Origin of the sequence: uncultured Arthrobacter sp. (assembly GCF_947495145.1) — a bacterium.
Classification (GTDB): Bacteria; Actinomycetota; Actinomycetes; order Actinomycetales; family Micrococcaceae; genus Arthrobacter_D.
This window is the reverse complement of record NZ_CANLXP010000003.1, coordinates 170,309-227,979: the sequence shown is the minus strand read 5'-3', so window position 1 is coordinate 227,979 and position 57,671 is coordinate 170,309. Positions and strand designations below refer to the sequence as shown.

The 57,671-nt window shown below is 64.1% G+C and carries 48 protein-coding genes (2 of these 48 running past the window's edge); 11 read left to right on the top strand and 37 right to left on the bottom strand.

Going from position 1 to position 57,671, the window contains the following annotated elements:
• Positions 1-1,584, top strand: partial view of a M13 family metallopeptidase gene (locus Q0877_RS03830; protein WP_299165846.1) — the 3' portion only. 366 nt of this gene lie to the left of the window's left edge; only the last 1,584 of its 1,950 coding nucleotides appear in the window; its start codon lies off the left edge, out of view; it ends in the stop codon at positions 1,582-1,584.
• A 7-nt stretch (positions 1,585-1,591) separates the two neighbouring features.
• Here the strand turns inward: Q0877_RS03830 and Q0877_RS03825 are convergent, their stop codons facing one another.
• The 5 genes from Q0877_RS03825 to Q0877_RS03805 form a co-directional block, all read right to left on the bottom strand.
• Positions 1,592-3,118: an LCP family protein gene (locus Q0877_RS03825; RefSeq protein ID WP_299165844.1), complete on the bottom strand. Its 1,527-nt coding sequence runs from the start codon at positions 3,116-3,118 to the stop codon at positions 1,592-1,594.
• 108 nt (positions 3,119-3,226) lie between these two features.
• Positions 3,227-4,156, bottom strand: a complete 930-nt coding sequence (gene era, locus Q0877_RS03820; RefSeq protein ID WP_299165841.1) for a GTPase Era — start codon at positions 4,154-4,156, stop codon at positions 3,227-3,229.
• Positions 4,153-5,472 carry a hemolysin family protein gene (locus Q0877_RS03815; RefSeq protein WP_299165839.1) on the bottom strand — a complete coding sequence of 440 codons (1,320 nt, stop codon included), beginning with the start codon at positions 5,470-5,472 and terminating at the stop codon, positions 4,153-4,155. Before Q0877_RS03815 ends, era begins: the two co-directional genes overlap by 4 nt.
• Before the next feature lie 31 nt (positions 5,473-5,503).
• Complete coding sequence (gene ybeY / locus Q0877_RS03810) at positions 5,504-5,977, bottom strand: rRNA maturation RNase YbeY (RefSeq protein WP_299165837.1); 474 nt, start codon at positions 5,975-5,977, stop codon at positions 5,504-5,506.
• On the bottom strand, positions 5,967-7,013 hold the full coding sequence (locus tag Q0877_RS03805; RefSeq protein ID WP_299165835.1) for a PhoH family protein: 1,047 nt from the start codon (positions 7,011-7,013) through the stop codon (positions 5,967-5,969). Before Q0877_RS03805 ends, ybeY begins: the two co-directional genes overlap by 11 nt.
• 384 nt (positions 7,014-7,397) lie before the next feature.
• Here Q0877_RS03805 and Q0877_RS03800 point away from each other — a divergent pair, with 384 nt between their 5' ends.
• A complete protein-coding gene (locus Q0877_RS03800) occupies positions 7,398-8,360 on the top strand; it encodes a GerMN domain-containing protein (protein WP_299165833.1) in 963 nt (320 codons plus the stop codon).
• A 7-nt stretch (positions 8,361-8,367) separates the two neighbouring features.
• Here the strand turns inward: Q0877_RS03800 and Q0877_RS03795 are convergent, their stop codons facing one another.
• From Q0877_RS03795 to hrcA, 3 genes are all read right to left on the bottom strand, one after another.
• The gene (locus Q0877_RS03795) at positions 8,368-9,123 is read right to left on the bottom strand and encodes a 16S rRNA (uracil(1498)-N(3))-methyltransferase (RefSeq protein WP_299165831.1); all 756 of its coding nucleotides are present in this window, start codon (positions 9,121-9,123) and stop codon (positions 8,368-8,370) included.
• Positions 9,124-9,138: 15 nt separating this feature from the next.
• Entirely contained in the window at positions 9,139-10,266 is a 1,128-nt protein-coding gene (gene dnaJ, locus Q0877_RS03790; protein ID WP_299165829.1) for a molecular chaperone DnaJ, read from the bottom strand.
• Between the two features lie 66 nt (positions 10,267-10,332).
• Positions 10,333-11,349: a heat-inducible transcriptional repressor HrcA gene (gene hrcA / locus Q0877_RS03785; RefSeq protein ID WP_299165827.1), complete on the bottom strand. Its 1,017-nt coding sequence runs from the start codon at positions 11,347-11,349 to the stop codon at positions 10,333-10,335.
• A gap of 154 nt (positions 11,350-11,503) precedes the next feature.
• Between hrcA and Q0877_RS03780 the strand changes: the two genes are divergently transcribed.
• Together Q0877_RS03780 and Q0877_RS03775 are read left to right on the top strand one after the other, a co-directional pair.
• A complete protein-coding gene (locus tag Q0877_RS03780; protein WP_299165825.1) occupies positions 11,504-12,355 on the top strand; it encodes a DUF3097 domain-containing protein in 852 nt (283 codons plus the stop codon).
• 116 nt (positions 12,356-12,471) lie between these two features.
• The gene (locus Q0877_RS03775; protein ID WP_299165823.1) at positions 12,472-12,903 is read left to right on the top strand and encodes a DUF4870 domain-containing protein; all 432 of its coding nucleotides are present in this window, start codon (positions 12,472-12,474) and stop codon (positions 12,901-12,903) included.
• Between the two features lie 33 nt (positions 12,904-12,936).
• On the opposite strand, the gene hemW is transcribed toward Q0877_RS03775, so the two are convergent.
• The gene (hemW, locus tag Q0877_RS03770; protein WP_299165821.1) at positions 12,937-14,166 is read right to left on the bottom strand and encodes a radical SAM family heme chaperone HemW; all 1,230 of its coding nucleotides are present in this window, start codon (positions 14,164-14,166) and stop codon (positions 12,937-12,939) included.
• 24 nt (positions 14,167-14,190) lie between these two features.
• Positions 14,191-16,044, bottom strand: coding sequence for a translation elongation factor 4 (lepA, locus tag Q0877_RS03765; RefSeq protein WP_299165818.1), 1,854 nt, complete (start codon positions 16,042-16,044; stop codon positions 14,191-14,193).
• A gap of 413 nt (positions 16,045-16,457) precedes the next feature.
• Here lepA and rpsT point away from each other — a divergent pair, with 413 nt between their 5' ends.
• Positions 16,458-16,721 (top strand): 30S ribosomal protein S20, encoded by a 264-nt coding sequence (gene rpsT / locus Q0877_RS03760; protein WP_299165816.1) that lies wholly within the window; start codon positions 16,458-16,460, stop codon positions 16,719-16,721.
• A gap of 92 nt (positions 16,722-16,813) precedes the next feature.
• Here rpsT and holA read toward each other — a convergent pair whose 3' ends face one another.
• The 5 genes from holA to leuS form a co-directional block, all read right to left on the bottom strand.
• Complete coding sequence (gene holA, locus Q0877_RS03755; RefSeq protein WP_299165814.1) at positions 16,814-17,815, bottom strand: DNA polymerase III subunit delta; 1,002 nt, start codon at positions 17,813-17,815, stop codon at positions 16,814-16,816.
• 66 nt (positions 17,816-17,881) lie between these two features.
• Positions 17,882-20,470, bottom strand: a complete 2,589-nt coding sequence (locus Q0877_RS03750; RefSeq protein WP_299165812.1) for a ComEC/Rec2 family competence protein — start codon at positions 20,468-20,470, stop codon at positions 17,882-17,884.
• Positions 20,471-21,427 (bottom strand): ComEA family DNA-binding protein, encoded by a 957-nt coding sequence (locus Q0877_RS03745; protein WP_299165810.1) that lies wholly within the window; start codon positions 21,425-21,427, stop codon positions 20,471-20,473.
• 105 nt (positions 21,428-21,532) lie between these two features.
• Positions 21,533-22,459, bottom strand: coding sequence for a DegV family protein (locus tag Q0877_RS03740; protein ID WP_299165808.1), 927 nt, complete (start codon positions 22,457-22,459; stop codon positions 21,533-21,535).
• 23 nt (positions 22,460-22,482) lie between these two features.
• Positions 22,483-24,975 (bottom strand): leucine--tRNA ligase, encoded by a 2,493-nt coding sequence (gene leuS, locus Q0877_RS03735; protein ID WP_299165806.1) that lies wholly within the window; start codon positions 24,973-24,975, stop codon positions 22,483-22,485.
• Between the two features lie 383 nt (positions 24,976-25,358).
• Here leuS and Q0877_RS03730 point away from each other — a divergent pair, with 383 nt between their 5' ends.
• Positions 25,359-28,838, top strand: coding sequence for a bifunctional proline dehydrogenase/L-glutamate gamma-semialdehyde dehydrogenase (locus tag Q0877_RS03730; protein WP_299165804.1), 3,480 nt, complete (start codon positions 25,359-25,361; stop codon positions 28,836-28,838).
• Between the two features lie 74 nt (positions 28,839-28,912).
• Here Q0877_RS03730 and glpK read toward each other — a convergent pair whose 3' ends face one another.
• The 3 genes from glpK to Q0877_RS03715 all read right to left on the bottom strand — a co-directional run bounded on the left by glpK (position 28,913) and on the right by Q0877_RS03715 (position 33,076).
• Positions 28,913-30,427: a glycerol kinase GlpK gene (gene glpK / locus Q0877_RS03725; RefSeq protein ID WP_299165802.1), complete on the bottom strand. Its 1,515-nt coding sequence runs from the start codon at positions 30,425-30,427 to the stop codon at positions 28,913-28,915.
• Positions 30,428-30,506: 79 nt separating this feature from the next.
• Complete coding sequence (locus Q0877_RS03720; protein ID WP_299165800.1) at positions 30,507-31,253, bottom strand: MIP/aquaporin family protein; 747 nt, start codon at positions 31,251-31,253, stop codon at positions 30,507-30,509.
• A 137-nt stretch (positions 31,254-31,390) separates the two neighbouring features.
• A complete protein-coding gene (locus Q0877_RS03715) occupies positions 31,391-33,076 on the bottom strand; it encodes a glycerol-3-phosphate dehydrogenase/oxidase (protein WP_299165894.1) in 1,686 nt (561 codons plus the stop codon).
• A 288-nt stretch (positions 33,077-33,364) separates the two neighbouring features.
• Here Q0877_RS03715 and Q0877_RS03710 point away from each other — a divergent pair, with 288 nt between their 5' ends.
• Genes Q0877_RS03710 through Q0877_RS03695 form a run of 4 tightly spaced genes read left to right on the top strand, consistent with a single transcriptional unit; the run spans position 33,365 to position 37,129 of the window.
• Positions 33,365-34,252, top strand: coding sequence for a sugar-binding transcriptional regulator (locus Q0877_RS03710; protein WP_299165798.1), 888 nt, complete (start codon positions 33,365-33,367; stop codon positions 34,250-34,252).
• A 57-nt stretch (positions 34,253-34,309) separates the two neighbouring features.
• On the top strand, positions 34,310-35,146 hold the full coding sequence (locus Q0877_RS03705; RefSeq protein ID WP_299165796.1) for an aldo/keto reductase: 837 nt from the start codon (positions 34,310-34,312) through the stop codon (positions 35,144-35,146).
• Positions 35,115-36,029 carry an alpha/beta fold hydrolase gene (locus Q0877_RS03700; RefSeq protein ID WP_299165794.1) on the top strand — a complete coding sequence of 305 codons (915 nt, stop codon included), beginning with the start codon at positions 35,115-35,117 and terminating at the stop codon, positions 36,027-36,029. The genes Q0877_RS03705 and Q0877_RS03700 overlap by 32 nt, the downstream gene beginning before the upstream one ends.
• Positions 36,026-37,129 carry a glycosyltransferase family 1 protein gene (locus tag Q0877_RS03695; protein ID WP_299165791.1) on the top strand — a complete coding sequence of 368 codons (1,104 nt, stop codon included), beginning with the start codon at positions 36,026-36,028 and terminating at the stop codon, positions 37,127-37,129. Before Q0877_RS03700 ends, Q0877_RS03695 begins: the two co-directional genes overlap by 4 nt.
• Here Q0877_RS03695 and Q0877_RS03690 read toward each other — a convergent pair.
• From Q0877_RS03690 to pyrR, 13 genes are all read right to left on the bottom strand, one after another.
• Entirely contained in the window at positions 37,126-39,252 is a 2,127-nt protein-coding gene (locus Q0877_RS03690; RefSeq protein WP_299165789.1) for a primosomal protein N', read from the bottom strand. The two genes, Q0877_RS03695 and Q0877_RS03690, sit on opposite strands and share 4 nt — an antisense overlap.
• 16 nt (positions 39,253-39,268) lie before the next feature.
• On the bottom strand, positions 39,269-40,483 hold the full coding sequence (gene metK, locus Q0877_RS03685; RefSeq protein WP_299165787.1) for a methionine adenosyltransferase: 1,215 nt from the start codon (positions 40,481-40,483) through the stop codon (positions 39,269-39,271).
• Positions 40,484-40,590: 107 nt separating this feature from the next.
• Entirely contained in the window at positions 40,591-41,817 is a 1,227-nt protein-coding gene (gene coaBC, locus Q0877_RS03680) for a bifunctional phosphopantothenoylcysteine decarboxylase/phosphopantothenate--cysteine ligase CoaBC (RefSeq protein WP_299165785.1), read from the bottom strand.
• 31 nt (positions 41,818-41,848) lie between these two features.
• Positions 41,849-42,109: a DNA-directed RNA polymerase subunit omega gene (gene rpoZ / locus Q0877_RS03675; RefSeq protein ID WP_026544007.1), complete on the bottom strand. Its 261-nt coding sequence runs from the start codon at positions 42,107-42,109 to the stop codon at positions 41,849-41,851.
• A 46-nt stretch (positions 42,110-42,155) separates the two neighbouring features.
• Positions 42,156-42,725, bottom strand: a complete 570-nt coding sequence (gene gmk, locus Q0877_RS03670; protein WP_299165780.1) for a guanylate kinase — start codon at positions 42,723-42,725, stop codon at positions 42,156-42,158.
• Positions 42,726-42,749: 24 nt separating this feature from the next.
• Positions 42,750-43,076, bottom strand: a complete 327-nt coding sequence (mihF, locus tag Q0877_RS03665) for an integration host factor, actinobacterial type (RefSeq protein WP_299165778.1) — start codon at positions 43,074-43,076, stop codon at positions 42,750-42,752.
• A gap of 99 nt (positions 43,077-43,175) precedes the next feature.
• Complete coding sequence (pyrF, locus tag Q0877_RS03660) at positions 43,176-44,027, bottom strand: orotidine-5'-phosphate decarboxylase (protein ID WP_299165776.1); 852 nt, start codon at positions 44,025-44,027, stop codon at positions 43,176-43,178.
• Positions 44,027-47,338, bottom strand: coding sequence for a carbamoyl-phosphate synthase large subunit (carB, locus tag Q0877_RS03655; RefSeq protein WP_299165774.1), 3,312 nt, complete (start codon positions 47,336-47,338; stop codon positions 44,027-44,029). The genes pyrF and carB overlap by 1 nt, the downstream gene beginning before the upstream one ends.
• Complete coding sequence (carA, locus tag Q0877_RS03650; protein WP_299165772.1) at positions 47,339-48,571, bottom strand: glutamine-hydrolyzing carbamoyl-phosphate synthase small subunit; 1,233 nt, start codon at positions 48,569-48,571, stop codon at positions 47,339-47,341. It abuts the gene before it with no gap.
• Complete coding sequence (locus Q0877_RS03645) at positions 48,568-49,098, bottom strand: hypothetical protein (protein WP_299165770.1); 531 nt, start codon at positions 49,096-49,098, stop codon at positions 48,568-48,570. The genes carA and Q0877_RS03645 overlap by 4 nt, the downstream gene beginning before the upstream one ends.
• A gap of 4 nt (positions 49,099-49,102) precedes the next feature.
• Positions 49,103-50,425, bottom strand: a complete 1,323-nt coding sequence (locus Q0877_RS03640; RefSeq protein ID WP_299165768.1) for a dihydroorotase — start codon at positions 50,423-50,425, stop codon at positions 49,103-49,105.
• Positions 50,422-51,420 (bottom strand): aspartate carbamoyltransferase catalytic subunit, encoded by a 999-nt coding sequence (locus tag Q0877_RS03635; RefSeq protein ID WP_299165766.1) that lies wholly within the window; start codon positions 51,418-51,420, stop codon positions 50,422-50,424. The genes Q0877_RS03640 and Q0877_RS03635 overlap by 4 nt, the downstream gene beginning before the upstream one ends.
• Positions 51,417-51,992: a bifunctional pyr operon transcriptional regulator/uracil phosphoribosyltransferase PyrR gene (pyrR, locus tag Q0877_RS03630; protein WP_299165765.1), complete on the bottom strand. Its 576-nt coding sequence runs from the start codon at positions 51,990-51,992 to the stop codon at positions 51,417-51,419. Before pyrR ends, Q0877_RS03635 begins: the two co-directional genes overlap by 4 nt.
• Before the next feature lie 99 nt (positions 51,993-52,091).
• Between pyrR and Q0877_RS03625 the strand changes: the two genes are divergently transcribed.
• Positions 52,092-53,360: a PrsW family intramembrane metalloprotease gene (locus Q0877_RS03625; RefSeq protein WP_299165764.1), complete on the top strand. Its 1,269-nt coding sequence runs from the start codon at positions 52,092-52,094 to the stop codon at positions 53,358-53,360.
• Positions 53,361-53,459: 99 nt separating this feature from the next.
• On the opposite strand, the gene nusB is transcribed toward Q0877_RS03625, so the two are convergent.
• From nusB to Q0877_RS03595, 6 genes are all read right to left on the bottom strand, one after another.
• Positions 53,460-53,870: a transcription antitermination factor NusB gene (gene nusB, locus Q0877_RS03620; protein WP_299165763.1), complete on the bottom strand. Its 411-nt coding sequence runs from the start codon at positions 53,868-53,870 to the stop codon at positions 53,460-53,462.
• Complete coding sequence (efp, locus tag Q0877_RS03615; protein WP_299165762.1) at positions 53,870-54,430, bottom strand: elongation factor P; 561 nt, start codon at positions 54,428-54,430, stop codon at positions 53,870-53,872. The genes nusB and efp overlap by 1 nt, the downstream gene beginning before the upstream one ends.
• 120 nt (positions 54,431-54,550) lie before the next feature.
• Positions 54,551-55,642, bottom strand: coding sequence for a 3-dehydroquinate synthase (gene aroB / locus Q0877_RS03610; protein WP_299165760.1), 1,092 nt, complete (start codon positions 55,640-55,642; stop codon positions 54,551-54,553).
• Positions 55,639-56,187 (bottom strand): shikimate kinase, encoded by a 549-nt coding sequence (locus Q0877_RS03605; RefSeq protein ID WP_299165759.1) that lies wholly within the window; start codon positions 56,185-56,187, stop codon positions 55,639-55,641. The genes aroB and Q0877_RS03605 overlap by 4 nt, the downstream gene beginning before the upstream one ends.
• On the bottom strand, positions 56,187-57,386 hold the full coding sequence (gene aroC / locus Q0877_RS03600) for a chorismate synthase (RefSeq protein ID WP_299165757.1): 1,200 nt from the start codon (positions 57,384-57,386) through the stop codon (positions 56,187-56,189). Before aroC ends, Q0877_RS03605 begins: the two co-directional genes overlap by 1 nt.
• 31 nt (positions 57,387-57,417) lie before the next feature.
• Positions 57,418-57,671 carry the 3' end of a shikimate dehydrogenase gene (locus tag Q0877_RS03595; RefSeq protein ID WP_299165756.1) on the bottom strand. 643 nt of this gene lie beyond the right edge of the window, so 254 of the gene's 897 nt are visible here — the last part of the coding sequence; the start codon falls outside the window, past its right edge — the gene reads right to left on this strand; the stop codon is at positions 57,418-57,420.

Sequence of the window (57,671 nt, the reverse complement as noted above, 5' to 3'; positions counted from 1 at the left end):
GCCGGGGCCGCCGGTATCGTTCTTCCATACGTCAGCAATGATGCAGGGAATCCCGACCGCTACCTCCTTCACCTGTACCAGTCCGGCCTCGGGCTGCCTGACGAGTCCTACTACCGTGAGGCCAAGTTCGAAGAGGCGCGGCTCGCGTACGTCGAGCTGCTGCACCGGCTGTTCGAACTCGCCGGACTTCCCGAGAGCCGCGCGGCCGCAGCCGGCGTTTTCGACCTCGAAGCCCGCCTCGCGGCTTCACACATGGATACCGTGACGAGGCGAAATCCACAGGCTACCTACAATCTGCGCCGAACCGCTGAGCTGAATGATGATGCTCCGCAGCTGGCAACCTGGCTCGCGGAGCTCACTGTCGACGTCGGGGTTCCCGCTGAGCTGGTGGTGAACCAGCCCGCTTACCTGGAGGGTCTGATGAGTGCTCTGGAGGTGGTTCCGCTTCCTGTCTGGAAGAGTTGGCTAGCCGCCAGGGTGTTGCTGCACGCGGCTCCGTTCCTCAGTGACGATTTTGTGAGTGCGCACTTTGCGTTCTATGGCACCACGCTCAGCGGGACACCGCAGCTGAAAGAGCGTTGGAAGCGGGGCGTCGCGGTTGTCGAAGGAACTTTGGGGGAGGCAGTGGGGCGTGAGTACGTGGCACGGCATTTCCCCGAGAGCCACAAAGCCGTCATGCGGGACCTGGTCGCCAACCTTCTGGCCGCCTATCGGCAGCGGATCGATCGCCTTGAGTGGATGAGCGGAGAAACCCGTGAACGCGCATTGGAAAAGCTGCGCCTCTTCACCACCAAGATCGGGTATCCGGATAGGTGGATCGACTATTCGAAGCTTGAGATCATTCCCGGTGACCTGTATGGCAACGTGCGGAGAGCAACCGAGTTCGAGACCGACCGGCAGCTCGCCAAACTCGGTGGTCCCATCGATCGCGGTGAATGGCATCTCACGCCGCAGACCGTTAACGCTTACTACATGCCCACCATGAATGAAATCGTTTTTCCCGCGGCGATCCTGCAGCCGCCGTTTTTCGACGCGGAGGCTGATCCTGCAGCGAACTACGGGGCCATCGGCGCGGTGATCGGCCATGAGATCGGGCATGGCTTTGATGATCAGGGATCGCAGTTTGACGGGACGGGTGCCCTGCACAACTGGTGGACCGAGGCAGACAGGACGGCCTTCGAAGCGCTCACCGGACGTTTGGTCACGCAATACGCCGAGCTGGCACCCACTGAGGCTCCCGACCACCCCGTGAACGGGAACCTGACGTTGGGAGAGAACATCGGCGACCTCGGCGGCCTCGGGATCAGTCTGGCGGCCTATGTCCTCAGCCTGGACGGAGCCGAGCCGCCCCTGATCGACGGACTGACCGGCATTCAGCGGTTCTTCTATTCCTGGGCGGAGTGCTGGCGTCAGAACATCCGGCCTGAAGAGGCGGCGCGCCGCATCGCCATTGATCCGCATTCCCCGAACGAATTCCGGTGCAATCAGGTGGTGCGCAACCTCGACGAATTCCACGTTGCCTTCGCCGTGAAGGAGACGGACGTACTCTGGCTCGCTCCTGAGGACCGCGTCCGGATCTGGTAGCGACCGGTCAGGACTGGCAGGTGACCTGGGCGGCTGTCTGGCCGCTCAGGTCACCCGTGACGCCCTCGGTCTCGATCGTCTCGCCCTCGGTGAAGTCACTGCCGATAGACAGCTCAAGCCCGACCGCAGTTGCGCTGGGAATGACCTGGACATCAGCCAAGCCGAACAGTTTGGCGACTGCCGGCGCGATCCCCTCGTAGCCCGGGCCGACGAACAACTGGGTTGCCGGACGATCATCGGTGTCCGCGATGGCCGCCTGCGTGTATCCCTCGGCAATCAGCACGTCCTGCAGTTCCTGCCCGCGATCCGCTTCGCCTGACGCATTGAGTACGGTGATCGGCACCAGGGCAGGGTCGAAGCCGAGTTCCTCGGCGGTGGGCATGGGTTCGGGTTCCTGCGTGGGCTCGGGTGCGCCTGACGGATCCGTGCTGGGACTTTCGCTTGGTGAGCGGGTTGGCTCAGGCACCGGCTCGGTGATGTCACGGTCGGCCCGAAGAGCCGCGAACAGATCGTCAGCCTTCTGCTCGTCCAGTACGAGCCGGTTCGGATCGAGCTCATAGGGGACCACAGGGACAGTTACGAAGGCAACGTTGCCGAGATCGACTTCCTGCAGCCGACCAGCGAGTTTGAGGAGCTCCGGTATCTCAGCCAGACCGTCGTCGACCGTCAGATTCTGGGTGACCGCTTCAGCAATGGAGTAAAGGCGCGGAATGTTGCTGAGCGTTCCTTCCTCCTTGATCTTCCGAGCCAGGGAAGCGAGAAAAGCCTGCTGTGCGCGGATCCGGCCTTCGTCTCCCCCGGAACCGAAGCTATGCCGGGTCCGAAGGAAAGCCAGGGCCTGCTCCCCCTCGATTTCACTGGTGCCAGCCGGCAGCTCGAGCCCGGAGAATTCATCATCGACCGCCTCATTGACGCATACCTCGACGCCGCCCACTGCCTTCGACAGCTCTGTCACCGCCTTGAAATCCGCCATCATGAAATGGTCGATCTGGAGTCCGGTGATTTCATTGATGGCCGCAACCGTGCAGCCGGGGCCGCCGTTCGCCAGCGAGCTATTCAGCTGCCCCAGCGCCATCGGTTCGCTGGTTACTCCCCTTGCCGGGTTCTCGCACGCCGGCAGCGGAACCAGCAGGTCACGGGGGAAGCTCACCATCGTAACGTTGCTTCGGTCTGCGGACATGGTCATGAGCATCATGACGTCCGCCTGGCCCTCTTTATCCTCCGGCTCGCTGTCCCCACCCTGTCCCGCGCGGGTGTCGCTGCCGATGATCAGGATCTGCACCGGATCCCTGCTGAGATCGACCGGCAGTTGGGTCTGCCCGTCGGTCGAGAGATTCAACGGTTCGGTGGTGACGTTCCCCTGCAGTCGAACCACTGAAAGTGCCACGAAAGCGACGGCTGCCACAAGAACCGCAACGAGCGAGAGCGCGATGACCTTCAGGGCACGCGGGCGCCCGCTGCCCAGATGACGGCCACTCGCCCCGAGACGAACGCCCTGCGGGTAGCCTGTCTGTTCACCGCCTGAACCACTCATGACGCTCGGCCCTTTCGAAATGTGTGCAGAACTCGCGGCTCCGGCGAGCGGAGCATCTGTAGCTCAACGAGCAAGTGCTGCCCGAAGTGCCTTGACAACCGGCAACAGTCAGAAGCCGAGCTTGACGAGCTGCCGGGGATCTCGCTGCCAGTCTTTTGCTATCTTCACGTGCAGGTCGAGATAAACCTTTGTTCCCAGAAGCGCTTCGATCCCCTTCCGGGCAACCGTTCCAACTTCACGGAGCCGGGCTCCGCCCTTTCCGATGATGATGGCCTTCTGCGACGGACGCTCAACATAGAGGTTCACCCGCACATCAAGGAGCGGGTTATTCTCCGGTCGGCCCTCGCGCGGAACGATTTCCTCAACTACGACGGCCAGCGAGTGCGGCAGTTCATCCCGCACGCCCTCAAGCGCCGCTTCCCGCACGAGCTCAGCGACCATCACAGCCTCCGGCTCGTCGGTGAGTTCTCCATCCGGGTACAGCGGTGGAGAAGGCGGCATATGGGACGCGAAGACGTCGGCCACCGTCGTAACCTGGTATCCGTCCACCGCAGACACCGGTATGACGTCTGCCCAGCCTTCATCCCCCAGAACCTCGCCACCCAGCTCAGCGACCGCGAGCAGCTGACGCGCCAGCGCTTCCTTCGAAACGAGGTCTGCCTTCGTCACCACAGCAATGACCGGTTTCCGCAACAGCTGCGCGAGTTGGGATGCGATGTAGCGGTCGCCCGGTCCCACCTGCTCGTTGGCGGGCAGACAGAACCCCACGGCGTCGACCTCCGCCAGTGTGTCGGCCACGAGGTCATTCAGACGTTGTCCCAGCAGAGTGCGCGGCCGGTGCAGGCCCGGTGTGTCGACGAGGATGAGTTGTGCGTCTTCGCGGTGCACGATGCCCCGGATGGTGTGTCGCGTGGTCTGTGGTTTGGCCGAGGTAATGGCGACCTTCTGTCCGACCAGCGCATTTGTAAGGGTGGATTTTCCTGCGTTAGGCCGGCCGACCAGCGAGATGAACCCCGCCCGATACTGCTGCGTGCTCATTTGTTTTCCACCGTTTCCCTTGAAACTTCATTGTCCGTGCTTGTCTCTGCGTCCTCGTCGAAGGGCCGCTCGATTTTCCACGCCAGGATGTGGGAGACGCGGTTGCGGCGTCCTTCAACCCGCTCAGCCCGCAGCGCGATGTCACCCATGCGGACCTCGCTTCCGACGATGGGCACGCGGCCGAGGGTTTTGGCCAGAAGCCCACCGACTGTGTCAACCTCATCGTCGTCGAGGTTCAGGTCGAAGAGCTCCCCCAAGTCATCAATGCTCATCCGGGAACTGACGCGGAATCCGCCCTCGGGCAACTGCTCCATCTCGGGTACCTCGGAGTCGTACTCGTCAACGATCTCGCCGACAATCTCCTCGATCAGGTCCTCGAGCGTTACCAGCCCCGCTGTACCGCCGTACTCATCGATCACAATCGCCACGTGCGTGGATTCCCGCTGGAGTTCCTGCAGGAAGTCTCCCACCGGTTTGGACTCGGGCACGTAGCGAACGTCCCTGCAGACGCCGTCGACGGGATCCCGGTCGCTATGGTTGTGCCCGTTCAGTACCGCGACGACGTCCTTCAGATAAAGAATGCCGCGCACATCGTCAGCGTTGTCTCCGATGACCGGCACGCGTGAATAACCGGATCGGAGAAAGAGGGACATTGCCTGCCGAAGGGTGGAACCAGCTTCGATGGATACCATGTCAGTGCGCGGCACCATCACTGACCGGACCTTGGTATCTCCAAGCTCGAAAACCGAGTGAATCAACTCGGCTTCGCTGTCCTCGATCATTTCTGCTTCATTCGCCCGGGAGAGCAGCTCCCTGAATTCCTCCTCAGTGAAGAAGGCTGCCTCGGCACGGGCGGATCCGGGAGAAAGGGCGCTTCCGATGCCGACCAGCCAGCGCGGGATGGGACCCAGAATGGAGCGCAGCACGCCCACCATCCGAGCTGTCAACGGCACCAGGGTTGCCGCATGGGTGCGCCCCAGTTGACGAGGCGACACACCCACCAGCACGAAGCCGAGCCCCGCCATCGTCACCGTTGCAAGCAGCCCTGCGATCCAGATGTTGTCCAGGACGTCGGCAAACAGGAGCGCAACAGCAACTGCGGCGGCCATTTCGAACCACACGCGCCAGAAGCGTAGCGCGTGCATATGCGCAACGGGAGATTCCAGAATGCGGCGGACAGGCTTCCCCATCGGTCCGTGCAGGTGGGCCTCCGCGTCCTGGCGGGGCAGATAGCTGAAGGCCGCTTCGGCGGCCGTCACCAACGCGGCGATCAACACGAAGATGATACCCATCAGGGCCAAAAGGAAAACGATCATGGGCAGGACTGCTTCATTGAGGCGGGCATGCTCACTGCGTGGTTTCCCGGGGCGCGGCGCCGCCCAGGAAATCCGCGAGGAGCTGGCGCTGAAGGCCGAACATCTCTTTCTCCTCCTCCGGCTCCGCGTGATCGAAGCCCAGCAGATGGAGCATGCCGTGCGTCGTGAGCAGGAGAAGTTCCTCCTGCATGCTGTGTCCGGCGCTCATCGCCTGGGTGCGCGCTACATCAGGGCAGAGGACAACGTCACCCAGGATGCCCGAAGCAGTGGGCCTTGTGGCGGTCCCCGGACGCAGTTCATCCATGGGGAAGGACAGGACGTCGGTCGGGCCCGGTTCGTCCATCCACTCGATGTGGAGCTTCTCCATGGCGTCAGTGTCAACGAGGATGATGGACAGCTCCGACTCCGGATGCACGTAGAGGCGCTCAAGCACGTGGCGACCGAGGCGGACAAGCGACTCGTCATCGACTTCGACGCCTGACTCGTTGTTGACCTCAATGCTCATTGCGGCCTGCCTTCCCGGAGCTGCGGCGCCCGTTCATTGCTATCCGCTGGGATTCGTCCCACTCGCTGTAGGCGGACACAATGTCACCCACAAGGCGATGGCGCACGACGTCGGTGGCGTCCAACCGCATGAATGCGACGTCGTCAACACCCTGCAATATTTCACTTACTACCCGCAACCCGGAGCTGGTTCCGCCGGGCAAATCGACCTGGGTGACGTCGCCGGTCACGACCATCCTTGATCCGAACCCGAGACGCGTGAGGAACATCTTCATCTGTTCCGGTGTGGTGTTCTGAGCTTCATCGAGAATGATGAAGGCGTCATTCAGGGTGCGGCCGCGCATATAGGCGAGCGGCGCGACCTCGATCGTTCCGGCGGCCATCAGGCGCGGGATCGAGTCGGGATCCATCATGTCGTGAAGCGCGTCATACAGGGGGCGCAGGTACGGATCGATCTTGTCGTTAAGGGTGCCCGGAAGGAAGCCCAACCGCTCACCTGCCTCGACTGCCGGACGGGTCAGGATGATGCGGTTGACTTCCTTGTGCTGAAGCGCCTGGACCGCCTTGGCCATTGCCAGGTAGGTTTTTCCCGTACCTGCTGGTCCGATACCGAAAACAATCGTGTTGGTATCAATCGCCTCAACGTAATTCTTCTGGTTCACCGTCTTGGGGCGGATGGTGCGCCCGCGGGACGAAAGAATATTTATCGACAGTACTTCGGCCGGTTTGGCGGCTCCCTGCGTCTTGAGCATGAAGAGCAACTGTTCAAGTACCTGCGCCGTCACCGGCGTCCGGTTCGCGGCCAGGGTGCGTATTTCACCTATCAGGCGCTCCGTGCGGCCCACGTCTGTTCCGGGGCCGGTGATGGAGAGGTCATTGCCGCGCACGTGGAGGCTCACACCTGGGAAAGCGGCTTCGATCATGGCCAGGGCCTCATCGTTGGCGCCCAGAGCCTGCACCATCTGGTCAGCTGAATCGAATTGGACAACCCGGCTGTCCAGGCCCGCTGCCCCCATACCCACTGCAGAATCCGTCATAGTATCGGCCCGTGGGCCTTCCATCTCTCCTTGTGCTGCCGGATGCCCGGTCATGTGCTGGAACTGGCTCGCAAAACGAGCCTGTTACTAGCGTACCGCCGCGCGTTCTCCGCTGCTCGCAATGAGTGTGTCGACGGAACCCACTGATCAGTTCGCATCGGCAAATATCTCAGGAACGCAACGGCCCGATATCAATCGCGTTTCAGTCCGGCGGCAATCCGGAAAAGCCCCCGGCAGCGGCCGCTTCCTATGCCAAGCTGGATTGGAACTGCTTGCAGTGCCGGTCTCTGCTGGTGCCACTCTCGTCTGGGATGGCGCCGCCTTGGCCGCCCCCTGCGCACATATGAATCATTCGCGAGGATTGTCGAGAGGAGATTGACACGCATGGGCGTCTTTCCTCTCCCCGGTCGCCGCATCAGCGGGCGTCGCTGGAAGGGTTCCATCGTCGTCGTCGCGGCACTGGCAGTGCAGGCCTGCACCATCGGAGGACCAACTGAGTCCGCCCAACAGATTGCGACTGGGGCGGAAGTGTTGCTGGAGTCGACGGCGAGCATGCCGGAAATCGACCTTCAGAGCCCTGCTGCGACTGACACCGCCCCCCTCCTTCCTGTGTACTGGCTCGGAGAGGCGAACGGACTCCTTTACCGGGAGTTCCTGCCTGCTGAATCGACAGGCGATCCCATCGCCGCTGCCGTATGGGCGATGACAAGCAGCGAACCGCTCGACGACGACTATTACAGCCCCTGGCAGGAAGCGTCATCGGTCAACACCTCGATCTCACCGGACAACGTGATCACGATCGACATCTCCTCCGATTCCTTCGCCGCCGGCATCGACGCAGCAGTTGCCGGACGGGCAGTTCAGCAGTTGGTGTATACCGCGACGGCAGCGGCGGCCAGTGCCGGCTTGATCGCAAGCGGCAGTCCCAGCAGCGTGCGCCTGCTGGTCGACGGCAAAGCCGGCTACAACGCGTTCGGACACATTGAGCTGGGTTCGCTCCTGGGGAGGGATGTCAGCGCAGTTGCGCCGGTATGGATCATCAACCCGCAGGACGGCACTGTTCGCTCCGATGGAACCGTGATCGTCCAGGGCAGCACCACTACGGCGCACCCAACCCTTGAGTGGCGTGTGCGGCGTGTGGACGGTGGAGGGGTTCCGGCAGAAGACGTTGTCGGTGGAACCGTGCCCGTGGAAGCGGGCAGCAGCATGATCGGGCTGTATGAGTTCAGCGTCGCTTTGGAGCAGGGAACCTTCCTCATCGAGGTTTACGAACCCGCTGAATCAGAGCCGGGAACAGCTCCTGCCGCCGACGCTGTTGTTGACGACAAACTGGTCAGCATCCGCTAGTTCGCCGCTACCAGCGCCCGATCAGGTGGTTCAGTACGGCAATCGCCGCAGGTCCCGCAGTCGAAGCACGTAGAACATTGGCACCGAGCTGCACCGGAACAGCCCCGGTGGCGGCGAGCATCTCAAGTTCGTGCGGGCTGATCCCGCCCTCCGGCCCAACGATGACGGCCAGAGTTCCCGTGCCGCCCAACGGCGCACGGTTCCAATAGTCGGCCAGTGATTCAGTTGCTTCCTCGTGCAGCAGGAGCGCGTGTTCCACTCCGCTCAGCCAATTCCCAAGGCCTTTACTGTCGAGCACGCCAAAGACTTCCGGCACGCGCGTGCGCCGGCTCTGCTTGGAAGCCGTGCGGACGAGGGATTGCCATTTTGCATGACCCTTGGCGGCTTTCTCGGCGCGCCAGCGCACAATGCTTCGATCTGCCTGCCAGGGAAGCACCCCGTCAACGCCGAGTTCCGTAGCCGCCTCGACGGCCAGCTCCGCCCTGTCCCCCTTGGCCAGTGCCTGCACCAGGACGATGCGCATCCCAGGAGGCGGATCGAAGGACATCTTGTCCACCGCGACCACGACGGCAGCGGGCGTTGCCTTCGCGACGGTGCAGCTCAGGCGACGCCCTTCCCCGTCAACCACATCGATCGTCTCGCCGGGCACAACCCGCTTTACGGTTGCGGCGTGGTGTGCCTCCGAACCGATCAGTGTCAGGGTTCCCCCGGTAACGGCGGCGCGCACCTCCGCCGGATCACCGAAGAATGCGTGATTGGTCATAATTCCGGATGCCGGTCAGAGATTTCCGAGCCGTTCGCGAAGGCGGGCGAAAACTCCTGATCCGCTGCTCGCGAGCTGGCCCTCGGTGAACTGCTCGCCGCGCATTTCCGCCAGGCGACGAACAAGATCTTCCTGAGCGCTGTCGAGATTTCGCGGCGTTTCCACACTCAGGTGCACCAGGAGGTCCCCCCTGCCATACCCACGCAGGTGGGTAACTCCAAGGCCCTTGAGAGTGATCACTTCGCCGGATTGGGTGCCGGGCTTGATCATCAACTCCTGGTCGCCGTCGAAGCTGGTCATGGTTACGGTGGTGCCGAGTGCGGCCGCCGTCATGGGAACACTCAAAGTGGCATGAAGGTCATCACCCTCGCGCAGGAAAGTCGGGTCGCTGTTAACCCGGATCTCCACGTAGAGATCTCCCTGGGGGCCACCGGCAGTGCCGACCTCACCCTGGCCGGCGAGCTGGATTCGGGTTCCGGTGGCGACACCGGCGGGCACCTTGATGGTGAGGCTGCGGCGGGAGCGGATACGGCCGTCACCATTGCACTCGTTGCAGGGATGCGGGATAACGGTTCCGTATCCCTGGCAGGTGCCGCAGGTCGCCGTCGTCATTACCTGGCCGAGGATTGAGCGAACCGCGCGCTGCACCTGGCCGGAGCCACCGCAGATGTCGCAGGTTCGCGGCGACGTGCCCGGCTGGGTGCAGGATCCGTCACACGTAGGACACACCGCAGCGGAGTCAACCTCAATTTTCTTATTGGTACCGAATACGGCGTCCCGAAGGTCAATGCGGACGGCAATGAGCGCGTCCTGTCCCCGCTGGGTCCGCGACGGCGGGCCGCTGGGGCCGCCTCCTCCGAAGAACGTCTCGAAGATGTCGTTGAAGGCGAACCCGGAACCGGAATAGCCGCCGCCGAACCCGTTATCGGTGCCGTTCTCGTTGCCCGTGGTGTCATAAACCCTCCGCTTCTGCGGGTCCGAGAGGACCTCGTAAGCGCGGGTTACGAGCTTGAACTCTTCGGCCGCTTCAGGGCCGGCGGCGACGTCCGGATGAAGCTTGCGGGCGAGCTTCCGGTAGGCCTTTTTGATTTCTTCGCCGCTGGCATCGCGTGCAACGCCAAGGACCTCGTAGTGATTACTCACTCCTGCACATCACTTCCTGTAATCTCACCGCGTGAGCGGCTGGTGTTTGTGGGCTCCGTCATCCCGTCAGGATTCATCAAGGATGCGGGAAAGATAACGGGCCACCGCCCTCACGGCAGCCATGGTGGTGGGATAGTCCATTCTGGTGGGACCGAGGATTCCCACCTTCGCCAGGGAGTCCGGTCCGTAGCCGGTAGCAATGACCGAGGCCTCCGCAAGCCCCCCGTGCGGATTCTCGCGTCCGATGCGGACAGAGACACCCAAAGCATCCTGCTCCATCTCTGAGAGCAGACGGAGCATGACGACCTGTTCTTCAAGAGCCTCCAGGACCGGGCCGATCGTGAGCGGAAAATCGAGGGTGGACCGTGCCAGGTTGGCGGTGCCGGCAAGGACTATGCGGTCTTCACGGCTGGCAGCCGATAACTGCTGCAGGCCCTGGGCGAGTGCTTGTCCGAGCGGCCTCAGCGCCGGCGGAAGCTCAGCGATGCACGAGTTCAGTTCCTGCGGCACAGACGGCAGCCGCACGCCCGATACTTTCTCCAGGAATCGCTGGCGCAGATCGCTCAACTCGTTTTCCTGGGCCTGCGCAGGGACGGGTACCACGCGCTGCTGTACCGCCCCGTTCGTGGAAATCAGCACCACGAGCACGCGGCCGGGCGCAAGCAGAACGAGTTCGATATGGCGAACGGAGGCTGCACCCAGGTGCGGGTACTGCACCACGGCAACCTGATTGGTCAGCTGAGCCAGCAGCCGAACGGTGCGATCCAGGACGTCATCGAGGTCCTCAGCGCTTTCCAGAAGGGCACGGATGGCCCGCTTCTCTGGTGCTGACAGCGGTTTGACCTCGGCGATCCGGTCCACGAACAACCGGTAACCCTTGTCCGTCGGAATGCGGCCTGAGCTGGTATGCGGGGCGGTGATGAGGCCTTCTTCTTCCAGAAGTGCCATGTCATTGCGGATTGTCGCCGAGGACACACCCAGCTGATGGCGTTCAACCAAAGCCTTCGACCCCACCGGCTCGCGCGAATGCACGTAATCCTCAACGATGGCTCGCAGGACTTCAAGCCGCCTGGGCTCGCTCATGTTCACCTCCGATGTACTGTCTGCCCGGTATTGTCCGGTTCCTGAGTTAGCACTCAACACACCTAAGTGCCAAGTCTAATACGTTCCACGCGATTGTTAGCATTGGCTCTGCCTGTTCTGACGGCAGGCCGGTAGCGGAAGCGAGTGAAGTTCCATGTCCTATCACCAGTGGGGTGCACAAGACCTCGCGAACCGCCGGCGCACCGTGCTGGCCAGGGTTGAAGCCCGCCCCGGCGTTGTCCTGGAGGACGTGCAGAGCGGATTCGTGGGCGAGATACTCCGCACTGAGAAGTCCGGCGGAATGCACGTGATGATTCTGGAGGATCGCCGCGGCAAGCGGCGCACCTTCCCGCTCGGCTTCGGCTTCCACCATGAGGGGTCGCCGGTAGAAATGGTTGCCGCACTTGAACAGGCCGCGGCTCCGCAGCGTACTGCGTCCGGCTCCGTTCGCGTTGCAGGAGAGCGCGCTCGTACCGCGCGGGCAAGCAGGATCTGGGTCGAGGGCAAGCACGACGCCGAACTGGTGGAGAAGGTGTGGGGAGATGACCTGCGGGTCGAGGGGATCGTCGTCGAGCCGTTGCACGGAGTTGACGACCTGGCCGGAGCCGTCCGCGACTTCGCTCCCTCCACTGGTCGCCGTCTGGGTATCCTCGTGGATCACCTGCTGCCTGGCACCAAGGAGGCAAGGATCGCGGAGAAGGCGATGGCGGTGCCCGGCGCAGCCCGGAACGTACTGATCGTTGGGCATCCCTACGTCGATGTATGGCAGGCAGTGAAGCCCCGCGCCCTCGGTCTAGATGCCTGGCCCGTCATTCCCCGCGGCGAAGACTGGAAAACCGGCATACTGAGCCGGTTGGGCTGGCCGCACTCCACCCAGGCAGACACCGCCAATGGCTGGAAGCGCATACTGGGCGGAGTCAGCACCTATGCGGACCTTGAACCGTCGCTACTGGCCCGCGTCGAGGAAGTCATCGATTTCCTCACCGCTCCCGTAACAGGGACCTGATTGCAGGGCTCCCTTGCGCAACCGCGGAGGACTGCATCGGGCCGACGCACCAAGTACCCTAGGGAGGTAAGTTCTGCGCCTACGCGCGGTGAAGTCCCACTCCGAAGGAAGTTTCGTTGTCTAACAGCGCCGACCGGCACGGTGACGCCCAGTCACGTTCGGCATCCGGGGACGACGTCCCCGGATTCCAGGGTGCCAGTTCCAGTGCTCCACCGCTGAGTCCGTCCGACGATCGCCAATGGGCTACGCTCGCCCACTTTCTCGGAATACTTGGGTTCGTTCCGTCCTTGATCATTTTCCTGATCTTCCGTGACCGGGGGCCATTCACGGAACAGGAATCGAAGGAAGCCTTCAACTTCACTTTCCCTCCGAGCATCCTTGCGGGCGTTTGCCTGCTGCTCTCCCTGATCCCCGGGGTCGGCGGAATTTTCGCAGTTTTCAATGCCCTCATCTGGGTGATGCTCGCTGCGTTCTCAGTTGCGGCGGGCATTCACGTCAACCGTGGCAAGCCGTACCGCTACCCCTTCAACCTGCGGATCTTCCACTAGCCCTACCCGAAGTTCAGTAAGGCATCAGTCAGGTCAGTCAGGCAGCAGGCGGCGAACGACGGCGTCGGCAAGCAACCGTCCCCGCCCGCTCAGGCGAACAACACCTTTGAACGCCTCAGCGGGATCGATCAGGCCGTCGGCAATCAGGCCGGCCACTGCACGGCGTCCGCCGGGCTGCAGACCTGCCGTGGGAAAGCCCTCCGCAAGTCTTGTGCGCAGCAGGACGTCCTCCACATAGCGGGCGGATTCGTCCAAGGTTTCCCTCCCGGCGGCAGGTGACGTACCGGCGCCCAGGCGCTGCGCATAGGCGGCGGGATGCTTTACGTTCCACCAACGGGTGCCGCCCACGTGCGAATGGGCGCCGGGCCCGGCGCCCCACCAGTCGTGACCTTTCCAATAGGCCAAATTGTGGCGGCACCGATCCTCGCCGGTGCGCGCCCAGTTGCTCACCTCGTACCAGGACATGCCCGCGGACCGCAGCATGTCCTCAGCAAGTTCGTACTTGTCGGCATGATCGTCGTCGTCGACCATAGGCACCTCGCCACGACGGATCCGCCGTGCCAGCGCAGTGCCGTCCTCGATGATCAGGGCGTAGGCAGACAGGTGGTCAGGTGTGAGGCTGAGCGCCGCTTCGAGGGATGCCTGCCAGTCGGAAAGCTGTTCGCCGGGTGTGCCGTAGATCAGGTCGAGACTGACTTTCAACCCTGCCGCGCGCGCCCACTCAACGGCAAGGGGGACCCGCTCCGGAGAGTGCGTCCGATCGAGTACGGCGAGCACGTGCGGTACCGCCGACTGCATTCCGAAGGACACCCTGGTGAACCCGGCACGGGCTAGTTCCTCCAGCGATTCCGGGGAAACCGAGTCCGGGTTGGCCTCCGTTGTCACTTCGGCTCCAGGCTCCAGCCCCCAAACGTTTTTCGCGGTCTGTAGAACCCGTGCAAGATCCTGTGACGGAAGCAGTGTGGGAGTCCCGCCCCCGAAGAAGACGGTGTTCAGGGGGCGATGGGCGACGCCCGACTTTGCCAGCGCGCCCCCGGCGAACTCCAGCTCACGCTGTACCGTATGCGCGTAGCTCGCCTGAGACGCTCCCCCACCGAGTTCGGCCGCCGTGTACGTATTGAAGTCGCAGTAACCACAGCGCACTGCGCAGAACGGTATGTGGACGTACAGGCCGAAATCGCGGTCCGGCGAGCCTGCGGCTGCGGCAGGTGACAGCACGCCGTCGGCTGGGGAGGGATCTCCGAGAGGCAGCGTACTAGGCACGGTCGCCCTCCCGAGCGGGTGCTGTCACTTCTTCGCTTTGTCCTTGCTGCTGTCGGAGGACAGGGCGGCAATGAACGCTTCCTGCGGCACCTCGACGCGTCCGACCATCTTCATGCGCTTCTTGCCCTCCTTCTGCTTTTCAAGCAGCTTGCGCTTTCGGGTGATGTCACCGCCATAGCATTTGGCGAGGACGTCCTTACGGATGGCGCGGATGCTCTCACGCGCGATGATCCGTGAACCGATGGCGGCCTGGATGGGAACCTCGAACTGCTGCCTCGGAATCAATTCCCGCAGCTTCCCCGTCATCATCACGCCATAGGCATATGCCTTGTCCCGGTGTGTGATGGCGGAGAAGGCATCCACCTGCTCGCCCTGCAGCATGATGTCTACCTTGACCAGATCGGCTACCTGGTCGCCATCGGCCTTCCAGTCCAATGACCCATACCCGCGGGTCCGTGACTTCAGAATGTCGAAGAAATCAAAGACGATCTCGGCCAGGGGAAGCCGATACCGGATTTCCACCCGGTCTTCCGAAAGGTAGTCCATTCCGCCCATGACACCACGTCGGCTCTGGCACAGTTCCATGATGGCACCGACGAACTCATTCGGTGCAAGGATGGTCGCGGAAACCATCGGTTCCCGCACGGCAGCAATCTTCCCGACGGGATACTCGCTGGGGTTGGTGACGTGCACCACGTTCTTGTCCTCGAGCGTCACTTCGTATTCCACGTTGGGCGCGGTCGAAATCAGGCTCAGGTTGTATTCACGTTCGAGGCGCTCACGGGTGATTTCCAGATGCAGCAGGCCGAGGAATCCCACTCGGAAACCGAATCCCAGCGCGGCCGAGGTCTCAGGCTCATAGACCAGCGCGGCATCGTTGAGCATCAGCTTCTCGAGCGCATCGCGAAGCACCGGGTAGTCCGCTCCGTCCAGGGGGTACAGGCCGGAGAAAACCATCGGTTTGGGATCCGCGTAGCCGCTCAACGACGCCGAGGCAGGCTTGGCCAGGTTGGTGACTGTATCACCGACTTTGGACTGGCGGACATCCTTGACCCCGGTGATGAGGTAACCGACTTCACCCACGCCCAAGCCCTTGGACGGGGTGGGCTCCGGTGAGCTGACGCCAATCTCGAGAAGTTCGTGGCTTGCACGGGTTGACATCATCTGGATGCGCTCACGTGGACTCAGGTGCCCGTCAACCACCCGAACGTAAGTCACAACCCCGCGATAGGTGTCATAGACCGAGTCGAAGATCATGGCGCGTGCCGGCGCGTTCGCGTCGCCCACCGGTGGGGGGAGATCCCGGACAATCTTGTCCAGCAGCGCTTCGACACCGACGCCGGTCTTTCCAGAGACAAGAAGTACGTCCTCGGGGTTGCCGCCGATCAGGCTCGCGAGCTCCGCCGCGTACTTTTCGGGTTGGGCCGCAGGCAGGTCGATCTTATTCAGCACCGGAATGATCGTAAGGTCGTTTTCCATTGCGAGGTACAGGTTGGCAAGAGTTTGCGCCTCAATTCCCTGTGCGGCGTCGACCAGGAGGATCGCTCCCTCACATGCAGCGAGCGACCGCGACACCTCGTAGGTGAAGTCCACGTGGCCTGGAGTATCGATCATGTTGAGTGCGTAGCTCACGTCATCAAGCTCCCACGGGAGCCTCACGGCCTGCGACTTGATGGTGATCCCGCGCTCACGTTCGATATCCATCCGGTCCAGGTACTGGGCCTTCATGTCCCGCTGCTCAACGACGCCGGTGAGCTGCAGCATGCGGTCCGCAAGAGTGGACTTTCCGTGATCGATATGGGCGATGATGCAGAAGTTCCTGATGATCGCTGGATCCGTGGCAGCGGGCACCGGGGCGGTGCGGGCCATGGGAGACACTCGGTACCTCTTACTTCTTGGGGTTACTTCTTCGGGGCGGCTGGTGGAACTCGGACAGCTTGCGGCACGACCGCTGCGGCAAGACGCCGACGTTGCATCGGGACCACGTGCAGCGTGCGTTGTCCATTGTCCCACGGCCACCTGCAGACCTTGGAATTGGCGCCAGGGCAGCCGGTACGCTGTTGGCGATGGCGTATGGGTTCACCCACTGGGCCGCCGATACACAGGTGCAAGAACCGCCGTCATCCTGCTGACCGGAGATTGTGCGCGGTTTCTGGTAACCTATATAGCTGTGTGTCCGCGCAGGTCGACGGGCACTTCGGCTCGGCCGCCCGGTATCCCCACGCCGCTCAGTCACTGGCCACACCGAAAATCCCTCACGACCAGTCCGCAATACAAAGAGAGTCTTATACGTGGCAAATATCAAGTCCCAGAAAAAGCGCATCCTCACCAACGAGAAGGCCCGTCAGCGCAACAACTCGGTCAAGTCCGAGCTGAAGACCGCTATCCGCGCCGTCAACACTGCGGTGAATTCCACCGACAAGGATGGTGCGGTTGCTGCGCTGGCCGTTGCCAGCCGCAAGCTGGACAAGGCCGTCAGCAAGGGCGTTCTGCACAAGAACAACGCGGCCAACCGTAAGTCGGGAATCGCGAAGAGGGTTAACAACCTCGCCTGAGTGCTTCCACTTTGGCGGCGTTAAAGCTGCGTGGCCGGCCCTTGGGCCGGCCACTGCTGTTTAACCGGGTGCATGATTGACCGGGTCGATGTTTAACCAGGTGCAGAACCACCGAGGGCAATAGCTGTGACGGCGCGCTCGACGGCGTAGATGGGATCCCGGGCCTCGCCTTTGACCTGCGCATCGGCTTCCGCGAGGACCTGGATGCAGTGGTTCAGGCCCTCCGGTGACCAGCGCTGTGCTTCACGTCGGGCCTGATCGACCTGCCAGGGGGCCATCCCAAGCTCCTTGGCAAGCTGGCCGGAGCTGCCGCGCACCCCGTAGAGCTTCGCCACAGCACGCAGTTTCATGGCGAGGGCAGCGACAAGCGGCACAGGGTCGGCTCCTGTTGATAACGCGTGGCGGAGCATTGCGAGCGCCTGCCCACCGCGGCCGGCGAGTGCGGCGTCAGCTACTTTGAAGCCGGTTGCTTCGATTCGGCCACCGTAGTACTTTTCCACCATTTCGGCGGTGATCAGTCCGTCAGAATCCGAACCGAGCTGATGGCAAGCCGCCGCCAGTTCAGACAGGCTCGATCCCACGGCGGCAACGAGGGCGCGTACCGCGTCGGGTTCGATCCGGCGCCGTGCATTGCGGAACTCCGCGGTCACGAAGTCGATCTTGTCGGAGTCCTTCTTCAGGGACTGGCACTCAACCACGACGGCTTTCCTCGCCTTGAGCGCATCAAGCAACTTCTTGCCGCGCGTACCGCCCGCGTGATGCATAACGAGCACCACGTCCGGAGCGGGGTCGGAAACATACTCGAGTGCGTCCTGCAGGAACGCGTCGTTCATCTGGGCAAGCCCCCGTGCTTCGAGGATCTGCGTACCGCCGAACAGGGAAGGGCTTCCCAGCAGGATCAAGGACCCGGCCTCGTAATTTGCGGCGTCGAGGCGGACAGTTTCGGCATCAGGCTCTTCCTGGCGCATCCGGTGGCGGACGGACTGGAAGGCACGCGTTGCGAGGTAGTCCTCCGGACCGAGCAGCAGGATGACGGGCGCTGGGGCAACCTCCCGCCAGCTCGCAGTTACCGAACCTGCAGGGCTTGGGGACACGGTGTAGCTCCTGATCGATAGGGGTAGGCTGGCTCAACTTTGCCACGGGTGCACGAAGGGTCCAACTCATCCCCGGGACTCGACATGGATGGCACCACCCTCGAACGTAAGCAGTATGGTGCCGAGCAGGTCTGTGCGGGCGACATGCACACCCGCCGCTTCCAGCGCTTCCAGCGTTTCCGGATGCGGATGGCCGTAATTGTTGCGCATTCCCGCTGAGATCAATGCCAGCCGCGGAGACAACGCTTCTATCACGGCCGCACCGCCGTTCCGGGCGCCATGGTGCGCCACTTTAAGTACATCAACACCGGTTGCAGCCAGCTGCGTGTGCCCGGCAAGGAAGCGGTCGGCGGCATCTTCCTCGAGGTCACCGGTGAGGAGTATGTCCACGTCCGGATCTCCCTCATCGCCTGGCACCGTCGCAAGCACGACCGCCGACGCGTTGTTCTCCGAGCCGATGGGAGATTCCGGAGCCGGCCAGAGTACGGACCAGCCCACAGTCCCCGCGGTGCCACCAACCCCGGCCTCTGCTTTCTCCGGTGTCACATCTGCGTCCGCCGCTGCCTCTGCCACCACCTGCGGCAGCGAGTCCTCGGCCGTCGAGAAGAGCAGGCGGTGAACGGAGCGGCCTTCGAATACCCCGGCGACTCCACCGTAATGGTCCTCGTGCAGGTGGGTGAGCATGAACAAATCCACCGTGTCGACACCGAGCCGGTCAAGGCAGGCATCCATCAAGTCCCTATCCGGGCCGGCGTCGACCACCATTGCGCTGCGCGGACCGGTCCTGACGGCAAGGCCATCTCCCTGCCCCACGTCGCAGGCGGCGACCGTCCAGTTCCCTGATCCGTACCCACGTGCGCCGCTCAGTATCCACAGAACGACGACGCCAAGCACGCAACCCGCAGCAACCCAGGCAGCAGGTTGAATAACTCCCGCCAGGCCTGGTCGTCCTGTACGCGATCCCTCTCCCTTTACACACACATCAGCTGGCGCTCTGAAGGCACTTCTCACTAACGACCACACTCGCGGCCACCACACCACTGCAACCAGGACGACCACGCTGATCAGGGCCGTCAGGACCGCACCTCCGATTCCCGGGGGCCAGGGAATGGCAGCGAACGGAGCCGAGGCGAAGAACCGTGCAATCTCCGCTACCCCCACTGCCGCCCAGCCGGCGGCGAAGGCGAACGGCGCGGCTGCCCACGGCGCCAGCGCCACAAGGACCACCGCCACCATGCCGGAGATGGTGATGAAGGGAACGAGCGGTGACGCAGCGATGTTCGCCGGCAGCGAGTAGGTCGGCACGCTTGGCTGGATGAGGGCCAGAACCGGTGAGCAGAACAGCTGGGCGGCAAGCGGGACAGAAATGAGTTGGGCTGTCCACAGCGGCAGCAACGAGGCCAAACGCGCCGCCAGGAGCGGGCCCGCGAGCACCAGCCCGCAGGTGGCCGCAACGGACAGGACGAACGCGTACTCGGTGCTCAGCCAGGGATCCGCGGCCAGCAGCGCGGCGATGGACAGGAACAGGAGAGTCATGGACAACCTTCCCCGTCCGGTAAGGACGGCGAGCACCCCGATCGCGCCCATCACTGCGGCCCTCAGGACGCTCGGCTCCGGCCGCACCAGCAAGACGAATCCCACCAGCGCGGCCACGCCCCCTACTGCCGCGGCCCACCTCGGCAACCGGCATGCCCGGCACAGGAGGAACACGAACGCGAGTACATAGCTGCAGTTGGCCCCGGAAACAGCCGTCAGGTGGGTCAGCCCTGTGGCCTTCATCGTCTCTACCAGATCCTGTCCAACCGCGGACCGCGCGCCGATGACCATGCCGGGCATCAAACCGTCGTCGGGCACAGCAATGGAAGACGACAGCGCAAGGAAGCGCTCGCGCAACCGCTCCACCAGGGATTCTGCGCCCGGTTCTCCCTCCTGCAGCGCCGGGGCCGTCGTCGCGATCAGCAGAGCTTCGGCTCGTGCACCGGGCTCTGTTGCCAGCGGCTTCGCGGCCGAACTGACGACATCGCCGTGCGCCGCTTTGCTCCAGGCAGCGTTGCCAAGCACAACCACCGGCGTGCTCGCCGTGAATCTTGACCCGTTGAACGTTCCTTCGAGAATCTCAGCTTCGACGAGCCATCGTGAAGTTCCGTCCGGTCCATCGGCTGATGCCTCCCGCGGATCCGAGGCCAGGCGGAGGGTCACCGTAACGTGCGCCTCTGCCGAGATGGCAGCTGCCAGCGGAGCGGAAGCACGCTGTTCCAGCTGACCGGTCGCAGCGAAGCACACCATAGCTGCAACGCCGGCGACGACGAGCAGGACCCGCCCGGCGGGATTGCTGCTCCTACCCCGAACGACGACGGCGCCGCAACCAACCGCGCACAGCGCCAGCACACCGCCCAGCACCAGGGCGCCCTGACCATCCAGACGAATGACCCACGCTGCCGTGCCCCAAGCAGCAACCGCTCCCGGCAATAGTCGAAGATCCCTCGCCGGGCTCGGCTGGTCCGCCGTCGGCCGCTGTTGCGTGCGGGAACGGTGCACCGTCAGCCGTTTCAGCGCACGATCTCTGCTGGCCAGGGCGGCCGTCGGGCTCGGATTAGGAGTTTGGGCGGCGGACCGGACGAAGACCTGCCACCGGCTTGACCCGGCGCGTGCCATTCAGACGGTCACCAGGGGCAGCAGCGATTCGAGCATCGCCGGACCGATACCCGGCACCGCATCGAGGTCTTCGGGACGCGCGAACGGACCGTGCTGCGTTCGCCACTCCATGATGCGCTCAGCGAGGACGGGGCCGACCCTGGGAAGCTCCTCAAGCTCCGGAAGGTCCGCGGTGTTGAGATTCACGAGCGATCCCTGGGATCCCGGCTCCGGCTCAGGTGCGCCGCCGGCGGGCGGCAGTGGGTCGCCGGCACGCGGGATTAGGATTTGCTGCCCGTCCTGTACCACCGCAGCCAGGTTGATGGCTGAGAGCTCCGCTTCAGGCAGCGCGCCGCCTGCCTTCTCCAACACCTCGAATACCCTCGATCCTGCGGCTATTTCTACTACGCCGGGAGTCTGGACTGCTCCGGCAACATGGACGACGACGGTTTCGCCCTGCGCACCGCCGGAGCCTTGACCGGCCGCACCGGCGTCTATCGCTTCCTCGACGGGAGCGGCGGCTTCGGCCGGTGACTCCGGGCCGCCCGCTGAATCAGCTTCACCCGCTGCTGCGGGAGGCGCGATCGGCACTACCTGGGTCTCCTCGCGGTCGGTGCTGATGAATTGCCAACCGCCGACTACGAGGGCGCAGCCGGCGGCGACCAACGCGGCCCGACGCGTGGCCACCCATCTCCGGCCGGAGCGTCCACGTTCCGCAAGGGGAAGGCTCGTTCCGGCCACGCCGGAACGAAGAGGACTGCCGTCCCTGTCCGATGTCGATTTCTCCGCGGTATTGCCCGCGCCGTCGTCCGTTGTTACTGTCCAGCCGAATTCTGGCCAGGCTGTCTCTGCGCCTCGCTCCCCTTCAACATCCGGCTCAGCTTCCGTATCCCGCTCCCCGCGGTGGAGGTTGAGTACGCGGTCCAATCGGTCCGGACCGGGGGTGCGCTCCCCCGTTGCCCAGCGATGCCTTGCCATGGGATCAGCGTAGGAACGTTGTGCCCACCGATAGGTTGTATCGGTCACGAATGTGCACAAGCCTCCCGGATCTCCACGAATGTGGAGTAAGGATCAATTGCGCTTTTAACCCAGAGGATCGGAAACGGAAACAGCGAGAACGCCAAGGCCGGTGTGGGCGGCGAGCACGGCCGGCATCTGGGTCAGGACAGTCTCGGCTCCGTTCGGCGCCCGCGCTGCCGCTGCCTCCGCGTCCGGTCTGTTGCCGAAATAGTGGAACGCTACGACGCTCCCACCCGCGCGGCGGCCAATGTCCTCATTCACCAGTTCTTCGAGGCGCTGCCTGGCGCGCACGGCGGTGCGCACTTTCTCCAGCGGCTCTATTGCTCCATTCCGCACGGTCAGGAGCGGCTTTACCGCAAGCAGCGCGCCGACGAAGCCGGCCGCAGCACCTATCCGGCCGCCGCGGCGCAGTTGCTCCAGACTGGGTACGTAGAACAGCAGCCGCGTTCGGGCACAGACGGCAGCAGCGCGATCGGCGGCCGCGGTGGCGCTCGCCCCGTCTCGGAGCGCAACAACCGCCGCAGCAACCCCGCATCCCTGCGCCATTCCCACCGTGCCGCTATCGACAACATGCACAGGAATGGAGACAGTGCGTGCAGCCCAGCGAGCGGCGTCGACCGATCCGGACAGCTTCCCGGACAGGTGAATCGAAACGATCTCACTGGCGCCTTCGCGCTCCAGCCGCCGGTACACGTTCTGGAAGTGGCCAGGCGATGGCCTCGAGGTTCGGACTTCTGCCCCTTCGACCAGTGCTACGGAGAGCGGCTCCAGGAGATTGTCGGATCCCTCGCCGTAATGGCGGCCCGAGATGATGACCGGCATCGGCACGATGGCGACGCCCGCGGCAGGACCACCGCCGGTGACCCACGCCTGTGGGAACGCGGCGGCGGAATCCGTCACGACCGCCGTCGTCGGTTCCGCGGCTACCGCTTCCGCGGCCTGTTTTGTTCCGACGATGGCGCGGCCCGCACGGCGGTCAAACCATGCCACGGCGAAACCTGCTTCCTGGCCGATCAGGCCGGAACGATGTTCACCAGTTTAGGGGCGCGGACGATGACCGTCCGGATATCCCTGCCCGCCAGCGTCCGCTGCACCTGCGCCGTACCGAGCGCCAACTCACGCAATGCGTCTTCCGTGATGTCAGCAGGCACTTCCAGGCGGTCGCGCACCTTGCCCTGCACCTGCACGATGGCCGTGACAGTGTCCTGCACCAACAGCGACTCATCCACCGCCGGCCAACCGGCAGCCGCCACTGAGGCCGGGTGGCCCAGCCGCTCCCAAAGGTCTTCCGCGGTGTAGGGGGCGAAAAGGCTGAGGATGACAGCCGTAACCTCCGCTGCCTCACGCACAGCCGGATCAGCGCCGCCGGCTCCCGAATCAATGGCCTTGCGGGTGGCGTTGACCAGTTCCATGACCTTGGCGATGACGACGTTGAACTTGTTGTTTCGCACCAGGTCGGCGGCATCGGCAAGGGTGCGGTGGGTGACCGAACGCAGTGCACGGTCACCGGAAGCGGCATCGACCCCGGGCTCGGAGGTGACGTCGGCACCGAGGCGCCAGGCGCGGGCGAGGAATTTCGCAGAGCCCGACGGCGACACATCCGCCCAGTCAACGTCATCTTCCGGTGGGGAGGCAAAGACCATGGTGAGGCGGATGGCATCGACACCGTAACGGTCGAGCTGCTCGCCGAGGTTGACGCCGTTGCCCAGCGACTTGCTCATTGCCTTACCGCCGTTGAGCACCTGGCCCTGGTTCAGCAACGCAGAGAATGGCTCCGTGAAGTTGACCAGGCCCAAATCGAACAGGACCTTCGTGAAGAACCTGCTGTACAGCAGATGGAGGATTGCGTGCTCCACACCGCCGACGTACTGGCCGACCGGCAGCCACTCATTGACTTTGGCGGAATCGAATGGTGCGTCTTCGGACTGCGGGTCGGCGAATCGGAGATAGTACCAGGACGAGTCCACGAAGGTGTCCATCGTATCGGTATCCCGCTTGGCAGGGCCGGAACACTGGGGACAGCGGACATTGACCCAGTCGGTCGCGGCAGCAAGCGGCGATGTGCCCTTGGGCGCCAGGTCCTCTCCGCGCAGATCGCTGGGGAGACGTACCGGGAGCTGCTCATCCGGTACCGGCACTTCGCCGCACGCAGCGCAATGGATGATCGGAATGGGCGTGCCCCAGAAACGCTGCCGGGACAGCAGCCAGTCCCGCAGCCGGTAATTCACAGTGCGCTCGCCGGTGCCCTGGGCAGCGACGAGTTCGATTGCACGCTGGATCGCTGCCTCTTTGGGGAGACCGTCCAGTTCCCCCGAATTCACCAGCGTTCCCTCGCCGGTAGTTGCCTTGCCTGTGGCTGCCGGGTCATCCTCTCCCGTGTCCACGACCATGCGGACAGGCAGGTCAAAGGCGCGGGCGAAGTCGAGGTCACGCTGATCGTGTGCAGGAACGGCGATGATAGCACCGGTGCCGTAGTCCGCGAGCACGTAGTCGGCGGCCCAGACAGGCAGTTTTTCGCCATTGAGGGGGTTTACTGCATAGCGCCCGGTGAAGACGCCGGTCTTCTCCCGTTCGGTGGACTGACGCTCAATGTCGCTGAGTGTGTTGACGCTTTCCCGGTATTCAGCCAGTGCTGAAGCGTGCTCGCTTGTCACCAGTTCGGTGGCCAATTCGGCATCCGCAGCGACAACGAAGAACGTGGCACCGTGAAGCGTGTCCGGCCTCGTGGTGAAGACCGTGACGTCGGTGCGCGGCAGATCGCCGTCGGCCTCGATGGCAAAGGTGACGTGCGCGCCTTCGGAACGCCCGATCCAGTTCCGCTGCATCGCCAGCACGCGTTCCGGCCAGTGCCCTGCCAACGGCTCCATGTCCTCGAGCAGGCGGTCAGCGTAATCGGTGATGCGGAAGTACCACTGGTTCAGGCTTTTTTTGGTGACGGGACTTCCACACCGCTCACACGCTCCGTTGACTACCTGCTCATTCGCGAGCACCGTCTGGTCTTTGGGGCACCAGTTGACCGGGTGGTCCTTACGGTAGGCGAGCCCCTTCTCGAAAAAGCGCAGGAACAGCCACTGGGTCCAGCGATAGTACTCAGGATCCGAAGTCTGAAGCCGTCGGGACCAGTCGGCGCTGATGGCGTAGCGCTTGAAGGAGGCCGCCTGGGTGTCGATATTCGCGTAGGTCCACTCACTGGGGTGCGCGTTGTGCTTGATGGCCGCGTTCTCCGCCGGCAGACCGAAGGAGTCCCAGCCGATCGGGTGCAGAACGTCGTAGCCGAGCTGGCGCCAGTAGCGGGCAACAACATCACCCATGGCGAATGCTTCCGCATGTCCCATGTGAAGGTCACCCGATGGGTACGGGAACATGTCCAGGACATAGCGGCGTTCCCGGCTGCCGTCGTCCACCGGCTTGAACGTATCGAGCTGCTCCCATACCGGAAGCCATTTCGCTTCGATGTCCGCGAAACTGTAGGTGCCGGCTTCCGGCTCTTCCGCCGTGGGATTCATGCTCACTGGTTCTTGCCCTGTCTGTTGATCACTCGTGACCGTCTTCGCTGTCCTTCACCGCCGCTGCACCGCTCCTTCGAATAAGCCCGTCCTGCTCAGTCCCCGGACATACAAAAGCCCCTCGACATGGGAGGGGCGGCCGCGCGGAAATGCGCGGCTAGATAAGGAGCAGATGCGCGATCATCTATCCACCTTAGCGCAGTTTGGGCAGTTTGGTTCGGGCGGGACGTCCGAAGAGTTACCATATTTCCATTGGGCGCAACTTTCTGTTATTGCACCCAGCATGCCGAGGCGGAATGCGCCCGCGGCTGATCGGCCAGCCACCCACAGGAGGTGGGCTGCTTTGCAGGCAATCTGGCCCGTCGTCGTTAGGTAGACGAGAAATGACACAAACCATTCCTACCGCAGATCCATCGCCGCAGACCCTTGGCGATGATGCGGTTGCCCTGGTGCGGCGGTGGCTCCACCTGGGCGAATCCGGCGGTGCGGCACACCGCACGGCCGGAGCGGTTCCCGCAGCCGGCGGCCGCGGATCGAAATCGGCGCAGCTCCTCGCCGAGGTCCTCAAGGACCAGAACGGCCTGGACTTCACGATCGGCTTCGTGGACCGGGTTATCCGGCCGGAAGACCCCGCCGTGGCAGCACGGAACCTTGCGCAGCTTGCCCGGCAGACGCCGTCGTTCCTGCCCTGGTATATGAAGGGTGCAGTACGGCTCGGTGGGGTCATGGCCCCCGTCCTGCCGCGGGTGGTGGTACCCGTGGCGCAGCGCGTGCTGCGCGAGATGGTCGGCCACCTCATCGTTGACGCCCGCCCGTCCCACCTCGGAAAGTCGATTGCCGCCTTGCGCGGCGAGGGCGTCCGCCTCAACATCAACCTCCTTGGTGAAGCGGTTCTGGGTGACAAGGAAGCGGACGCACGGCTGAGTGGAACCCGGGATCTTCTGGCGCGCGACGACGTCGATTACGTCTCGATCAAGGTGTCCTCGGTGGTGAGTACCCTTAATCTCTGGGACTTCGATGGGACCGTTGAGCGGGTTACGAAGCGCCTCCTGCCGCTTTACCGGCTCGCGGCGTCGTCTCCGGCTCCGAAGTTCATCAACCTGGACATGGAGGAGTACCACGACCTGGACCTCACTGTTGCCGTGTTCAAGCGCATCCTCGAGACGCCTGACCTGCGCAATCTTGAGGCCGGCATCGTGCTGCAGGCGTACCTGCCCGACGCGCTCGGTGCCCTGCAGGGTCTGACCGGTTGGGCGCAGGAACGCCGTGCGGCCGGCGGATCGGCCATCAAGGTACGGCTCGTTAAGGGCGCCAACCTTGCCATGGAACTGGTGGATGCCGCCGTGCACGGCTGGGAGCCGGCGACTCTTCCGAGCAAGCAGGCCACCGACACCAACTACAAGCGCTGCCTGGACTGGGCGCTGCGCCCAGAGAATGCCGACGCCTTGCGCCTTGGCGTAGCCGGGCACAACCTGTTCGACATCGCCCTCGCCCGCACCCTTTCGGTGGCGCGTGGCGTCGAGGACCGGATCGAGTTCGAGATGCTGCTCGGCATGGCGGAAGACCAGGCCGCCGAAGTGCGCAAGGACGTCGGCTCGCTGCTCCTCTACACACCGGTGGTGAAGCCGGCGCAGTTCGACGTGGCGATCAGCTACCTCATTCGCCGCCTTGAGGAAAACGCAAGCCAGGAAAACTTCATGAGTGCTGTCTTTGAGCTGACGAAGAGCGAGGAACTGTTCGAGCGTGAGAAGAACCGCTTCCTCGCGTCCCTCACGGAACTCGATTTCACCGTCCCGGAGCCCAATCGTTCGCAGACTCCGGATCGCTTCACGGCAACCGGACCCGGCGAATTCCGGAACCAGTCGGACTCCGACCCGTCGCTGCCCGCAATCCGGACCTGGGCCGGCGCTGTTCTCGACCGCGTACCGGACTCCACCCTGGGCGTCGCCCTGGTGGAGGCCTCCCGGCTGGAATCGAACGACGACGTCGACACCGCCGTCCGCTCGGCCCGCACCGCCCAGCGGGACTGGGCAGCGAAAGCGGGTGCTGAGCGGGCCGCTGTCCTGCGCAACGCCGCAGCCCTGCTGGCTTCCCGCCGCGGCGACCTCGTGGAAGTTTCCGCGAGCGAGACCGGCAAGACCATCTCCGAGTCGGACCCTGAGATTTCGGAGGCAATCGACTTCGCCAATTACTACGCGCTGCTCGCCGAGGAGCTCGACGCCGTTGAGGGTGCCCGCTTTGTCCCTGCGGGGTTGACCGTCGCTACTCCGCCGTGGAACTTCCCGGTCGCCATCGCCGCCGGCTCAGTGCTGGCTCCGCTGGCTGCCGGCAGCGCCGTCATTCTCAAGCCGGCGCCGCAGGCCAGGCGGTGTGCCGCTGTGATGGTTGAGGCGCTGTGGGACGCTGGAATCCCCCGGGACGTCCTGGTGTTCGCCGACGTCGCCGAGGGTCCTGTCGGACAACACCTGATTTCCCACCCGGACGTGGACAGGGTCATCCTCACCGGTGCGTACGACACGGCGAAGCTGTTCAGGTCCTGGCGAAACGACCTCCCGCTGCTGGCCGAGACGAGCGGCAAGAACTCGCTCATCGTCACGCCGAGTTCCGACCTCGACCTGGCCGCGGCCGACGTCGTCAGGTCCGCTTTCGGCCATGCCGGCCAGAAGTGCTCCGCCGCGTCGCTGGCCATTCTGGTCGGTTCGGCGGGCACCTCCGCACGCTTCCGCAATCAGCTCATCGATGCTGTGGCTTCCCTGAAGGTCGGCTATCCGGAAGACCCGGAGACCGAGATGGGGCCGATCATCGAGCCCGCCGCCGGTAAGCTCAAAGACGCTTTCACCACGCTGGCCGAAGGCGAATCGTGGCTTGTTGAGCCGAAGCAGCTCGATGACACCGGACGCCTCTGGAGCCCCGGAGTACGTACCGGGGTACAGCCCTGCAGTTACTTTCATATGACCGAGTTCTTCGGTCCTGTGCTCGGGATCATGCACGCCGAATCGCTCGAGCAGGCCATCGAGTGGCAGAACGCGAGTGCCTACGGGCTGACAGGCGGCATCCACACGCTGAACCCTGAGGAAGTAGCGCAATGGCTCGCGTCGGTGGAAGCAGGAAACCTTTACGTCAACCGCGGCATTACCGGCGCGATTGTTCGCCGGCAGCCGTTCGGCGGATGGAAGCGCTCTTCCGTAGGACCCGGTGCCAAGGCGGGTGGACCGAACTACCTCATTCACCTCGGCAGTTGGGAGCGCGATGAACTCCACCCGGGGAACGTCCATGCTCCGCTGAGCGAGCCGGTCCGCCAGCTGCTGCATGCGGCGGACGTGCCTGACCGCGACCGGGGCTTCCTTGCCCGCTCCGCCGCGGACGACCAGCGTCACTGGGTGCGAACTTTCGGCACCCACGAGGACGTGTCGGCCCTCGGAGTCGAACGGAACGAGTTCCGTTATCTGCCCACGCCGGTCACCGTCAGGCTCAACGAAGCCGGAACCATGAGCGACTTCATCCGTGTGGCCGCGGCAGGCTTGCGGAGTGGTGCACCCCTGTCGGTTTCCACACCGGAGCCGTTGGCTCCTGCCCTGACCGCAGCCCTGTCGGCGAACGGCGTCACCCACCGGGTGGAGGACGACGCCGCGTGGTTGGCAGCCGCGCCGTCGGCCGGTCTCGGTCGGGTGCGTCTCGTCGGAGGCGGATACTCCGAACTGTGTGCGGCTACCGACGGCGACCCGGACATGGCGATCTACAGCGGGCCCGTCACGGAGGCCGGCCGCATCGAGCTGCTGCCCTTCCTGCGCGAGCAGGCGGTAACCATCACCGCCCACCGTTTCGGGAACCTGGATAACGTCTCGGGCGAAATCCTCCGCTAGGCAGCATCGGGCGAGCGGTAAAGAAAAAGGCGGAGCGGACAATGTCCGCTCCGCCTTTTAGTTGCTACCGGGAACTACTGGACGTCCTCATCCACCCAGTCGAAGGTCTTGGTGACGGCCTTCTTCCAGTTGCGCAGCTGCCGGTCGCGTTCGCCGTCGTCCATGGTGGGCGTCCAGCGCTTGTCTTCGGACCAGTTGGCGGCCAACTCGTCGGTGTCCTTCCAGAAGCCGACGGCAAGACCGGCCGCATAGGCGGCACCGAGCGCAGTGGTTTCCGTGACCTTGGGCCGGATGACGGGGATACCGAGGATGTCGGCCTGGAACTGCATCAGCGCGTCATTGGCGACCATACCGCCGTCGACCCTGAGGTCTTCCATGTTGACGCCTGAGTCAGCGTTGGCTGCGTCGAGCACTTCGCGGGTCTGGAACGCAGTTGCCTCGAGCGCCGCGCGCGCAATGTGGCCCTTGTTGACGAAGCGTGTCAGGCCGACGATCGCGCCGCGTGCGTCGGAGCGCCAGTAGGGTGCGAACAATCCCGAGAATGCGGGGACGATGTAAACGCCGCCGTTGTCCTCGACCGTCTTGGCAAGCTGCTCCACCTCGGGAGCGCTCTTGATGAGGCCGAGGTTGTCTCGCAGCCACTGGATCAGCGAGCCGGTGACCGCGATCGAACCTTCGAGCGCGTAGACGGGCTTGGCATCACCGAGCTTGTAGCACACCGTCGTGAGCAGTCCGTTCTTGGAGTGGACCACTTCTTCGCCGGTGTTGACGATCATGAAGTTGCCGGTGCCGTAGGTGTTCTTTGCACCGCCCTTCTCGAACGCTGCCTGGCCGAACGTCGCCGCCTGCTGGTCACCGAGGATTCCGGCCACGGGCACTTCACGCAGGAGCTGTGAGCTGTGCACCGTGCCGTAGACCTCGGACGAGGACTTGATCTCCGGCATCATGGACGCCGGCACGCCGAAGGTGTCCAGGATGGAGGAGTCCCAGCTCAGCGTCTCAAGGTCCATGAAGAGAGTGCGCGACGCGTTGGTGACGTCGGTGATGTGCACACCGCCGTCGGTGCCGCCCGTGAGGTTCCAGGTAACCCAGGAGTCCGTGTTTCCGAAGAGCAGGTCACCGGCTTCAGCCTTTTCGCGGGCGCCGTCCACATTGTCGAGGATCCACTTGATCTTGGTACCGGAGAAGTAGGTGGCCAGCGGCAGGCCGACCTGCTGCTTGAACCTCTCCACCCCTCCGTCGGCGGCAAGCTCGTCGACGATCGGCTGCGTGCGGGTGTCCTGCCAGACAATTGCGTTGTAGACGGGCTGGCCGGTCTTCCTGTCCCACACGACGGCTGTTTCACGCTGATTGGTGATGCCGACTGCGGCGATATCGTGACGGGTCAGGTTTGCTTTGGAAAGTGCGTTGCCGATCACCTCGCGGGTGTTGTCCCAGATCTCGATCGGGTTGTGCTCAACCCAGCCGGCTTTGGGGAAGATCTGCTCATGCTCCTTCTGCCCCGAGGACACAATGTTTCCCTGGTGGTCGAAGACGATCGCACGGCTTGAGGTGGTTCCCTGATCAATAGCGATGACGTACTGCGGCATTACTGCTCCTCATTGAGTGTGTTTCTGGAATTTTGGACGGCGGTGGTGCGAAGCGATCCGCACCACCGGTTGGTGATGCTCAGGCAGCGGGCGTCGGGAAGGTGACCAGCATGGCCACCAGGCCGGCGAGCAGGCCGCCGATGACCGGACCGACCACCGGTACCCACGCGTAGCTCCAGTCGCTGCTTCCCTTGCCCTTGATCGGCAGGAATGCGTGGGCGATGCGTGGACCGAGGTCACGGTTCGGGTTGATGGCGTAGCCGGTGGGTCCACCCAGCGACGCGCCGATGCCGACGACGAGGAGGGCGACAGCGAGCGGGCCGAGTCCCGAGGGTGTTCCGGCGAATGCGATGATGACGAACACGAGAACGAAGGTGCCGATGATCTCGGTCACGAGGTTCCACCCGTAGTTTCGGATTGCCGGACCGGTGGAGAACACACCAAGCTTGTTTGCGGCGTCCGGTTCAGCATCGAAATGCTGCTTGTAGGCGAGCCAGCAGCCAACCGCACCGAGGATGGAACCGAGCATCTGCGCGGCGAGGTAGGCAAGTGCGTTGACCACGTTCTTGTCGACGCCCGGGGCGAACTCCGCGGTGTCTCCATTGGCCCACAGACCGACAGTGACGGCGAAGTTCAGGTGCGCTCCCGAGAGCGCGGCGACGTAAACGCCGGCGAAGACCGCAAGGCCCCAGCCGAAGTTGACCATCAGGAACCCGCCGTTATTTCCCTTGGTCCCGGCCAGCGCAACGTTGGCCACGACCCCTGTACCTAGCAACAGCAGCATGAACGTGCCGAATGTTTCGGCGACGAATACTTCCAGAGACATCTTTGACTCCTCCAATTATTCAACTGTGGGCCGTGTGTGGCCCCGGTACCGTGATGGTCGCGGCACCGCGTTACTCCCCCGGCAAGTGCTGCCGTTGGTTCTCAGCCACCCGAGGGCTGCTGAAGGTTGCCTGGAACCTATGCAACCAAACTATGCACACTCACCTTGTGTTGTTCCTGCAATACCCGGCGGGTGTCTTCAATTTCATATTCGCGGACGGACGCGGACCATTCGAGGTGCTTGCCGAGAATGCCTGCAACCTCGTCGATGAGCTCTGCGCTGACCAGGCCGTTGAAGGCAAGCGCGGTTCGCCGGATGAGGACGTCGGAGATGTGGTGGACCTGCTCGTGCCGGACCATGTATTCGAGCTCGCGCGTCGATACTTCACGTGTTGTCTGCAGAGGCGAATCCTCGCCGTCCGCGACATATGCCGCGACGTCGGCTGCCCGGGTGCCGTAGCGGCCAAGCAGGAGCTTCACCCGCTCTGCAGGCAGCCCTGCGCCGTTGGCTTCAACCCAGGCAGCGACATCACGCGGCTGCTGGGGGAACCCCAGTCCTCCCCCGATCGGCAGGGCCCCAGTGGAAACGGTTCTTCCGCGCTGCAGCAGGTCGAGAACTTCGTTCGCGAGGTGCTCGGAAAGCGCACGGAAGGTGGTCCATTTGCCGCCGACCAGACTGAGCGTGGGGCGGCCCGAGGCGGTCCCTCGTTCGATCCGGTAGTCACGGGAGACAAAGCCCGGCTGCGTGTCATCGTGGCGCGGCAGCGGGCGGACTCCGGAAAAGCTGTAAACGATGCTGTCACGGCTGACCCGCACGGTGGGGAACACATGGTGGATCAGGTCAAGGAAGTAGTCGATTTCGGGATCGGTGCAGACAGCAGGAGTGTCCATGTCTGTATCGATGTCGGTGGTCCCGACCAGCACGCGCTCCCCCATCGGGTAGATCAGCACGATGCGGCCGTCGGAGTGCTCAAAGAAAATCTCCCGACCGGCACACGCGGCCAGCAGTTCCGGGTGATCGAGCACAATATGCGAGCCCTTGGTTCCGCCCATGAAGCGGCTCGACTGACCCAGCGCACTATTGGTGCCGTCGACCCACGCACCCGTCGCATTGACGACGACGTCGGCCCGGACCGGAAATACGTCACCGGTCAGCTCGTCGCGGAGCACGATCCCCTCGGCATCGCTCCCTACTGCGCTGACGTAATTGATCGCCCGTGAGCGGGGATTTGCGGCCAGACCGTCCCGAAGCACATCGAGCGTAAGCCGCTCGGGGTTATGCACTGAGGCGTCGAAGTAGGTTGCGGTGTACTTGACATCGGGCCGCAGCCTGGGCAGTTGCGCCAGCGACGCCTTCTTCCCGACGAACTTGTGGCGGGGCACGCTGCCGCCGGCACGGGAGAACGCGTCGTACAGGGTCAAACCTGCCTTAATGAGGACTGCGCCGCGCTCGCGCGGAGCGCCCTGCCGATGGGTCAGGAAGCGCAACGGTGCAGCAAGAATCCCGGAGAAGGTGCTGAAGATCGGGATGGTTGTCTGAAGCGGCTTGACGTAGTGGGGAGCGAGCTTCAAGAGTGCGTTGCGTTCCACGACGGACTCCCGTACCAGGCGGAACTCCCCGTTTTCCAGATAGCGGATACCCCCGTGGATCATGTGTGATGAAGCACCCGACGCACCCTGACAGTAGTCACCTCGCTCAACGAGCGTTACGTCAATGCCCTGCAGGGAAAGATCGCGGAAGGTTCCGACACCGTTGATCCCGCCGCCGATGATCAGCACGGACGTCTTCGGATTGTTCTTCAGTTCCTGCACGCTGTCCCGCATGGTGCGGTTCTGGTCTGCCGACGGCGTCGTCGGCCCGGTGCTGTTCCTCACTTGGATCCTGGGCTCCTTGCCTGATGGTGAATTCCGGTTCTGCACCCTATTCTTTGGAGAGTTGGGAATATTCGTCAACCACGTTGCACAAACGTGCACTTCCTCTGGGAGAAACTCTTGAACACCCCTGCGGCAGGAACCTCAAAAGACGCAAATGCCCGGAATACGGAAATAACGCCTCCCCGTAGCCGTGAGGCACTACGGGCAGCGCAGATGTACTATCTGCAGGACCTTACGATGAACGCCATTGCCCGCGAACTGCGGACGTCCCGGTCCACTGTGTCCCGGCTCCTTGCCATGGCACGTGACACAGGCCTCGTTCAGATTCAGATCAACAATCCCCTCGACCGGGCTCCGGCACTTGAACGGGAAATCCGGAACCGCTATGACGTGGACGCCCATGTCGTCCCGGTGACGGATCTCGTCAGCGATTCAGATGTGCTGGACCGCGTAGCCATCCAGGCAGCACGGACACTCGGACCCCTGGTGGATTCCAACGCCATCATCGGCGTTGCCTGGGGCTCGACCGTCAACGCAGTGAGCCACCACCTCACCCGCAAGGTGACCCACGACAGCACGATCGTTCAGTTGAACGGCGCGGGTAACACCCAGACCACCGGAATAACCTACGCCAGCGAAATCCTCCGCCGCTTCGGGGCAGCATACGGGGCGCGTGTCGAACAGTTTCCCGTTCCGGCGTTCTTCGACCATGCCGAAACGAAGACCGCCATGTGGGCCGAGCGCAGCGTCAAGCGCATCCTCGACCTGCAGGAGCGGATGACCATGGCCATCTTCGGGGTAGGTTCAACCGGCGCCGGTATCCCGAGTCATGTCTACGCGGGTGGTTACCTTGACGAGGCAGACCTCGCCATTCTGCGCGAACACCGGGTTGTGGGCGATGTGGCCACCGTCTTTTTCCGGGCGGACGGCTCGCACAGCGACATTGTGCTCAACGAGCGAAGCACGGGTCCGGACCTGAAAATGCTCGCTCAGGTGGGTCGGCGCATCTGTGTGGTTTCCGGGGAGTCGAAGATCAACGGTCTGCGCGGGGCGCTTGCTGCCGGCTTGGTCACGGACCTCATTGTGGACGAACGTTCGGCGCGGGCTCTCGTGCGTCAACCCTAGTCCGACGTGCCTGGGTCGCGGTCCTCAGCGACGGTGCACGCTCGGTAGAGTCGGAGTATGCACAGATCCGGCAAGCTATCGATCTCCAACGGCGTCGTCCTGGACCGGTTGGGGTACGGGCTCTATAAAGTTCCTGCGGACGATGCCCACGGACTCTGCACCCTCGCACTCGAGGCGGGCTACCGCCTGCTCGATACCGCCGCGATGTACGGCAACGAGGAGGGCGTGGGCCGTGCCGTGCGGGATGCGATGTCCGCCGGATACGTTGACCGCAGCGACGTCTTCGTGACCTCAAAGCTCTGGAATGACAGCCACGGGTACCGCGCAACGCGCGCGGCGTTCGAGGACTCACTGGGGCGCCTCGGCCTGGACTACCTCGACCTTTACCTCATCCACTGGCCGTGCCCGGGCAAGGATTTGTATGTCGACACATGGCGGGCGCTCGAGGAGCTCTACTCGGAAGGCAAAGTACGGGCAATCGGGGTGTCCAACTTTCAGCGCCACCACCTTGAGAAGCTGCTGTCCCATACGGAAGTGGTCCCCGCAGTCAACCAGATTGAACTCCACCCACTCCTGCAGCAGGAGAGCCTCCGGAAATTCAACGCCGAGCACGGAATCATCACCCAGGCGTGGAGTCCGCTTGGACGCGGAAAACTGCTGACCAACCCCACCATCACACACATCGCCGCGAAGCATTCACGTTCACCTGCGCAGGTCATTCTCCGCTGGCATCTGCACAGCGGGGGCGCAGCCGTAGTGAAGGCAAGTTCGCAGCAACGCATCGGAGAGAATCTGCGTGTCGATGACTTCAGCCTCGACTCGGTGGACCTCGCGGCCATTGCCGAATTGGACTCGGATACGCGTGTCGGTTCCCACCCGGATCTGGTCAACTGACGTGGTGGTACTGACGCGCTCAGCGACCGAACGGACATTGGACGGGGACGGTGGAGCCCGCCGGTTTTGGGATTTCCCCGCAGCCTCTGGGGCCGCGGAGTTACCTCCCCTTTTTCTGGTGCATGGATTCCGGGGTGATCACCATGGGTTGCTCCGTATCATCGAGGCGCTCCCCGGCTACCGCGTGATTGTGCCGGACCTTCCGGGCTTCGGTCAATCGGACCCCTTCTCCGGCAAGCACGACGTCGCGGCGTACGCGTCGTTTGTGCGCGACAGCGTCAGCCGGCTCGCCCTCGGCCCGGAGACGGTGCTCGTAGGGCATTCGTTCGGGTCGATCATCGCAGGCAGGGCGGCAGCGGACGCTCCGGATGCCTTCGCTGCGCTGGTCCTGATCAACCCGATCAGCGCACCCGCCCTCGAAGGTTCCAGCCGGCTCGCCACCCGGCTGGCGGAGCTGTACTACCGTCTTGGGGCGGCGCTGCCAGAGCGGGCAGGGCAGGCGTTGCTAAGCAACCGCATCATTGTGCGTGCAATGAGCGAGCTGATGGCGAAGACCCGGGACCGCCAACTGCGACGGTGGATTCATGCCCAGCATCGCGCCTACTTCAGTGCGTTCGCCTCGCGGGACGTGGTGCTGCAGGCGTTCACCGCGTCCATCAGCTCGACGGTACGGGATAGTGCATCCCGGCTACAGCTTCCGGTCCTGCTGATCGCAGCGGAAAAGGATGACCTCGGCACGGTGGAAACGCAGCAGGAGCTTGCGGCACTGATCCCGAATGCCACGCTCGTGGTCCTTCCGGACGTAGGTCACCTCGTTCACTATGAGGCGCCGGATGCCGCCGCCGCACACATCGCCGATTTTGTGGAGGCAAGGACCCGATGAAGGTTCTGATTGACGCCAGGTTCACCCGCACGGATCACCACGACGGAATCAGCCGCTATGGAGCCAGTCTCATCGAGGCACTTTCAAACCGGGCGGACGTGACGATGCTCATCCACGACCGACGCCAGCTGGCGCTGCTGCCGGATGTGCCGCATGTCATGATCAACAGCCCGCTCTCCCCCGCCGAATTGCTCGTCGCGCGACGCCTCAACCGCCTCAATCCCGACGCCGTATTCTGTCCCATGCAAACGATGGGCTCCTTCGGACGCCGCTATCCCCTGGTCCTCACGCTCCACGACCTCATCTACTACCAGAACCGCACACCTCCGGGCTTCCTGCCGCTGCCCGTGCGGGTGCTGTGGCGGCTATACCACCTCGCCTACTGGCCCCAGCGGTTGCTGCTGAACCGCGCCGACGTCATAGCCACCATCTCGGAGACCACCCGCGCGCTGATACTCAAGCACCGGCTGACGCGGCGCCCGGTCCGCATCATCGGCAACGCCCCGCAGCCGGGCGTCCGCTCCCGATCGCCGGAAGCGCCACTCGGGAAGTCTCTGCTCTACATGGGTTCCTTCATGCCCTACAAGAACGTGGAGACCCTGCTGGCAGGGATGGCCGGACTGACCGACTACACACTCCACCTGCTGAGTCGAATCACGCCCGAGCGGCAACGCGAGTTGGCTGCACTGGTACCCAGCGGTGCGAGAGTGGTTTTCCACAACGGCGTGAGCGATCAGGAGTACGATCAGCTGCTGCGCTCCGCCACCGCTCTCGTGACCCTCTCACGCGCAGAGGGGTACGGACTTCCCGTCGTCGAGGCGATGGCGCTCGGCACCCCCGTGATCGCTGCAGATACTCCGATCTTCCGAGAGGTGGGTGGAGCTGCGGCGCTGTATGTGAACCCGGACTCTCCCGATGAATTTACGCGGGCAGTACGGACGCTCGACGACCCGTTGTCCTGGAAGAGAGCTTCGTCCGCGGGCCGTGCACAGGCAGATACCTATTCCTGGGAAGCTTCAGCGGATTCGCTCCTGAATGCACTTGTTGAAGCTGCCCGGCTCCATTCCAGTCGCCGCACGGCGCGCCGGCCCATACACTAGAGCATCTCCACGGCGTCAACCCGGACATGCACGGGCTCGGTAGTCCGCCGGGCGGACAGGGAAGCCCGGCGTGCCCGCAACGCACCGAGGACGGCAGCAGCGTCCCGGTAGCGGAAAAACAGCAGGGTACGGTGGGAACCCGCCGTTGATTGCTGGCCCGGCCTTGGCCCGGCCGCTGCCGGCCCTACCGGCAGGCGCACTGACGTCGGACCCACAACCCTGCACGACGTCGGCAGGTCCAGCCCGTCCAGAAACGAAGCAAGTGCCTCCAGGGAACCGGTCAGTGCCGCGTACCGCACCGCCGGAGGCAAGCCCAGCTCACTTCGCAGCGCGAGCTCGCGCACGGCCGAGCCGGCAGGATCCCAACGGACAAGATGCCCGGCTGCGGCGTCGTCGTCCGCTGTTACCACCACTACACCTCCGGCCGACGCCGGACGGGCGAGTAGCGCTGCATTGAACCAACGCTGCAGCGTACTCTCGAGGGCGCGCAGGGACTCCCGGCCCAGCAGCGCGTTCCCGTCCAGCAGGAGCACTGCCGCGTATCCCGAAACAGCGACCGGCTCGGCGCCGGGAGTTGCAACCACCACGCGCGGTGAATCGTCCACTTCATCGAGAATGTGGTCGCCCGATGACGAAACCACGACCGCGCCGGGGAATGCCCGCCCCAGTTCCTCCGCCGTGCGCGCGGCACCGCTGACAGTCGAGCGCAGCCTGCCGCCGGCGCAGGAGGGACAGCGCCACGTGTGCTCCGGCCGCCCGCACCAACGGCACGCGACCGCGGATCCCCGCCCGGACTGGGCCAGCGGACCGGCGCAGTGCCTGCAGCGTGCCGGTTCCCGGCAGTCCTGGCAGGCCAGGGCGGGTGAGAATCCGGTACGCGCAACCTGTATCAGCACGGGTCCGCGCTGTAGTCCCTCGCGGGCAGCACGCCACGCCACCGGGGGAATCCGTACCTGATGCGTCAACGGTTCCCGCTCAACGTGGTAGGTATCTGCAGAGTGGAGGACGCGAGGTGCCAGCCGGCGTACGGTGGACCGGTCCGCGTGGAGGGACTGTGCCCAGCCGCTGTCGACCAGTCGCTGGGACTCGACGCTTCGTGATGCCGAGGCGATGAGCAGCCCGCAGCCCTGCAGCTCGCTGCGCAGCAGGAGCACGTCCCGGGCGTGCTGGTAGGGCGCGCGGGGCTCGCTGTGGGAATCATCGCCGTCGTCCCAGAGACAAACAAGTCCCAGGTCCTGTACCGGCGCATAAGCAGCGGAACGGGTACCCACAGCGACCCTGACCTGTCCGTGCAGGAGTTTGAGGAAACTGCGGTACCGCGGGGTGGGGCCGTCCTCGGCGGTGAGCCTGACAAAGGCCTCGGGACCGATGCGATTCCGCAGTGCCGCCTCGACCCGAACCAGGTCCCGCTGGTCAGGAACAACGACGACGGCGCCGCGCCCCGCCGCCCACACAGCGTGGACAGCTTCGGCCAGCTCCGCCGGCCAACCGTCCGGCCCGTAACCGCCCAGCGTGACCAACACCGCCCGTGGACTCTCCCCCGCGGCCAGCCGTGACAGGAAAGAAGCGCCGTTCGCATACCGATCGTAGAGGTTCGATTGATGCGTCCGGCCGCTGGCCGCAGCCGGGGCGGCGGGATCGGTATCGGTATCGGTTGCGGCAGGTACGGTGGCGGAAGGTACGGTGGCGTCGAATTCCTTCTCTACGCGGGCTACACGCGGAGGCACCGCCGACCGAAGGACGTCGCTGGTCGATCCGGCGTACCGGGCGGCCACCGCGGCTGCCAGTGCAAGGATCTCAGCGCTCGCGACCAGCTGGGCAGAGACCACCTTGACCAGGGGCAACAGGCGCGCCGGGCTGTCCGATGCAGCGCGCCGCTCCACGAGGAACGCAGTCTGCTCACGGCCGGCGAACCGCACTTTCACCCGTGCACCGGGGACGGCGTCGTCGTCGTACTCTTCGGGAACCAGGTAATCAAAGGGCCGGTCCAGATGGGGCAACGGTGAGTCGATGATGACCCGGGCAACTGGCAGGTGCGCCGCAACGGCAGACTTGCCGCGGGGAGCTGCCGGTGCGGTGAAGCCCTGCAGCAGCGAGAGCTGCTGCCCTTCGTCAGAACTCATCGGCTCGGGGCGGGTCCTAGGCGTTGAAGTAGCTCTTCAGCTCGTCCGTGCGATCTGTGAGCTCCCAGTTGAAGCCCTCGCCCTCGCGTCCGAAGTGTCCGTGTGCCGCGGTCTTCTGGTAGATCGGACGGAGCAGGTCGAGTGAGTTGATGATTGCGAGTGGACGGAGGTCGAAAATCTCGTCGATGGCTGAGCCGATCGCGGTGGGGTCAACCTGCTCGGTCCCGAAGGTCTCCACGTAGATTCCCACCGGCTGGGCCATGCCGATTGCATAGGCAATCTGAATCTCCGCGCGGCGGGCGAGTCCGGCAGCCACCACGTTCTTGGCTACCCAGCGCATGGCGTAGGCCGCTGAGCGGTCCACCTTTGAGGGGTCCTTACCGCTGAATGCCCCGCCTCCGTGGCGCGCCATGCCCCCGTAGGTGTCAACGATGATCTTGCGTCCCGTCAGTCCTGCGTCACCGACCGGCCCGCCGATGACAAACTCTCCGCCGGGATTCAGGATGTGGCGGACGTTCGAGACATCAAGGTGGGAGGTGGCCAGAACAGGCGTGATCACGTGTTCCACGAGGTCACCGCGCAGTGTCTCCAGGCTGATCCCCTGCGCGTGCTGGGATGAGATCACCACCGAATCGACGCTGACCGGCCTGTCGCCGTCGTAACCGACCGTGACCTGGGTCTTGCCGTCAGGGCGGAGATAGGACAGCGTGCCGTTCTTCCGCACGTCGGTCAGCTGCTCGGACAGCCGGTGGGCCAGCCAGATCGGCGTGGGCATCAGAACCGGTGTCTCGTCGCTGGCGTAGCCGAACATGATGCCCTGGTCCCCTGCGCCCTGGGCGTCGTAGGGATCGCTGCTCGTGCCCAGGCGCGTCTCGAGCGACGTGAACACGCCCGAGGCGATTTCCGGTGACTGCTGGCCGATGGACACGGAAACGCCGCAGCGTGCGCCATCGAATCCGTTCGCCGAGGAGTCATACCCGATGCCGAGGATTGTCTTGCGGACGATTTCGGGGATCTCGACGTAGGCCTCTGTGGTCACTTCACCTGCCACGTGAACCAGACCGGTTGTCACGAGGGTTTCCACCGCCACGCGGGACCGCGGATCAGCCTCAAGCAGCGCGTCCAGAATTCCATCGCTGATCTGGTCGCAGATCTTGTCAGGATGGCCTTCCGTGACCGATTCCGAGGTGAACAATCGCAAGGAAGGGCTAGGCGTATGGGGTGAATTCACGTGACCACTCTACTTGGTTGGGACGACCGCCCGGTTGTGTTTCCGGGTGCTACGTCCCCAGCTGCCGCTGTCAGGGAAGGCCGGGACGCCGCTTCCGGTGTGAGGCGCTATCCGGCCCGGTGCAGCGCCGAAGCCACCCTGGCCACGATCACTGCCGCAACATCGGTCTTGCTCCCGCTGACCGTCTCCGGCTCAGCGCCGCGTGCGTCCAGGATGGTTACTTCGGTGGCATCCTGCCCGAAGACCAGTTTCCGGCCGACCCGGTTCAGGACCAGGAAGTCGCAACCCTTGCGCTCCAGTTTCCGCAACCCGTGCGCGAGCGGCGTGGCGTCATCATCTCCGGTTTCAGCAGCGAATCCGACAATCACCGCCGGCGATGCCAGCTCCGTGCGCTGCTGCACAGCCTCAACCAGGATGTCGGGATTCCGCACGAGCGTGATGACCGGGTTTTCCCCGTCATCACGCTTCTTTACTTTCGTTTCCGAGACCGAATCCGGCCGGAAATCAGCGACGGCTGCCGCCATGATGAGTGCATCGGTAGTCCGAGCGAGCTCCAGCGTGGCCTCACGCAATTCTTCGGCGGTTTCGACAACCGTCAGATCGACGCCGGCCGGAGGCGGCACCTCCATATGGGCCGCGATGAATCTGACTCTCGCGCCCGCGTCCAGGGCAGCATTGGCAAGGGCAACGCCCTGCTTTCCGGAGGAACGGTTACCGAGGAACCGAACCGGATCCAGGGGCTCACGCGTGCCGCCCGCCGTAATGGTGACAATGCGTCCAGCCAGCGGACGCTCTGCACGGTCGCCGGTCCCGGACACCGCCTTCATCGCCGCCTCGTGGATCGCTTCAGGCTCGGGCAACCGTCCGGGCCCGCTGTCGGCGCCCGTCAGGCGGCCCACAGCAGGCTCAAGCACGACGGCGCCGCGTTGCCTCAGTGCCGCAACGTTTGCAACGGTGGCCGGATGTTGCCACATTTCGGTATGCATGGCCGGAGCGAACACAACCGGTGCCCGGGTGACGAGAAGTGAACCGGTCAGCAGGTCATCGGCCATCCCCGCGGCCGCACGGGCCAGCAAATCAGCTGTTGCAGGAGCAATGACCACCAGGTCTGCTTCCTGGCCCAGCCGGACGTGACGCACCTGGTCGACGGCGTCAAACACACTGTTGCTGACCGGGTTTCCCGAAAGTGCTTCCCACGTAGCCGTCCCGACGAAGCGCTGCGCAGCCTCAGTGGGTATGACCGTTACATCATGGCCGGACTCAGTGAACAAACGCAGGAGGGACGCCACCTTGTAGGCGGCAATCCCTCCTCCAACTCCCAGGACGATACGCACGTCGGTACCTGTCTACTGACCGGCGGGGCGCTTACTCCGACGCTTCAGCGGGGGCAGCGACGAGCATGCCCTCGTTGATCTCGCGCAGGGCGATCGACAGGGGCTTCTCGTTCAGCTTGGTCTCCACGAGCGGACCGACGTACTCAAACAGGCCCTCGTGCAGCTGCGAGTAGTAAGCGTTGATCTGGCGGGCGCGCTTGGCCCCGTAAATCACGAGGGCGTACTTCGAGTCCGAGGCCTCCAGCAGGGAGTCGATCGGCGGGTTGATGATGCCTTCGGGTTGAGTAGACACAAAATCTCCAATAGTCGCTGGGCCGTAAACGTACTGCGCCGCGCTCTCAGTGCGAGTGCGCGGTCAAGCCCATCAATGAAACAAGCTCATCTGCTGCGCGCTGAACGTCGTCATTAATCACTGTGTGATCGAATTCCGGTTCGGCAGCAAGTTCCAGTTTAGCGGTTTCAAGACGCTGCTGCTGCTCCTCGGGTGTTTCGGTGCCCCTGCCGACAAGGCGCCGAACCATTTCCTCCCAGCTCGGGGGTGCGAGGAACACGAAATTCGCGTCCGGCATGCTCTCTTTGACCTGCCGGGCGCCCTGCAGGTCGATTTCCAGCAGGACTGACTTCCCGGCCTCCATCGCGGCCCGCACAGTACGGCGGAGCGTGCCATACCGGTTGCGTCCATGGACCACCGCCCACTCGAGCATCTGCCCGCCTTCGACAAGGACGTCGAACTCCTCGGAAGAAACGAAGTGGTAATGCACACCGTCCACTTCACCTGGGCGGGGCGGGCGCGTCGTTGCAGACACAGACAACTCCACCTCGGGATAGTTGTCGCGGATGTAGGTTGATACGGTCCCTTTGCCCACAGCCGTTGGGCCCGCAAGCACGGTCAGCCGCGGCTGATTCACGAATACTTCCTTCTCTAGTGACGGTTATGCGCTTCGGTGGTTCATCAGATGCTCAACGAGAGCCTTGCGCTGGTGAATGCCGAGGCCCCGCACCCTGCGGGTAGCGGCGATACCGACGGTATCCATGATCCCTGCAGCCCGCTTCTCTCCAACGCCCGGCAGAGCTTTCAGCAGGTCCAGAACCCGAAGCCTGCCGATGGCCTCATCCTGAGCCGAGCCGTTGATGACCTCATCGACGGATATCTCTCCGGACTTCAGCTTGGACTTCAGCTCCGCCCGGACAGTCCTCGCCGCCGTCGCTTTTTCCCGCGCCAGTGTTCGTTCACTATCGGTGAGAGGCTTCAGGCTCACTCGGGCTCCCTAGGCAGTTGCAACCGTCGGCCAAGCACCGGCAGTTCCGGATCTGGAGTATGGGCTTGCACTGAACCTATCTGCTTGGCTGGCCCAAAATCAATCCGTTCCGGGGCCGGCGCCATTCCCAGGGCCGACCTGATGCTGCGTAGCGGCCACGGCCCGGCGAAGCCCGGCAACGGTGGGACCGGCGCTGAGGATCTCCCTGCTTGAGGTAGGCAGGATGATGCCCGATGTACGCGCAAAGGTTTTCCGGAGCTCCTGCCTCCCGGCTCCTTGCGCGCCTACCCCGGGAGCAAGGATGGGACCGTTCAGGGTGCTGAGATCGAGCCGGAGCTGCCGCACGGCGTCTCCCGCGGTAGCGCCGATCACCAGACCCACCGAGCCGGGGACCCCGTCGTCGTTCTCGGCAGCGGCAGCCTGCACGATCCGGCGCGCGACAGAGTCTTCGCCGCCCACGTGCTGGACGGAGGCGCCTTCGGGGTTGGAAGTCAACGCCAGGACAAACACTCCGCGTCCGTTCTCACGGGCGACGGTCAGTGCCGGACGGAGCGACTCGAAACCCAGGTAGGGACTCAGTGTGAGTGCGTCTGCTGCCAGTGCCGATCCATTCCGGAGCCAGGCGTCGGCGTAGCCCGCCATGGTGGACCCGATGTCGCCGCGCTTGGCATCGGCAATCGTCAGGACGCCGCTCTCAGCGCTGCGGGCCAGCAGATGCTCCAACGCTGCCATCCCCTGTGAACCGTGCCGTTCGAACAGGGCAACCTGCGGCTTGATGATCGCAACCCTGCCCGCGACCGCCTCCAGCACCGTTGCCGAGAACTGTTCGACACCGGCCGGGGAATCGGGGATCCCCCATGCTGCGAGCAGTGCCGGGTGCGGGTCGATCCCCACACACAGGTTCCCGAAGCGCCCGACGGCGGCAGCGAGGCGTGAGCCGAAGGTTTCCATCACGCTCCGACCGGGTCCGGAACGGTCTCGCCCCGGATAGCCCGTGCGTGGTCCTGCAGGCTCGTGACCGACCACTCATAGGTGCGCAGCGCCTCGATTGCCTGCACTGCCGCGTTGAACTCAGCGACGGTGGTGATGCAGGGAATGCCAATCGAGGTTGCAGCGGCGCGCAGCTGGTAACCGTCACTGCGGGCTTCCCCTCCCGAGGGTGTGTTGAAGACCATGTCGATTTCACCGGCGACCACCAGGTCTGCGATGGTGCCCTCCCCCTCTGCGCTGCTGCCTTCGGCGACTTTCCGGACAGGTGTTGCCTGGATGCCGTTGCGGCGCAGGACATCGGCAGTGCCGCCGGTGGAGACGATCTCGAAACCAAGGTCGGAGAGCCGCTTGACGCCCATGATGATCGAACGCTTGTCCCGGTTGGCAACTGAGACGAAGACCTTGCCCTGTGTGGGCAGGGCGTTGTTCGCGGCAGCCTGGCTCTTGGCGAAGGCCGTATCGAAGTGCTTGTCGATTCCCATGACTTCGCCGGTGGAACGCATCTCTGGGCCGAGCAGCGAATCCACCACGGTACCCTCCGGTGTGCGGAAGCGGCTGAACGGAAGAACGGCCTCCTTCACGGACACTGGAGCGGACAGCGGCAGCCGTGATCCGTCGCCGGTCTCGGGCAGCATCTTGTAGGCGGTGCGGAGCTGGTGAATGGTGACGCCGGTGCCGATGAGGGCGGCTGCCTTCGCCATCTGTACGCCGGTCGCCTTCGACACGAACGGCACGGTACGTGAGGCACGCGGGTTGGCTTCCAGTACGTAGAGCACGTCCGTCGCCAGGGCGAACTGGATGTTGATGAGACCGCGGACGCCCACTCCCTCGGCAATCGCGTGCGTTGCTGCACGGACCCTCTCCAGCACATCCGTGCCCAGGGTGATCGGCGGCAGCACGCAGGCTGAATCGCCGGAGTGGATGCCGGCTTCCTCGATATGCTCCATGATGCCGCCGAGATACAGGTCCTTGCCGTCGTAGAGCGCATCGACGTCGATTTCCACTGCGTCTTCGAGGAAGCGGTCGATCAGCACCGGGTGGTCCGCGGTGATTTCGGTGGCATTGGAGATGTAGCGGGCCAGGTTCGCCTCGTCGTAGACGATCTCCATGCCGCGTCCGCCCAGCACGTAGGAGGGACGCACCAGGACGGGGTAACCGATCTCAGACGCGATGGAGCGCGCGTCCTCAAAGGAGACGGCCGTGCCGTTCTTCGGGGCGATCAGCCCGGCTTCGGCCAGGACCCGCGCGAACTCCCCCCGGTGCTCTGCCAGATCGATGGCTTCGGGCGACGTACCGAGGATCGGGATCCCGGCGTCAGCAAGCGCCTGGGCGAGCTTCAGCGGAGTCTGGCCGCCAAGCTGCACAAAGACGCCCATGACGCCGCCGGTGCGCTCCTCCGCGGCGATGACCTCGAGCACGTCCTCCAGAGTGAGGGGTTCGAAGTAGAGACGGGTGGAGACGTCGTAGTCAGTGGACACCGTTTCGGGGTTGCAGTTGACCATCACCGTCTCGTAGCCGGCCTTGCGCAGCGCCATGGTGGCGTGCACGCAGGAGTAGTCGAACTCGATGCCCTGCCCGATGCGGTTCGGTCCGGAGCCCAGGATGATGATGGACGGCTTGGCGTGCAGGCCCACCTCGTCCTCTTCGTCGTAGGACGAGTAGTGGTAGGGCGTGTAGGCCGCGAACTCAGCCGCGCAGGTGTCAACGGTCTTGAAAACGGGCCGGATATCCAGCGCGTGGCGCACCCCCCGCACGACCGCCTCGGCGGTGTGTGTAAGGAGCCCGATCTGCTCGTCGGAGAAACCATGCCGCTTCGCCAGCCGAAGGGTGTCCGGTTTGATCCCTTCACTGCGCACCGTACCGGCCACCTCGTTGAGGAGGACAAGCTGGTCCAGGAACCACGGGTCAATACCGGTGGCCTCGTAGAGAGCTTCGACGCTCGCTCCGCCCAAGAGTGCACGCTGGACCTGTGAGAGGCGCTCAGTCGTCGGGCGTTTGGCCAACTCGATCAGTTCCGGAACATCGAACTCACTGACCGGCTCGAACGTCAGCTGAGAGCCCTTCTGCTCGAGCGACCGCAGGGCCTTCTGCAGCGCCTCAGTGAAGTTCCTGCCCATGGCCATGGCCTCGCCCACGGACTTCATGGTGGTGGTCAGCGTGTCGTCCGCTGCGGGAAACTTCTCGAACGCGAAACGTGGAACCTTGACCACGACGTAATCGAGGGTTGGCTCGAAGGAAGCGGGGGTCTGCCGGGTGATGTCGTTGGGGATCTCGTCCAGGGTGTAGCCGAGCGAGAGCTTGGTTGCGATCTTCGCGATGGCGAAGCCGGTCGCCTTCGATGCCAGCGCTGAGGAACGGGATACCCGGGGATTCATCTCGATGACGACAACGCGGCCGGTGCCGGGCTCGACGGCAAACTGGATGTTGCAGCCGCCGGTGTCCACGCCAACCTCGCGGATGACTGCGATGGAGATATCCCGCAGGCGCTGGTACTCGCGGTCGGTCAGGGTCAGCGCCGGAGCCACCGTGATGGAGTCACCGGTGTGGACCCCGACCGGGTCGAAGTTCTCGATGGAACAGACGACGACGACGTTGTCCTTCTTGTCGCGCATCATCTCCAGCTCGTACTCCTTCCACCCGAGGATGCTCTCCTCGAGCAGCACCTCGCTGGTGGGGCTGTACTGCAGGCCCTGGCCCACGATGCGCCGCAGGTCCTGCTCGTTGTAGGCCAGTCCGGAGCCAAGGCCGCCCATGGTGAAGGAGGGCCGGACCACCATCGGGTAGCCGAGGTCTTCCGCAGCAACGAACGCCTCATCCAGTGAATGGATGATGGCGGACCTGGCCGACTCTGCCCCGCAGCGCTCGACGACGCCCTTGAACTTCTCGCGGTCCTCGCCGAGTTCGATCGCCGCGATGTTCGCACCGATGAGTTCCACACCGTACTTCTCAAGCACGCCGTTCTTGTCCAGGGCAATCGCCGTGTTGAGGGCTGTCTGGCCGCCCAGGGTGGGAAGGATCGCGTCGGGGCGCTCCTTCGCAATGATTTTCTCGACCACCTCGGGGGTGATCGGCTCAACGTAGGTGGCGTCGGCGAACTCCGGGTCGGTCATGATGGTCGCCGGGTTCGAGTTGACGAGGATGACCCTCAGGCCTTCCTCCTTCAGCACGCGCAGTGCCTGGGTGCCTGAGTAATCGAATTCGGCCGCCTGGCCGATGACGATGGGGCCCGATCCGATGACCAGGACGGAGGTGAGATCGGTTCTGCGGGGCATCTAGTTTTCTTCCTGCGCGGGGGTGGGAGCTTTGGAGACCTCGGAGGCATCGAGTTCGCCCGGTCGGGCAGCTTCGGCCATGAAGTCGATGAACCTGTCGAACAGGTACGCGGAGTCATGCGGGCCGGCGGCCGCTTCCGGGTGGTACTGGACGGAAAACGCCGGCAGGTCCAGGCATGCGAGGCCCTCGACCACGTCGTCATTGAGGCACACGTGGCTGACCTCGACCTTCCCGAAGCGTTCCTCGGGAGCAGTCACCGGGCCGTCGAGCGGCGCATCCACGGCGAAGCCATGGTTCTGGCTGGTGATCTCGACCTTCCCCGTGCGCCGGTCGAGCACGGGCTGGTTGATTCCCCGGTGCCCGTAGCGCAGCTTGTAGGTGCCGAAGCCCAGTGCCCTGCCAAGGATCTGGTTGCCGAAGCAGATGCCGAAGAACGGTATCCGTGCGTCGAGGACCTGACGCAGCAGCGACACCTGGGCATCCGCCGTGGACGGGTCACCCGGACCGTTGGACATGAAGACTCCATCAGCGCCGACGGCCACGACGTCGTCGTACGTTGAATCTGCCGGCAGCACCACGGTGCGCACCCCACGCTGGGCGAAGTGCTTCGGCGTCATTGCCTTGATCCCGAGATCCAGCGCTGCCACGGTGAACCGGGGCTCACCGTCCCAACCGTGGTCGGCGGGCTCGACAACGTAGCGCGAGTCGATGCTGACTTCCTCGGCGAGCCGCGATCCCTCCATGCTGCGCTGGCCGTTCACTTCGGCGAGGAGCTCGGTGTCGCTGCGTGCCGCGTCGGCTCCCGAAAAGATGCCGGCCTTCATGGCGCCGCGCTCGCGGAGGTGCCGGGTGACGGCGCGCGTGTCGACACCCTGGATGCCGACCACGCCCTGCTCAACCAGCTCATCGTCGAGGCTTTTCTCGGACCGCCAGTTGGACGGCCGCCTGGCGGGGTCACGAACGATGTAGCCGGCCACCCAGATCCGGCGGGATTCGGCGTCGTCGCGGTTGACTCCCGTATTGCCGATGTGCGGCGCTGTCTGAACCACGAGCTGCCGGGCGTACGAGGGGTCGGTGATGGTTTCCTGGTAGCCGGTCATGCCGGTGGCGAAAACCGCCTCGCCAAGCGCCGTACCGTGGGCGCCGTAGCTTCGTCCGCGGAAGATCCGACCGTCCTCAAGGACCAGGACAGCCGCTGCTCCGGCTCCTGTTACTGGCGCGTGTGTTGTCACTGTACTTCCTTGCCTGTGGGGTTGGTGAGGGGGTCGGCGTCCTCGATCAGTGCGCTGATCGCTGCCAGGAGCTGCGTCTTGTCTGCCGCGTACCTGGTTCGGAAGCCGGTATCGAATGTTTGGGAGTCCATCGTCCAGGACACAACCACCAGTCCGTCCTTCTCGACGAACTTTCCGGCCATGCCGCGCTCCAGTCGCACGCCCGTCAGGTTCTGCGTGGCGATGTAGACGTCGGTGTCGCCGGACCGGTCGAACAGCAGCCCGTGCGGGTAGACGGCGGCGGTGGCTGTGGCCTTGTTCCCGAGGCCATGTGCGGTGACCCGGTCCAGCCAGTCACCGCCGGTGGTGGTGACCACGTACTGCCCGACCGCCGCGTAGAGGGGTGCCCCCGGATCCTCGGGAGCTACGGGCGGAGCCTGCAGCGTCTGCTGGCGCCGTACGCGGTTCCGCCAGCCGAGGGCCATCAGTCCCACTACCAGCACGATCGCAACCAGTGAGATGACGACGGCGGTTGTTGCTACGTCCACGCTCTTAGTCCCCTTGCGCATCGGGATGCGGTGTGTTGAGCCGTCCTTCAAGCACGGTGGCATGTCCGGCGTAGAAGGTTGCGACGACGGCGCCAGGCAGCTCGAGGCCGGCGAAGGGACTGTTGCGGCCCTTGGTAGCCATCTTATGGGGGTCGACAGTCCACCGGGCCGCCGGATCCACCAGTGTGAGATTCGCCATCTCCCCCGGTTTTAGCGGCCTGCCCTGCGGCGCTACCCCGCCGATGCGTGCGGGAAGGATGGACGTCGCCTCAGCGAAGCGCGACCAGTCCATCAGTCCGGTTTCGATCATGGTGTGCTGTACCACCGAAAGGGCGGTTTCGAGGCCCGTCATTCCCATGGCTGCCTGCGCCCATTCGCACTCCTTGTGTTCGGAGGGGTGCGGTGCATGGTCGGTGCCGATGACGTCGATTGTCCCGTCCGCCAGTGCCTCGCGGAGCGCCGTGACGTCGTCGTTCGTGCGCAGGGGCGGGTTCACCTTATAGACGGGATCCCAGGAGCGGACCAACTCGTCGGTCAGCAACAGATGATGCGGCGTGACTTCCGCGGTCACGTTCACGCCGCGCTGCTTCGCCCACCGGATGATTTCGACCGAACCCGCCGTCGACACATGGCATACATGGAGGCGCGAGCCGACATGCTGGGCCAGGAGCACGTCCCGGGCAATGATGCTTTCTTCCGCAACCGCCGGCCAGCCCGCCAGGCCAAGGACAGCCGAGACAGCGCCCTCATTCATCTGTGCGCCCGCGGTGAGACGCGGGTCCTGGGCATGCTGGGCGACCACACCGTCGAAAGCCTTCACGTATTCGAGGGCGCGGCGCATCAGCACAGGGTCGGACACACAGATACCGTCATCGGAGAAGACCCGGACAGCTGCCCGCGACTGCGCCATCGCGCCGAGCTCCGCAAGCCGCTCCCCCGCCAGGCCGATGGTCACGGCCCCCACCGGGCGGACGTCGACCCACCCGGCGCGCCTGCCCAGGGCATAGACCTGTTCCACCACGCCCGCGGTGTCAGCTACCGGCATACTGTTGGCCATGGCGTGAACCGCGGTGTAACCGCCCAGCGCAGCTGCCCGCGTGCCCGTTTCAACGGTTTCCGCATCTTCGCGCCCGGGTTCCCGAAGGTGGGTATGGATGTCCACCATTCCCGGCAGGAGCACCAGTCCGTCAGCATCGACGACGACGACGCCCGAAGCCGACAGCGATCGGCCCCGCTCGGCGATGCGTCCGGCTTCAATCACGAAATCAACGCCGGTCTCACCGGCTGCCGTTGTGGCGCCCTTGATCAGGTACCTGGGGGTGCTCATACTGTTGCCTCCTGGGCGGGGGTGGGCTGCGCGGAGTCGTCACCCGACAGCAGCAGGTAAAGGACGGCCATGCGGACTGAGACGCCGTTGCGTACCTGCGCCAGGATCGTCGAACGGGGCGAGTCAGCGGCCGCTGACGAGATTTCAAGACCCCGGTTCATCGGGCCGGGATGCATGATGATGGTGTCCTTGCCTGCCGAGGCCTCAAGCGCCGCCAGCCGTTCGTCGTCGAACCCCCACGTTCGCGTGTACTCCCGTGTGGAAGGAAAGAAGGCAGCGTTCATCCGCTCACCCTGGACCCTGAGCATCATGATCGCGTCAGGGCCCGTTGCCAACACCTCGTCGAGGTCGAAGCTGACCCTGCACGGCCAGCTGTCTATTCCTACAGGCAACAGTGTCGGCGGCGCCACGAGGGTCACTTCTGCCCCCAGCGTGGTGAGTAGCCACAGGTTGGAGCGGGCGACCCGTGAATGCAGGACATCGCCCACAATGGCGATGCGGAGCCCGGCCAGATCGCCACCGAGGGATGGACGTCCGGCGACCCTGGACCAGTGCCTGCGGAGGGTAAATGCATCGAGCAAAGCCTGCGTCGGATGCTCATGGGTTCCATCTCCCGCATTGATCACAGCGGCGTCGATCCAGTCCGACGCGGCGAGCCTTGCGGGTGCCCCGGACGCCCAATGACGAATCACCACGGCATCGGCGCTCATTGCCTCAAGGGTCTGCGCCGTGTCCTTGAGCGACTCGCCCTTGGAAACCGACGAGCCTTTGGCTGCGAAATTGATGACATCGGCGGAGAGCCGCTTTGCTGCAGCTTCGAATGAGATGCGCGTGCGGGTCGAATCCTCGAAGAAGAGGTTCACAACGGTGCGTCCCCGCAGCGCGGGCAGCTTTTTGACCTCGCGTTCGCCGACGGCGGCCATTTCCTCGGCCGTATCAAGGATCCGGACGGCGTCAACGGCTGAAAGGCTCTCGGTGGACAGCAGGTGCTTCATGCCGGACCCTCAATCACTACTTCGTCGACCGAATCGATTTCGCTGATTCTTACGCGGACTTTCTCTGCGGAGGAAGTAGGCAGGTTCTTTCCCACGTGGTCGGCGCGGATCGGAAGCTCGCGGTGTCCGCGGTCCACGAGTACGGCGAGGCGCACGATCCGGGGGCGGCCGACGTCGACAATTGCATCCAGCGCTGCACGGATGGTCCTGCCGGAGTAGAGCACATCATCCACCAGCACAACGACCTTGTTGTCGATGCCGGCCGGGGGAAGCCTGGTCGGGCCCGGCGGACGGGTAGGGTGCCTGCGCAGGTCGTCACGGAACATGGTGACGTCGAGGCGCCCGACCATGCGCTCGGGATCCACAGTCGCGTCAGTACGTGCGATCTTGCGTGCGAGCCGCTGGGCCAATGGGAAACCGCGGCGGGGAATGCCCAGCAGTACAAGATCTTCCGAACCCTTGTTGGATTCAAGGATCTCGTGGGCGATGCGGGTCAGGGCCCGGTCAATGTCAGCGTTCCCGAGGACCGTACGGAAAACGGATCCTGGGGATTCGGAACTGGGTGCACTCATGGAACGCATCCTCCTTCTCCGCCTCACAGGACGGCCTTTAAAGGGTTTGGCTGCGCGTTCAAAACTACCACAGGCACCCCCGGCCACTATTCTGTGTTGATGAGTATGACCCCGAGACGCGCCCCCACTGGACCGGGCAGTCAGCTGCCGCCGAACGTGCGGCCGCCGCTGGGGATGTGGCAGCAGGTTCACGCGGGACCGCCGGTTCCGCCCGCCGCCCATCCTTCCGCCGGACTGGACTCCGCTGGAAGGAAGCGCCCATCCGCGCTGGGCTCCACCGTCGCCAATGTCCTGCTGCTTCTGGTTGCCGCCCTCGTCCTCGGAGGAGTGGCCGTACTGGTGACGGCTCAGCTGGGAACGGCCGCGCTGATCGTCTGCGCTGCGCTGGCGCTCGTGCCGCTGGTCATCTGCCTCGTCGGTATCCGCTGGGTTGACCGATGGGATCCCGAACCCCGGGGTGCACTGGCCTTTGCCTTCCTCTGGGGTGCGGGAATGTCGGTGGCCGTCACGCTTCTAATCGGGCCCACGGTCACCGCGCTTCTGAGCGCCGGCCTGGATGGCGCAAGTCCCGCCGTCGTCGGTCCGGTTTTCCAGGCTCCGCTGGTCGAAGAAGCGGCGAAAGGCCTGGGCGTACTGATCCTCGCCATTTCCCGCCGCAGCCACTTCGACGGACCCGTCGACGGCATCGTCTATGCCGGCACTGTTGCCGCCGGCTTCGCATTCACCGAAAATGTCCTGTACTTCGGATCAGCGCTCACTGACCCGGCCGGGCTGGGCGGACTGGCGACTGTGTTCGTGATGCGGGGACTATTCTCACCCTTCGCCCACGTCATGTTCACCGGTGCGCTGGGCCTCGTCCTCGGTCTGGCAGTCGCCAAGGGCCGCGGCAAGGGCAGGTTGGTCGGTGGATTCCTCCTCGGACTTCTTCCCGCCATCGCCGGTCACATGCTGTGGAACGGCGGGCTGGTGGTCCTGTTCACCGATTTCTTCTCGTTCTATCTCCTCGTGCAGGTTCCGCTGTTTCTCGTGGTGATCGCGGTTGTGCTGTGGCTGCGTCGAGCTGAACGGGCGGTGACCTACCAGCGTCTCGCCGAATACGCAGGGGCAGGTTGGCTTACCAGCCAGGAACTGGAGATGGTGGCTGCCCCGCGAGGCCGCTCTTCGGCGCTCGCCTGGGCGCGAAGCGTCGGTGCGGGCCCGGCCATGAAGCGGTTCATCAGTACCGGCGTGCGTCTTTCCTTTGTACGCCAGCGGCTGCGTGCTGGCCATGCCGCCCGCCTCGATTCCCAACTCGAGGTTCAACTGCTCCACGAGCTGGACGATTCCCGCAGGCAGATTATCACCGCGGCGTCGGCGCGCCGGTTCTGACTTCCCGGCGCGCACTCAACGCGCACTCGGCGCGCCCTCTACGCGCGCACAGCGCGCTGCAGAGGCTTTTGACGCACGCCGACAGCGGTCCTGCGTGAACTACGCCAGCAGTGTGGGTTTGAGCTGCTGAAGCCTGCCGAGCAGGCCATTGATGAATGCGGGTGACTCATCGGTTGACAGCATGGTGGCCAACTGAACGGCTTCGCTGACCGCCACCGTGTCCGGCACATCGTCGTTGTACAGCAGCTCCCAGGCGCCGACGCGGAGGATCATGCGGTCGACGGCCGGCATGCGATCCAGCGTCCAGCCCTGCGAGTACGTGCTGAGGAACTCATCGATCTGGATGCCGTGAGCCATGACGCCCTCGATGATGTCCACTGAGTACTCGTTGATGACGGTGTCAGTTTTCTCGCGGCGTGCCTGCAGCGCTTCGACCGGTGACACTGACCGCTGCTCGGCCTCGAACAGGATGTCCATTGCCCGACGCCGAGCCTTACTACGGGCGCTCACTAGTTGACGCGTCCCAGGTACTCACCGGAGCGGGTGTCGACTTTGACCCTGGTACCGGTTTCCAGGAACAACGGCACCTGGATTTCATAGCCGGTCTCGACGGTGGCGGGCTTGGTGCCGCCGGTCGAACGGTCCCCCTGCAGGCCCGGCTCCGTGTAGGTGATCTCAAGAACGACCGACGGCGGCAGCTCGAGGTAGAGCGGGGAACCTTCATGCATTGCGATGGTGGCCATCTGGCTCTCAAGCATGAAATTCTCAGCGTTGCCGACGGTTGCACCGGGAACGGTGATCTGGTCATAGTCCGTCGTGTCCATGAACACGAAATCCTCGCCATCCTTGTACAGGTACTGGTAGTCCCTGCGGTCCACGGTCGCGGTCTCGATCTTGAGGCCGGCGTTGAAGGTTTTGTCGACGACCTTGCCCGAGAGGATGTTGCGGAGCTTGGTACGGACAAATGCGCCGCCCTTGCCTGGCTTCACGTGCTGGAACTCAAGCACGTTCCAGAGGTTTCCCTCGAGCTTGAGGACGGTGCCATTCTTGATGTCGTTCGTGGTGGCCACGGATTCTCTTTCGTCGATTGACTGATATTCGGCTTACGTCCAGCAGGCGCAGTACACGACCGCTCAGGATCTGCCCGCCAAAAGACCAGAAACCAGTCTACCCTGCCCTGCGTCGACGACTCAGGAAGCAATCTCCTGATAGGCGGCGAAGAGCAGCGACGTGTCCGGCACCTCAAGGATTCCGGGGCGGGCGACGTCGTCGAGCACCACAAAGCGGAGCAGGTCGCCACGCGCTTTCTTGTCGCGGCGCATACCGTCGAGAAGCGCCGCCCAGCGGTCCCGGCGGTAGGTGACGGGAAGCCCCAGCGTTTCCAGGATCGCGCGGTGCCGGTCTGCGGTAGCATCGTCGAGCCGGCCGACCATCCGCGAAAGTTCCGCTGCGAAAACAAGTCCTACGGAAACAGCTGCGCCGTGCCGCCAGGAGTAGCGCTCCGCAAGTTCAATGGCATGGGCCAGCGTGTGCCCGTAATTGAGGAACTCACGCCGACCGGATTCCTTGAGGTCCTCTGAGACCACGGCGGCCTTGACTGCTATCGAACGCTCCACCAGCTCGCGGACAACCTCACCTGCGGGGTCTTTCACCCCTTCCGGGTTGGACTCGACCAGCTCGAGAATGCGGGGATCCGCAATGAATCCACACTTCACAACTTCAGCCATGCCGGTGATGAGTTCATTGGCCGGAAGGGTTTGGAGGGCGTCCAGGTCGGCGAGAACGCCTACCGGCGGGTGGAACGCGCCGACGAGGTTCTTGCCCTCGGCCGTGTTGATCCCGGTCTTGCCGCCAACAGCTGCATCGACCATGCCCAGCAGCGTGGTGGGCAGGTGCACAACCTTCACTCCGCGCAGCCAGGTTGCAGCAACGAAACCGGCGACGTCGGTGACGGCGCCTCCACCCACGGCAACAACTGCGTCGGAGCGCGTGAAATCGTTCTGGCCGAGTACTTGCCAGCAGAACGCGGCAACCTGGATGTGCTTGCCTTCCTCAGCGTCGGGAATCTCCGCCGTGACTGCCGTGAAACCATCTCCGGCCAGCTGCTCACGCACGGTGTCACCCGTGGAGCGCAGCGCGCGGGGATGAATCACCAGGACGCGCCGCACTCGCTCACCGAGAAGCGGCGAAAGCCGGTCAAGCAAACCGCGACCGACGACGACGTCGTAATTCTCTGACGGGGCGCTGCCCGTAACGCGGATGGTAGTGGGTTCAGCGGTCATTGCCGAGAATCCTTTCCTTTAAATTCAGTACGGCGCAGCTGCGCCTCGAGCCGGTCAACCACGGTATCGGGAGAACCATTACGGGTGTCGACCACTGCGTCCGCCAATGCTTCATACAGTGGGCGGCGCTCCCGGTCGAGCCTGGTCCAGGTTTCGGCGGCGTCCCCCGCAAGCAACGGCCTACCGGTATCACCGGCGAGCCGCGGCAGTACCGTAGCAATGTCAGCGTCGAGGAACACCACAAATGCTGAGGCAAGCAACTGTTGCGTCCCTTCATCGAGAACAGCGCCACCGCCGAGAGAGATGACAGTCGCCGAGTCCGCTGCGGAGAATACCTCAGCTGCGGTCGCAGCCTCCAATCGTCTAAACGCCGGCTCACCATCGTTGGCGAAAATTTCCGGAATCGGACCATGCCGGCTGACAATCTCGGCATCAGTGTCGACGAATCGCCAGCCGTGCCGGGAAGCAAGTCGCCGCCCGACCGTCGATTTGCCGGTCGCCATCAGGCCGATGAGTACCAGCGGTCCGGAAGCCGCCGGCAGCATCAGTGCGAAACCGAATTGAGCGACGCGGGGATGTGCTCCAGGTAGGAAGCGAGGTTGCGCTTCGTCTCCGCCACAGAGTCCCCGCCGAATTTCTCCGTCACCGCCTCCGCCAGGACCAGGGCCACCATGGCTTCGGCGACCACTCCGGCAGCCGGGACAGCACAGACATCGGAGCGCTGGTGGTGCGCCTTCGCGGCATCGCCGGTACTCACGTCGATGGTCTGCAGTGCGCGCGGAACGGTGGCTATCGGCTTCATTGCAGCGCGCACCCGAAGGACATCCCCGATGCTCATGCCCCCTTCGATTCCACCTGCACGGTTGGTTGTCCGGCCGATCCGCCCGGTTTCCTCACGAACAATCTCGTCGTGTGCGGCCGATCCCCGACGGCGCGCAGTTTCGAAGCCGTCGCCCACTTCAACACCCTTGATCGCCTGAATGCCCATCAGGGCGCCTGCGAGGCGGGCGTCGAGCCGGCGGTCCCAGTGGACGTAGCTTCCGAGTCCGGGAGGAAGGCCGTAGGCGAGTACCTCGACAACCCCACCGAGGGTCTCGCCTTCCTTGTGTGCCGCGTCGACCTCAGCGACCATCGCGGTTGAAGTTTCGCGGTCAAAGCAGCGCAGCGGATCCTCGTCCAGTGCAAGGACGTCGCGTGGACCGGGAAGCTCCGATCCTTCCGGAACGGCAACGGATGCTACCGCAACGGTGTGGCTGACAAGTTCGATTCCCAGAGCGGCGAGGAATCGTGCTGCCACGGTGCCAAGCGCCACGCGGGCAGCGGTTTCCCGCGCGCTGGCCCGTTCCAGCACCGGGCGAGCTTCATCGAACCCGTACTTCTGCATTCCGGTGAAATCGGCATGGCCGGGACGCGGCCGGGTGAGCGGCGCGTTGCGCCCTGAATCCTTGAGGATATCTGTATCCACGGGATCGGCCGACATGACCTGTTCCCATTTGGGCCACTCGGTATTTCCCACCTCGACGGCCACGGGACCGCCCTGGGACAGTCCGTGGCGGACACCCCCGATGATCCGGACCTGGTCCTGTTCAAACTTCATCCGGGCACCGCGACCATAACCCAGGCGGCGACGCGCCAGGGCGGCCTGGATCGCCTCGCTGGTGACCTCAACGCCTGCAGGCATTCCCTCAATGATTCCGACCAGAGCAGGGCCGTGGGATTCCCCGGCCGTCAACCAACGCAACATGAGTCCATCCTGCCACGGGCCGTGGGCACGGCTAGCGCCGGGGAGCCCCTACGGCGTCACACATCACATTTATGACAGCAGACTCGTCGTGGAAGACGCCGCCGGCAAAGAGCTTCACCTGCGCAACGGCCTGATAGAGCAGCATCTCAAGACCGGGAACAATCACGCCGCCGCGCAAGGACCAGGCTTCGGCGAGGGCGCTGGGCCACGGGTCGTAGGCTACGTCGAGAAGCACCCGCTTCCCGTGTTGCCCCGGCTCTACAGCGAACGACGGCGCGTGGTTCA

Excerpts from the sequence above, each read along its gene's own strand:
- Q0877_RS03825 (WP_299165844.1), bottom strand. The coding sequence starts at position 3,118 with ATGAGTGGTTCAGGCGGTGAACAGACAGGCTACCCGCAGGGCGTTCGT.
- era (WP_299165841.1), bottom strand. The coding sequence starts at position 4,156 with ATGAGCACGCAGCAGTATCGGGCGGGGTTCATCTCGCTGGTCGGCCGG.
- Q0877_RS03815 (WP_299165839.1), bottom strand. The coding sequence starts at position 5,472 with ATGATCGTTTTCCTTTTGGCCCTGATGGGTATCATCTTCGTGTTGATC.
- ybeY (WP_299165837.1), bottom strand. The coding sequence starts at position 5,977 with ATGAGCATTGAGGTCAACAACGAGTCAGGCGTCGAAGTCGATGACGAG.
- Q0877_RS03805 (WP_299165835.1), bottom strand. The coding sequence starts at position 7,013 with ATGACGGATTCTGCAGTGGGTATGGGGGCAGCGGGCCTGGACAGCCGG.
- Q0877_RS03800 (WP_299165833.1), top strand. The coding sequence starts at position 7,398 with ATGGGCGTCTTTCCTCTCCCCGGTCGCCGCATCAGCGGGCGTCGCTGG.
- Q0877_RS03795 (WP_299165831.1), bottom strand. The coding sequence starts at position 9,123 with ATGACCAATCACGCATTCTTCGGTGATCCGGCGGAGGTGCGCGCCGCC.
- hrcA (WP_299165827.1), bottom strand. The coding sequence starts at position 11,349 with ATGAGCGAGCCCAGGCGGCTTGAAGTCCTGCGAGCCATCGTTGAGGAT.
- Q0877_RS03780 (WP_299165825.1), top strand. The coding sequence starts at position 11,504 with ATGTCCTATCACCAGTGGGGTGCACAAGACCTCGCGAACCGCCGGCGC.
- Q0877_RS03750 (WP_299165812.1), bottom strand. The coding sequence starts at position 20,470 with ATGGCACGCGCCGGGTCAAGCCGGTGGCAGGTCTTCGTCCGGTCCGCC.
- Q0877_RS03745 (WP_299165810.1), bottom strand. The coding sequence starts at position 21,427 with ATGGCAAGGCATCGCTGGGCAACGGGGGAGCGCACCCCCGGTCCGGAC.
- leuS (WP_299165806.1), bottom strand. The coding sequence starts at position 24,975 with ATGAATCCCACGGCGGAAGAGCCGGAAGCCGGCACCTACAGTTTCGCG.
- Q0877_RS03730 (WP_299165804.1), top strand. The coding sequence starts at position 25,359 with ATGACACAAACCATTCCTACCGCAGATCCATCGCCGCAGACCCTTGGC.
- glpK (WP_299165802.1), bottom strand. The coding sequence starts at position 30,427 with ATGCCGCAGTACGTCATCGCTATTGATCAGGGAACCACCTCAAGCCGT.
- Q0877_RS03720 (WP_299165800.1), bottom strand. The coding sequence starts at position 31,253 with ATGTCTCTGGAAGTATTCGTCGCCGAAACATTCGGCACGTTCATGCTG.
- Q0877_RS03715 (WP_299165894.1), bottom strand. The coding sequence starts at position 33,076 with ATGCGGGACAGCGTGCAGGAACTGAAGAACAATCCGAAGACGTCCGTG.
- Q0877_RS03710 (WP_299165798.1), top strand. The coding sequence starts at position 33,365 with ATGAACGCCATTGCCCGCGAACTGCGGACGTCCCGGTCCACTGTGTCC.
- Q0877_RS03705 (WP_299165796.1), top strand. The coding sequence starts at position 34,310 with ATGCACAGATCCGGCAAGCTATCGATCTCCAACGGCGTCGTCCTGGAC.
- Q0877_RS03695 (WP_299165791.1), top strand. The coding sequence starts at position 36,026 with ATGAAGGTTCTGATTGACGCCAGGTTCACCCGCACGGATCACCACGAC.
- Q0877_RS03690 (WP_299165789.1), bottom strand. The coding sequence starts at position 39,252 with ATGAGTTCTGACGAAGGGCAGCAGCTCTCGCTGCTGCAGGGCTTCACC.
- pyrF (WP_299165776.1), bottom strand. The coding sequence starts at position 44,027 with ATGGAAACCTTCGGCTCACGCCTCGCTGCCGCCGTCGGGCGCTTCGGG.
- carB (WP_299165774.1), bottom strand. The coding sequence starts at position 47,338 with ATGCCCCGCAGAACCGATCTCACCTCCGTCCTGGTCATCGGATCGGGC.
- Q0877_RS03640 (WP_299165768.1), bottom strand. The coding sequence starts at position 50,425 with ATGAGCACCCCCAGGTACCTGATCAAGGGCGCCACAACGGCAGCCGGT.
- Q0877_RS03635 (WP_299165766.1), bottom strand. The coding sequence starts at position 51,420 with ATGAAGCACCTGCTGTCCACCGAGAGCCTTTCAGCCGTTGACGCCGTC.
- pyrR (WP_299165765.1), bottom strand. The coding sequence starts at position 51,992 with ATGAGTGCACCCAGTTCCGAATCCCCAGGATCCGTTTTCCGTACGGTC.
- Q0877_RS03625 (WP_299165764.1), top strand. The coding sequence starts at position 52,092 with ATGAGTATGACCCCGAGACGCGCCCCCACTGGACCGGGCAGTCAGCTG.
- aroB (WP_299165760.1), bottom strand. The coding sequence starts at position 55,642 with ATGACCGCTGAACCCACTACCATCCGCGTTACGGGCAGCGCCCCGTCA.
- Q0877_RS03605 (WP_299165759.1), bottom strand. The coding sequence starts at position 56,187 with ATGCTGCCGGCGGCTTCCGGACCGCTGGTACTCATCGGCCTGATGGCG.
- aroC (WP_299165757.1), bottom strand. The coding sequence starts at position 57,386 with ATGTTGCGTTGGTTGACGGCCGGGGAATCCCACGGCCCTGCTCTGGTC.